Raw genomic sequence first — 54513 nt, forward strand, 5'->3', positions numbered from 1 at the left:
GGCAAGACCGCCATCGTCGAAGGCCTGGCCCAGCGCATCGTCGCCGGCGAGGTGCCCGAGTCGCTGAAGAACAAGCGCGTGCTGTCGCTGGACATGGCGTCCCTGCTGGCCGGCGCCAAGTTCCGCGGCGAGTTCGAGGAGCGCCTCAAGACCGTGCTGAGCGAGCTGGCCAAGGACGAGGGCCAGACCATCGTCTTCATCGACGAGCTGCACACCATGGTGGGCGCCGGCAAGGGCGAGGGCGCAATGGACGCCGGCAACATGCTCAAGCCGGCGCTGGCGCGCGGCGAACTGCACTGCGTGGGCGCCACCACCCTGGACGAGTACCGCAAGTACATCGAGAAGGACGCCGCGCTGGAGCGCCGCTTCCAGAAGATCCTGGTGGGCGAGCCCAGCGTGGAAGCCACCATCGCCATCCTGCGCGGCCTGCAGGAAAAGTACGAGGTCCACCACGGGGTGGAGATCACCGACCCGGCCATCGTCGCCGCGGCCGAACTCTCGCACCGCTACATCACCGACCGCTTCCTGCCGGACAAGGCCATCGACCTGATCGACGAGGCCGCCTCCAAGATCAAGATCGAGCTCGATTCCAAGCCCGAGGTCATGGACAAGCTCGACCGCCGTCTGATCCAGCTGCAGATCGAGCGTGAGGCCGTCAAGCGCGAGAAGGACGAGGCGTCGATGAAGCGCTTCGACCTGATCGAGGAAGAGATCGTCCGGCTGAAAAAGGAGATCGCCGACTACGAGGACCTCTGGCGCGCCGAGAAGGCCCAGGCCCAGGGCTCGGCCCAGGTCAAGGAGGAGATCGACCGCCTGCGCCACCAGATCGAGGAGTTCACCCGCAAGGGCGACTTCAACAAGGTCGCCGAGCTGCAGTACGGCAAGCTGCCCGAGCTGGAAAAGAAGCTCAAGGATGCCCAGGCCAAGGAAAGCGGCAAGGCCGTCAGCGGCCAGCCGCAGCTGCTGCGCACCATGGTCGGCGCCGAGGAGATCGCCGAGGTGGTGGCGCGCGCCACCGGCATCCCGGTGGCCAAGCTGATGCAGGGCGAGCGTGACAAGCTGCTGCAGATGGAAGGCAAGCTGCACGGCCGCGTGATCGGCCAGGAAGAGGCCATCAGTGCCGTGTCCAATGCCATCCGCCGCTCGCGCTCGGGCCTGTCGGATCCGAACCGGCCGACCGGCTCCTTCCTGTTCCTGGGCCCCACCGGCGTGGGCAAGACCGAGCTGTGCAAGGCCCTGGCCAACTTCCTGTTCGACAGCGAGGACCACCTGGTGCGCATCGACATGAGCGAGTTCATGGAGAAGCACTCGGTGGCCCGCCTGATCGGCGCGCCGCCCGGCTACGTGGGCTACGAGGAAGGCGGCTACCTGACCGAGGCCGTGCGCCGCAAGCCCTACAGCGTGCTGCTGCTCGACGAGGTCGAGAAGGCCCATCCGGACGTCTTCAACGTGCTCTTGCAGGTGCTCGACGACGGCCGCCTGACCGATGGCCAGGGCCGGACCGTGGACTTCAAGAACACGGTGATCGTCATGACCAGCAACATTGGCTCGCACCGCATCCAGGCGCTGGCCGGCCAGCCGGCCGACGAGATCAAGGAAGCCGTGTGGGAGGAGCTCAAAGGCCACTTCCGGCCCGAGTTCCTCAACCGCATCGACGAGACCGTGGTCTTCCACGGCCTGGACGCGCGCCACATCGAGAAGATCGCCGCCATCCAGCTGCGCATCCTGGAGCAGCGCCTGGCCAAGATGGACCTGATGCTGCAGGTGTCGCCGGCGGCGCTGGAGGAACTGGCCAAGGTCGGCTTCGACCCGGTGTTCGGCGCCCGCCCTCTCAAGCGCGCCATCCAGCAGCGCATCGAAAACCCGCTGTCCAGGCTGATCCTGGAAGGGCGCTTCCCGCCCAAGAGCGTCATTCCGGTGGACGTCGATCCGGTGCGCGAGCCCGGCGTCTTCCACTTCGGCAATGCCCTGCCGGTGGCCCAGGACAGCGCGGCTTGATTAAGATGGCCGCATGCAGACCCTGCTGAACCTTTTTTTGCGCCTGGTGCTGTTGGCGGCCGGCCTGGTCTTCGCCGCCAGCCTGCTGGTGGCCGTGATGGGCCTGCTCGCAATCTGGGGCCTGCGCTACGGCTGGGCCCGCCTGGCGGGCCGGCCCATCACGCCTTTCGTTTTCCGCATGGATCCGCGCGCCGGTTTCGAGCGGGTCTGGCAGGCCGGGCAGGGCGGCGCTGTGCCGCCAGCCTCGCGTGAGATCGCCGACGTCACCGACGTGGTGGCCAAAGAGCCGCGCGGCTGAGCCTGATGGAAGAACGCCGCAAGCTGCGCGTCGGCCAGCCCATCACGCCCGAAGAGTTCGACCAGCTGAGCGACGCCCAGCTCGAGCGCCTGGTGCCCAAGGCCCACCGGGAGTTCTTCCCCGGCAAGGATGACTGCGCCGACGGCCATTTCTACCTGCACGACGGCACCGCCTGGTGCTTCTACAAGGGGGACTTCCTCGATGGCTGAAGCCAGCGCCGCCCTGTCCCGCGAGTTCGCCCCAACCGGCACGCTGCGCGCCTCCATCAACCTGGGCAACCCGGTGCTGGCCCACAGCCACACCGCCGCCGAGAAGCCCGCCGGTGTCACCCTGGACCTGTCACGCGAGTTCGCGCGTGCGCTGGGCGTACCAGTGAGCTTCCTGCTGTTCGACGGCGCTGCCAAGTCGGTCGCGGCGCTGGCCAGCGGCCAGGCCGACATCGGCTTCATGGCGATCGACCCGCAACGGGCCGAGACCACCCATTTCACGCCGGCCTACGTGCAGATCGAAGGTGTCTACCTGGTGGCGCAGGACTCGCCGATCCGCAGCAATGAGGAAGTCGACCACGCCGGCATCCGCATCGTGGTGGGCCAGGGCAGCGCCTACGGCCTGTACCTGGCCCGCAACATCCACAAGGCCAGCCTGGTGCAGGTGCCGACCTCCGAGGAAGTGGTCGATGCCATGCTGCAAGGCGGCCTGGAAGTGGCCGCCGGCGTGCGCCAGCAAATGGAGGCCGACGCGCAGCGCGTGGGCAGCGGTGTGCGCCTGCTGGATGGCCGCTTCATGGTCATCCGCCAGGCCATGGCCATGCCCAAGGGGCGCAGCGCCGAGGCGGCGGCCTTCCTCGACGCCTTTGTCGCGCGGATGAAGAGCACGGGTGTCGTGGCCCAGGCCCTGGAGCGCCACGGCATCCTGGGCGCGCAGGTCGCCCAGGACTGACGCCGGCCCTCAGTGGGCGACCAGGGCGGCCTCGATCTCGGCAAAGGAGCTGGCGGCTTCGGGCAACTGCAGCGGCAGGCCCAACTGGCGGGCGATCTGCGAGAGTGAGAAGATGCCCCGCACCAGGGATTGGCCGGCCGCGTCGGGCTGTGTCACCAGCGCATGCTGGCGGCCCGCCTCCACCAGGCGCGCCACCACGTTGCCCACCCGCGCCGCCTGCACCGACTTGAATTCGAAGGCGTCCAGCCGCGCCGCCGCCGTCATCACGTCAGCCACCAGGATGTCGGCGTGGCGGATGCGCCGCTCGTGCACCAGGTGCATGGGTTTTTCGCCCAGGATGTCGCTGGCGCTGAGCAGGCCGGCGACCCGGCCCTGCGCATCGAGCACCAGCAGCATGCGCACGCCGCGCTGCACCATGGTCTCGTGCGCCGCCTCCATGCCAGCCTGGGGCTGGGTGACGACCGCCGCGACCTGGGTCAGGTCGGTCATCACCACCGTGGCGGGCGAGTCCATCGTCACCTGCGCCGCCGAGGCGTCGGGCATGCACAGGCGTGCCATGCCCAGGAAAGGCCGGGTGGCCAGTGCGGTGTATCCGTTCATGCTGAGCTCCTTGGTCAGGACGCTTCAGACGCGCGACTCGCGGTTCTGCTCGTTGACGTTGAGCCAGAACTCGAAGATGCCGCGCATCTTGCGCTCAAACTCCGCCGGGTCGGCGGTCTTGCGCACGATGCTGTTGGCGCCGGCTTCGTAGCAGCTGCGCAGCACGGCCTGGTCGTCGGTGCCCGACACCACCACCACCGGCACATTGCGCGTGGGCTGTGCGGCGCGCATCTGCCGCAGCACTTCCAGGCCGTCAAGCGCGACCAGCTTGAGGTCCAGCAGCACCAGCCGCGGCTGGGCGGTGGTGTCGCGGCCGGCGTAGGGGCCCTTGGCGTGCAGCCAGTCCAGGGCTTCGGTGCCGTCGTACAGGCACAGCACCGTCTGCTGGCCGCAAGCCTTCAGGGCTTCGCTGGCCAGTTCGCAATAGTCGGGGTCGTCGTCGACCACCAGGACATCGGTCTTGTTGGACATGGGAAATGCGTTTTCTCAGCCCCCGTTATACGCCCGGCGCGCCCGGTCCGCTGGAGCGGGCCTGGGAGTCTCCCCAAGCTTGGGGGGAGGGGTTCAGCCGGCGCCGGCGGCGTGGCGGGCGTGGAGCTTTTGCATGCCGCCGAGCCAGCGCTCGGGGTCCTGCGCCTTTTTCAGCACGTACTGCGCCACCTCGGGATGGGGCAGGACCAGGAAGCGGCCGTCCTGCATGGCGTCGGTCACGTCGGCGGCCACCTGCTCGGGCGTCAGCACGCCGTCCTGGCTGGCCGAGCTGCCGCCCTCGCTGCGGGTCATGGCGGTCTGGACCGATTGCGGGCACAGGCAGGCCACCAGCAGGCCGCGCCGGCCATAGGCGATGCGCAGCCATTCGGCAAAGCCCACGGCCGCGTGCTTGGTCACGCCATAGGGCGCGCTCTCGACGATGTTGAGCAGGCCGGCCGCCGAGGCCGTGACCAGGAAGTAGCCCTCCCCACGCTCGAGCATCTGCGGCAGCACGGCCCGGGCGGCCCAGACATGGGCCATGGCGTGGATCTGCCACATCCGCTCCCACAGCGTGTCCTCCAGCTCGATGCCGCCCTTGCGGCCCAGGATGCCGGCGTTGGACAGGTAGGCATCGATGCGGCCGAAGCGCTGCAAGCTGGCCTGCACCAGGGCCTGGATGGAGGCCTCTCTGCTGACGTCGCATTGCATGGCGACGGCCGCGGCGCCGATGTCCGCCGCCACCGCCTGCGCGCCCGCCAGGTCCAGATCGGCCACCACGACGGCTCTGGCGCCGTCGGCGGCCAGGCGGCGCGCCAGGCCGGCACCGATGCCGCTGGCGCCGCCCGTGACGATGGCGACTTTTCCTTGGATGTCCATGGGCTGCTTTCCGAAACGGCCGCCAGTATCGGCGGCGCCGGCTCAGCGGGTTGCCGCCTGGGCGACAGGCGCCATGCGCTCCGGCGCCAGTGCAGGCGCGGCACGCGCGCCGTGCATGGGTGCGATCACCCGCGGCCCACTGGTCTTGTAGAGCACGGTGGCCACAGACAGCAGGGCGAAGGCAATGGTGGCGCACAGCAGGGCCCAGGGCCAGGTCGCGCCCAGGCCGGCGCTGGCCTGGGCCAGCTCGCGTGCTGTGCGCTGCGCTTCGATCCGCGCGGCGCGCGCCTGCATCCAGCGGTCGTAGCTGGCGCGCCTCTGGGGATGCGACAGCACGGCGTAGGCCTCGTTGATCTGCGCCATCCGCTGCTGCGCGGCGGCGCCGTCCGGCTGGCGGTCGGGATGGTATTTCTGGGCCTGGCGGCGGTAGGCCAGCCGCACCGCATCCGGGGCAGCCTGCGGCGCCACGCTCAGCGTGTCGTAGTGCGTTGGTCCGCTCGCGCCCATGCCTGTCTGTCCGTGTTTCCTCTTGAATTGGTCCCTGGCCCCCGTCGAATGGACTGGAGCTGCTATTGAAAGTGTAGCGATTTGGAGCGCCGCAGGCCATGCAGGAGGGCTGCTGTGGCGGCTAAAGCGTGCGTTCTTACAACAGTCCGCGCGCTCCGTCCTACGCCACCCCCGCCAGCGCCACCGCAGCATGGCAGGCAGTTTCGCGGACCCAACTTCAACCTGAAAGAGCGCCTCATGCACGCCCAAGCCCACGACATTTTTGCCGACGATCCCGACAGCAACACCGCCGCCGCCATCGATGCGCGCCACCAGGATGCCCACTGGAGCCGCTTTTTCCACCTGGAAAGTTATGCCCGTCCCGGCCTGGATTACGAGGACTATGCCGCCGCCTACTGCGTGGGCTATATCGGCTGCGTTCAGTATGGCGGCTGCTTCGACGATGCCGAAAAATCGCTGGTGTCCAACTGGGTCCGCCTCAAGGGTGATTCGCGCCTGGCCCTGCACGATGCCTTGCCGGCCATGCGGGCGGCCTGGGACCGGGTGTGCGACGAACAAACTGAGGACCATGCCTTGCCCGGCCGGAACCCGCTGGCCGGCCTGGCAACCCAACGGTCGCAGGAGGCAGCGCGCCAGTCGGCCTGAGCGAGCGGCGCAGGCCGGGCCAGATGAGCCCGGCCTAGGCGCTGTGTTCCTGGGGTTTGCCGGCGTCATTGCCGCTGCCTGCGGCTTCTTCCGGTGACGGCTGTGGTTCACCAGGCTGGGGCTGCTGGCGGCGCGTGTGCAGCATGGCTTGCATCGCCGACTCGGCGCCATTGCCGCTTTTGGGTGCGGGTGCCGGCTTCTTAGGGGCGCTGCTGCTCATTGGCCACCTCCGCCGGCCGCATCGTCGGCTTCACCGGTCTGGTGCCGGTGCTGGCGATTTTGCGAGATGAGTTGCTGCATGGCGCTGGCCGCGCCCTCGCCGGAGCGGCCGCCTTCGCTGGCCTGGCCCGGCTGCGGGTCCTGCGCGCCACCGTCTTCGGGTGTGTCTTGTGCGTTCATGGCTCCATTCAAAGCCATGGGCATAGCCTCAGCAGTCAGAACGCTGGCTGGGTTTTTGTAGGAATTTTTCCAATCGCGGGACCTCAGGCGGGTAGCAGGCCAGCCGCTCGCTGGACCTCGATGCGGATGTCCTCGGTCAGCCTGGCCTTGAGGTCCATGAAGACCGGCGTGGTCTTGACCGAGTAGGCGCGCGGATGGGCGATAGGCACGGCGATGTCGCTCTTGATGCGGCCGGGCCGCGCGCTCATCACCACCACCCGGCTGCCCATGAAGATGGCCTCGTCGATGTCGTGGGTGACGAAGAGCACGGTCTTTTGCTCGGCCTCCCAGATGCCTTGCAGCAGTTCCTGCATCAGCTCGCGGGTCTGGTGGTCCAGCGCGCCGAAAGGCTCGTCCATCAGCAGGATGCGCGGGTTGTTGGCCAGGGCCCGGGCCAGGGCCGTGCGTTGCTGCATGCCGCCGGACAACTGCTTGGGAAAGTGGTTTTCGAAACCCTTGAGACCCACCTTGCCGATGAACTGCTGCGCGATGGCCTGCTGCTCGGCCAAGGCCATGCCCTTCTCGCGCAGGCCGAAGCAGACGTTCTGCAGCACGGTCAGCCAGGGAAACAGGGTGTAGCTCTGGAACACCATGCCGCGGTCCGCGCCGGGGCCGGCCACGGGTTGGCCGTCCAGGGCGATGCTGCCGGTGGTCGGCGTGTCCAGGCCGGCCACCATGCGCAGCAGCGTGCTCTTGCCGCAGCCCGAGGGGCCCAGGATGGTGATGAAGTCGTTCTCCTGCACCTGCAGGTCGGTGGCCTGCAGGGCCAGCGTGCCGCCGTTGGCGCCGGCGAAAGTCTTGGAGACGCCCTGGATGTCGAGGATGTTCATCGTCCCATCACCTTCCGAGTTGGGCCCACGGAAAGAGCTTGCGGTTCAAGGCCTTGAAGGCGAAGTCCGTCACCAGGCCGATCAGGCCGATGACGATGATGCCGAAGATGATCTGGTCAGTGGCCAGCAGGGCCTGGCTGTCGGTGATCATGTGGCCGATGCCGCTCGATGCCCCGATCAGCTCCGCCACGATCACATAGGTCCAGGCCCAGCCCAGCACCATGCGCAGGGTCTCGGCGATTTCTGGCGCGGAAGACGGCAGCAGCACGCGCGTGACGATGCCGCGGTCGGCCGCGCCCAGGGTGTAGGCTGCCTCGACCAGGTCGCGCCGCGTGTTGCCCACGCTGACGGCGATCATCAGCACCAGCTGGAAGAAGCTGCCGATGAAGATGACCGAGAGCTTTTGCGCCTCGCCGATGCCGGCCCACAGAATCAGCAGCGGGATGAAGGCGGACGCGGGCAGGTAGCGGGCGAAACTGACGAAGGGCTCGAAGAAGGCTTCGATGGGCTTGTAGGCGCCCATCAGCACGCCCAGAGGTACGGCCAGCACGGCGGCGATGGCAAAGCCGCCGAAGACGCGCCACACCGTCATGCCAATGTCCTTGGCGAAGCCCTGGTTCACCAGCAGGTCGTAGCCGGATCTCACCATGGTCAGCGGGTCGGCCAGGAAGGTCTTGGAGACGAAGCCGCTGAAGGTGGCCGCCGCCCAGGCGGCCACGAACAGCACGAAGAAGGCGATGCCCAGCGCGATGCGCGCGCCGGGTGCCACAGGTTGGAGCGGTTTCATTGGGACTGGATCCCCGCCTTCGCGGGGATGACGCTGCGCGTCACTTGATGAACGAGGTGTCGGCCAGCTTGCTCAGGTCCGGGATGGACTTGATGACGCCGGCTTCCAGCAGCAGTTCGGCCGCTTCCTTGGTGAAGGCGGCGTGCTCGCCGGCAAAGAACTTCTGGTTGGCAGCCTTGTCCTGCCAGCGCAGGAAGCCGGCCGACTTGGCGAAGGCTTCGCCGCTTTGCTTGACGTCGGCGCCCATGATCTCGTAGCTCTTGGCCGGGTCCTTCTTGATCATCTCCACGGCCTCGAAGTAGCTGTCGGCGAGCGCCTTGGCGGCCTTGGGGTTTTCCGACAGGAACTTGGGCGCGCAGCCGAAGGTGTCCATCACCATCGGGTAATCCAGCGTGGTGGCGATGATCTTGCCGGCTTCGGGCTTGGCGCGCACGGCCGACAGGTAGGGCTCATAGGTCATGGCGGCATCGAGGTCGGCCACGCCGGCGATGATGGCGTTGGCGGCGGGCTGCGGCTCCATGGTCGTGATCTTCACGTCCTTGGTCGTCATGCCGTTCTTCTTGAGGATCCAGGCCAGGGCAAAGTAGGGCGAGGTGCCCGGCGCACTGGCGCCTACGGTCTTGCCCTTGAGGTCGCTGATCTTGGCGATGCCGGGCTTGACCACCATGCCGTCGGCGCCGTAGCTCTTGTCCAGCTGGAAGATCTGCGTGGTGGCGACGCCGGCGGCGTTCCAGACGACCCAGGTTTCCACCGTGGTGGCGGCACACTGGATGTCGCCCGAGGCGATGGCCAGGTGGCGGTCCTTCTGCGGAATCTTCTTGATGCTCACGTCAAGGCCGTTCTTCTTGAAGATGCCGGCCTCCTTGGCCAGCGTCAGCGGCGCGAAACCGGTCCAGCCCGAGATGCCCATGGCGACCTTGGTTTCCTGGGCCTGGGCGCCGGCTGCGGCCAGGGCGACGAGAGACAGTGCGAACAGCTTCTTCATGGGATCTCCGGAGGGTTGAGTGGGACCACTGTATGCAGGCTTCATGCCAAGCGCAACGCTTGCAGCTCGGGGACCCTGCTTTCGGTGGCGTGGCCGATGTCGCCCGAGGCCACGAGGTGGTGCACGGCCTCCATGTCGCGGGCCAGGCTGCGGTCTTGCATCATGGCCGGCGACACGCTGCGCACCAGGCGCAGCACGCCCTCGAGCGCCGGGCTGCTGGCCAGCGGCCGCAGGAACTCGATGCCCTGGGCGGCGGCCAGCAGTTCGATGGCGACGACGTGGCCGCTGTTGGACAGCATCTGCGCCAGCCGGCGCGCGGCAAAGGTGGCCATGCTCACATGGTCCTCCTGATTGGCCGAGGTCGGCAGGCTGTCCACACTGGCCGGGTGCGCCAGCGACTTGTTCTCCGAAGCCAGGGCCGCGGCCGTCACATGCACGATCATGAAGCCGGAGTTCAGGCCCGGGTCGGGTGTGAGAAAGGGCGGCAAGCGCGAGACCACGGTGTCCACCAGCATGGCGATGCGGCGCTCGGCGATGGCGCCGATCTCGGCGATGGCCACGGCCAGCGCATCGGCCACCAGGGCCACCGGCTCGGCGTGGAAGTTGCCGCCCGAAACCATCAGGCCATCGAACACCAAGGGGTTGTCGGTGACCGCATTGGCCTCGATCACCAGCACCCGCGCGGCGTAGCGCATCTGGTCCAGGCAGGCGCCCATCACCTGGGGCTGGCAGCGCAGGCAGTACGGGTCCTGCACGCGGTCGTCGTTTTCCAGGTGCGACTTGCGGATGGCGCTGCCCACCGCCAGCGCGCGGTAGGCGGCGGCGCAGTCAATCTGGCCGGGCTGGCCGCGCACGGCATGGATGCGCGCATCGAAGGGCCCGTCGCTGCCGCGCGCCGCGTCCAGTGTCAGCGCGCCGGCGATCACCGCGGCCTCGAACAGGCGGTCGGTCGCCAGCAGGGCGTCGATGGCCAGCGCGGTTGACACCTGGGTGCCGTTGATCAGGGCCAGGCCTTCCTTGGCGCCCAGCGTGATGGCTTGCAGCCCGGCGCGCCGCAGGCCTTCGTCGGCCGCCATGCGTTCGCCTTTGTAAAAGACCTCGCCTTCGCCGATCAGGGGCAGGCACAGATGGGCCAGGGGCGCCAGGTCGCCGGAGGCGCCGACCGAGCCCTGGCAAGGGATGACCGGTGTCAGGCCGGCGTTGTGCAGGCCCAGCAGGGCATCGACCACTTCCTCGCGCACGCCGGAGTAACCGCGCGCCAGGCTGGTGGCCTTGAGCAGCAGGATGAGCCGCACGACACGTTCCGACATGGGCGTGCCCACACCGACGGCATGTGAGCGCAGCAGCTTGAGCTGCAGCACGGCCAGGTCTTTGCGCGCAATGCGCGTGCTGGCCAGCTTGCCAAAGCCGGTGTTGACGCCGTAGACCGGCGCTTCGCCTTCGGTGGCGCCCTTGACCAGGGCGGCGCTGGCACGGATGCCTGCGCGGCAGGCCGCATCCAGCACCACCTGCACTCGCTCGCCCGTCCACAGCTGGCGCAGCTGGGCCAGGGTCAACTGGCCGGGCACAAGGGTCTGTTTCACTTTTTGATCATCGGCAGGTTCAGGCCGTTTTCCTGTGCGGATTCGATGGCGATCTCGTAGCCTGCGTCGGCATGGCGCATGACGCCGGTGGCCGGGTCGTTCCACAGCACGCGCTCGAGCTTGTCCGCAGCCTCCGGTGTGCCGTCGGCCACGATCACCACGCCGGCGTGCTGCGAGTAGCCCATGCCGACGCCGCCGCCGTGGTGCAGGCTGACCCAGGTGGCGCCGCTGGCGGTGTTGAGCAGGGCATTGAGCATGGGCCAGTCGCTGACGGCGTCGCTGCCGTCGCGCATCGCCTCGGTCTCACGGTTGGGCGATGCGACCGAGCCCGAGTCCAGGTGGTCGCGGCCGATGACGATGGGGGCCTTGAGCTCGCCGGACGCGACCATGGCGTTGAAGGCCAGGCCGGCCTTGTGGCGTTCGCCCAGTCCGATCCAGCAGATGCGCGCCGGCAGGCCCTGGTAGCTGATGCGCTCCTGCGCCATGTCCAGCCAGCGGTGCAGGTGCTTGTTCTCGGGGAACAGCTCCTTCATCTTGGCGTCGGTCTTGCGGATGTCTTCGGGGTCGCCCGACAGTGCCACCCAGCGGAAGGGACCGACGCCGCGGCAAAACAGCGGGCGGATGTAGGCCGGCACAAAGCCGGGGTAGGCGAAGGCATCGGTCACGCCGAAATCCTTGGCCACCTGGCGCAGGTTGTTGCCGTAGTCCACCGTGGGCACGCCCATGGCGTGGAAGGCCAGCATGGCCTGCACGTGGACGGCGCAGGACTCGCCTGCGGCCTGTGTCAGCGCCGCATGTTGCGCCGGATCCTTCTGCGCAGCCTGCCATTGCTCGACGCTCCAGCCCGCGGGCAGGTAGCCGTTGATGATGTCGTGGGCCGAGGTCTGGTCGGTGACAAGGTCGGGGCGTGCGATTTTTCCTGATGCTCCGCCAGCCTTCACGCGGCGCACCAGCTCGGGCACGATCTCGGCGGCGTTGCCGCACAGGCCGATGGAGATGGCTTCCTTGCGCGCGGTGTGGAACTGGATGAGTTCCAGCGCCTCGTCCAGGTCCTTGGCCTGCTTGTCCAGGTACCTGGTGCGCAGGCGGAAGTCGATGCGCGACTGCTGGCACTCGATGTTCAGGGAGCAGGCGCCGGCAAAGGTGGCGGCCAGCGGCTGGGCGCCGCCCATGCCGCCCAGACCGGCGGTGAGCACCCAGCGGCCGGCCAGATCGCCGCCGTAGTGCTGGCGTCCCGCTTCCACGAAGGTCTCGTAGGTGCCTTGCACGATGCCCTGGGTGCCGATGTAGATCCAGCTGCCGGCCGTCATCTGGCCGTACATCATCAGGCCGGCGCGGTCCAATTCGTTGAAGTGCTCCCAGTTCGCCCACTTGGGCACCAGGTTGGAGTTGGCGATCAGCACGCGTGGCGCGCCCTCGTGGGTGCGGAACACGCCGACCGGCTTACCCGATTGCACCAGCAGGGTTTCGTCGGGGCGCAGCTTGCGCAAGGAATGGAGGATGGCGTCGAAAGCCGGCCAGCTGCGCGCGGCCTTGCCGATGCCGCCGTAGACCACCAGCTCGTCAGGGTTCTCGGCGACGGCCGGGTCCAGGTTGTTCTGGACCATGCGGTAGGCGGCCTCGATCTGCCAGTTGGCGCAGCTGAGCTGGCTGCCATGCGGAGCCTTCACGGGGCGCGCCTTGCTGTCGAGGAAGGGGGTCTGAGAGAGGTCGGACATGGGCGGCTCCAGGCTGTCGATCTGGCGCAATGTAGTTGTCTATACAACTTGTGTCAACTGGGTTATCCTGATGCCATGGCGGACCTCCGAACCGAGCCCGAGCTGCCTGCTTACGAGCAGGTTAAGGCCTTCATCCGTGCGCGCATCGTTTCGGGCGAGTGGAAGCCCGGCGATGCCGTTCCCAGCGAGGCGGCCCTGGTCCAGCAGTTCGGCGTCAGCCGCATGACGGCCAACCGCGCCCTGCGCGAGCTCTCGGCCGAGGGCCTGGTCGACCGGGTCCAGGGCTCGGGCACGCGGGTGGCCCAGCTGCACCGCATCTCGTCGCGCCTGTCCATCCGCGACATCCACGAGGAGGTGGCCGAGCGCGGCCACCGGCACAGTACGCGCGTGCTGCTGGTGGCGGCGGAGAAGGCCGGCCAGGGGCTGGCCCAGAGCCTGGGTCTTGCGGCCGGCGCCCGCGTCTTCCACAGCGTGCTGGTGCACCTGGAAAACGAGGTCGCCATCCAGTACGAGGACCGCTACGTCAATCCGGCCGCCGCGCCGGACTATCTGGACACCGACTTCAGCCAGACCTCGCCCACGCTGCACCTGCTGCAGCACGCGCCGTTGACGGAAGCAAGTTACTCCATCGAGGCTTGCCTGCCCAGCGCGCAGGAGGCCAGGGAACTGGGCATCAAGCGCAGCGACCCCTGCCTGGTGATGGTGCGGCGCACCGTCAGCGGCGCCCATGTGGCCAGTCTGGCGCGCCTGGTTTATCCGGGCACGCGCTACAGTTTTGCCGGCCAGTTCCAGGCCTGAGGAGACGCCATGCGCTGGAATCTTGTTTCCCTGGACAGCGTGCAGCCCACGCCCTGGAAGAACGGCGGCGGCAGCACGCGCGAACTGCTGGCCTGGCCCGGCGCGCAGGATTGGCGCGTGCGCTGCTCGGTGGCCGAGGTGGCGCAGGCTGGGCCTTTCTCGTCCTTTCCCGGCGTGCAGCGCTGGTTTGCCGTGCTGTCGGGCGCCGGCGTGCGCCTGCAGATGGGCGATGTCAGCCATGTGCTCGATGGCGCCAGCCCGCCTCTGGCCTTCGATGGCGGCGCGGCTGTGGATTGCGCCCTGCTCAAGGGGGCGACGCAGGACTTCAACCTCATGGTCCGCGGCGCCTCTGCCCGCATGGAGCGGGTCCGTGGCGGCCGTTTCGGTCCCGTGAATGCTCCTGATCTGATAGCAATCTACGCAGGAAGCACGGGGGCTACAGCGGAATTCGGCAGTGAAACAGCGGCCATCCCGCCGCACACCCTGGCCTGGCGGCGGCTTGTGGCCGGCGGCCAGCTCAAGGTGCTGGGCGAAGATGCGCTGTGGATGGAGGTGAGCCAATGAGCATTGAACTGTGGACCGGTTGCCGCGTTGCCACCATGGCGGCCGAGGCAGTCCAGCCTTACGGCCTGGTCGAGGATGCGGCCATCGCGGTGGAGGGCGAGCGCATTGCCTGGGTGGGCCCGCATGCCGATCTGCCGCAAGAGCTGGCGGACCGCTGCAGCCAGCGCCACGATTGCGGCGGTGCCCTCATCACGCCCGGCCTGATCGACTGCCATACCCACCTGGTCTACGGTGGCGACCGCGCCCATGAATTCGAGCTGCGCCTGAACGGCGCCAGCTACGAGGACATCGCCCGCGCCGGCGGCGGCATTGCCTCCACCGTCGCGGCCACGCGCGCCGCGAGTGAGCAGGATTTGCTGGCGCAGAGCCTGCCACGGCTGCGCGCCCTGCTGGCCGAGGGCGTGACCACGCTGGAAATCAAGTCGGGCTACGGCCTGGCCCTGGAACACGAGCGCAAGTGCCTGCGCGTGGTCCGTGCGCTGGCCCAGCAGGAGGCGGTCGATGTGCGCCCCACCTTCCTGGGCGCCCATGCCTTGCCGCCGGAATTCGCCGGCCAGAGCGATGCCTACATCGCCGCGGTCCTGGAAATGCTGCCCGCCCTGCACGCTGAGGGCTTGGTCGATGCAGTCGACGCGTTTTGCGAGCGCATCGCCTTCAGCACGGCCCAGACCGAGCGTGTCTTCGCCGCCGCCCAGGCCCTGGGCCTGCCGGTCAAGCTCCATGCCGAGCAGCTGTCGGACATGGGCGGCGCCCAACTGGCGGCGCGCTACGCTGCCTTGAGCTGCGACCACCTGGAGTGGCTGAGCGAGGAGGGCGCCCGCGCCATGGCGGCCGCTGGCTCGGTGGCAGTGCTGCTGCCCGGCGCCTTTTACTTCCTGCGCGAGACGCGGCTGCCGCCGATTGCCTTGTTGCGCGAACAGGGCGTGGCCATGGCCGTGAGTACCGATTGCAACCCCGGCAGCTCGCCCTGTACCTCGCTGCTGCTGATGCTCAACATGGCCTGCACCCTGTTTCGCCTGACGCCGCAGGAGGCGCTGGCCGGCGTGACGCGCCATGCGGCCAAGGCCCTGGGCCTGGCCGACCGCGGTGTGCTGGCCGCCGGCCTGCGCGCCGACTTCGCGCTCTGGGGCGTGGACAGTCCAGCCCAGCTGGCCTATGCCATCGGCGCCAATCCCCATCTGCAAACCGTCTTCAAGGGCCAACCGCGATGAGTTTCGACCTTGCCACCGGCAGCGCGCCGCTGCTGATCAGCCTGCCCCATGCCGGCACCGAGATCCCCGACGACAGGCGCGGCGGCTACGTGCCACGCGCACTGGCGGTGGAAGACACGGACTGGCACATGCCCAGGCTGTACGACTTTGCAAGCGAGATTGGCGCCAGCCTGCTGCAGCCGCGCTACTCGCGCTACCTGATTGACCTGAACCGGCCGCCGGACGACGCGCCCATGTACCCCGGTGCCAGCAACACCGAGCTGTGCCCCACGCGCTTTTTCACAGGCGATGCGCTCTACCAGGAGGGCCAGACGCCCGACGCGGCCGAGAAGCTGCGCCGGCGTGAAGCCTACTGGCAGCCCTACCACCAGGCGCTGCAAGGGGAGCTGGCGCGCATCCAGGCGCAGCACGGCTATGCCTTGCTGTGGGACGGCCACAGCATCCGCGCAGAAATTCCCTGGTTGTTCGAGGGCCGCCTGCCCGACCTGAACATCGGCACGGCCAGCGGCACTGCCGCCGATGCCAGCATTGCCGACGCGGTGGTGGCTGCGGCCGCGCGCCATCCGCAGTTCAGCCATGTGCTCAACGGCCGCTTCAAGGGCGGCTACATCACGCGCCGCTACGGCCAGCCGGCGCAGCGGGTCCATGCCGTGCAGCTGGAGATGGTGCAGGCCGTCTACATGCGCGAAGCGCCGCCCTACGACTGGCAGCCGCAGCTGGCGGCCCAGGTGCAGCCGGTGGTGCGGGCGATGGTCGAGGCCGCGCTGGCGGCCGGCAAGGCGCTGTATGCCTGAGTTCTTTGCAGAGCAAGCCTGGGTGGGCGGCGGCTGGCGCCGCGATGTGCTGCTGCGCACAGGCTCCGATGGGCTTTGGTCCTCGGTCGAATGCGAGGTCCCGGCGGCGCAGCGCGGGTCCGCGCAAGTGCTGCCAGGTCCTGTGCTGCCCGGCCTGGTCAACGCCCACAGCCACGCCTTCCAGCGCGCCATCGCCGGCATGACCGAGCGCGCAGGCGCGGGGGAGGATGACTTCTGGCGCTGGCGCGACCGCATGTACAGCGCGGCCCTGCGCATCACGCCGCAGCAGCTCGAAGCCGTCGCCGCCTTCCTCTACGCCGAACTGCTGCAAGCAGGCACGACCCAGGTCTGCGAGTTCCACTACCTGCACAACGGCGTCGATGGCAAGCCCTATGCCGATGCAGCCGAGATGTCGCTGGCTCTGGTGCGCGCCGCGCAGCGCGTGGGCATGGGCCTGACCCTGCTGCCCACGCTCTACATGCGCTCTGGCTTCCAGGCCACGGGCCTGCGCGAAGACCAGCGGCGCTTTGCTTCCACGCCCGAATCCGTGCTGCGCATCGCCGAAACGGTGGCGCGGCAGGCCGGCGGCCTGGTGCGTGCCGGCGTTGCCCTGCATTCGCTGCGTGCCGTCGATGCGGCGGCCTTGAACGAGGTGGCTGTGGCCGCCAAGGGCAAGCTGCCTGTCCACATCCACATCGCCGAACAGCAGCAGGAGGTGGCGGACTGCATCGCCGCCACCGGCCTGCGGCCCATGGAGTGGCTGCTGCAAAACGCTGCTGTGGACCCAGGCTGGAACCTGGTCCATGCCACCCAGTCCACGCCGGCCGAACTGCAGGGCGTGGCGAAGGCCGGTGCGTCCATCGTCATCTGCCCGAGCACTGAAGCGAATCTGGGCGATGGCGTGTTCGACCTGCCGGGATGGTTAGGGCAGGGCGGCCGCTGGTCGATCGGCTCGGACAGCCATGTGGCGCGCGACTGGTGCGAGGAGTTGCGCCTGCTGGAGTATTCGCAGCGGCTGGCCCTGCGCCAGCGCAACATCGCCGCCCGCCATGCGCAGCAGGAAAGCACGGCGGCCGTATTGTTCGAGGGCGCGCTGCAGGGCGGCACGGCGGCCGCCGGCGCGCCGCTGGCCGGCCTGGCCCCGGGCCAGCGCGCCGACTTCATGGTGCTGGACGCCGATGCGCCAGCCCTGGCCGGTGTCCCCCATGATCACGTGCTGGATGCGCTGCTGTTCTCCAGCCCGGGCGCGCGGCCGCTGGAGGTTTATGTGGCGGGGAGGAGGACCGCGGCCAGGCAAGCGCAAGTCACGGCGGCGTTCCGGGAGGCGATGCAGGGGCTTTGGGCTTGAGGTCGGGCCGCAGCGGTGCGCCCATCCAGCGTTGCAGGGCGACACCGGCCGCCAGGCTGGCGGTCCAGCAGCCGACCAGCATGCTCCAGGCGGCGGGCGTGCTGTCCAGGTCCAGCCGTAGCCACAGCGCCGTCGCCGCGACGATCACTGCGTAATGGACCAGGAACACACCGTACGAGGCGTCACTCCAGAACGCCAGCATGCCGGCGCCGCGACCTCCTTGCCGCGCACGCGAGGCCCACAGCACCAACGCGAGGGCAGTCAGCGCAGCGAGCGCGACGCGCGGCTGCCCTTGCAGGCTGGCCCAGAGCAGATGCAGCACGCAGACGCTGCCGAACAACCAGGCCATGGTTCGCGTCTGGCGGGCCGAGGCCGCCAGCGCGCCGAGCCCATAGGCGGTGAAAAAGTAGGGGGCCCAGGCATCGAAGCTGGCATCGCGGTTGAAGCACGCCAGCGACGCCAGCGTCAGCGCCGTCACTGCCCAGGTCAGGGCGCCGCGCGGCAGCCAGGCGGCGCCAATCGCCAGCAGCGCGTACAGCTGGAAGTCGATCGCCACGTACCAGGCGCCGGCGGACAGAGAGGGGATGCCCAGCACGTCTTGCAGCAGCAGCAGATGGGCGACGAACTGGCCTGGCGTCGGCCATGGTGTGACCCAGTCGGGCCAGCGGTCCTGCGGCAGCAGCGCAGTTGCCGCGAGTACGGCCAACAATGCCACGGCCAGCATCGGCACCAGGCGCATGTAGCGTGCCAGCAAGGCGCGCGGCAGGCTGGGGACGCCGCGGGACAGGCCCTGCATGGCGAAGAAGCCACCGACCACCAGGAAGATCTGGACGACGTAGCGCGCTTCGTCGACCAGGAAGCCCTGCAACCACGGCCAGGCGGGCGCCACCCTGTCGGCCATCGGCGTGTACAGCACGATGTGATGCAGCACGATGAGCTGCGAGGCGAGTACCTTGAGTCCATCGATGAGTGCCGAGCGCTGTGCCATGCCCTTACTCTAACGGAGGCACGAAGCGGCGCGGCACGGCCCTGCTGGGCGGCGCCATGCAGCTGCCGCGCAGAGTCCTGCGGCTTGCCAGGCGTCGATTTGATAAGTATGCTTATTAAAAATCCGCCGGCATCGAGTGCCGGCCACCGACGGAGACAAGCATGCAATTCCACCTCAACGGCTTCCAGCCCGGAGACCCCCGCGTCGCCAACGCCGACCCGGCGGCGCTGCCGCAGGGCGATGCGGTGCCGGACATGGTCGATGTGCTGATCGTCGGCTGCGGGCCCGCCGGCCTGACGCTGGCGGCGCAGCTGGCTGCCTTCCCCGACATCCGCACTTGCATCGTCGAGCAAAAGGACGGTCCGCTGCAACTGGGCCAGGCCGACGGCATCGCCTGCCGCACCATGGAGATGTTCGAGGCCTTCGAGTTCAGCGAGAACGTGCTGCGCGAGGCGTGCTGGATCAACGAGGTGACCTTCTGGAAGCCCGACGGCCAGCGCCCCGATGCCATCGTGCGCCACGGCCGCGTGCAGGACACGGAGGACGGACTCTCGGAGTTCCCCCATGTGGTGCTCAACCAGGCGCGCATCCATGACTTCTACCTGGAGCGCATGCGCAATGCGCCGTTCCGCCTCGAACCGCACTATGGGCGCAAGCTGCTGGACGTGACGGTCGGTGCTGCCGGCGGTGACCATCCCGTCAGTGTGCGGCTGGAGCGCGCGGATGGCCGCCAGGAGACGGTCAAGGCGCGCTATGTGGTGGGCTGCGACGGCGCGCGCAGCGTGGTGCGCAAGTCCATAGCCCGGCAACTGCAGGGGGACTCAGCCAACCAGGCTTGGGGCGTGATGGACATGCTGGCCGTGACCGACTTCCCGGACATCCGCTACAAGGCCGCCGTGCAGTCGGCCCAAGGCAATCTCCTGGTCATCCCGCGCGAGGGCGGCTACCTGGTGCGCCTGTACGTGGAGATGGACAAGCTGGGCGATGAGGAGCGCGTCGCCAGCCGCGGTATCACGGTCGATCACCTCATCGCCACAGCGCAGCGCATCCTGCACCCCTACACGCTGGACGTGAAGGAAGTGCCCTGGTGGTCGGTCTACGAGATCGGCCAGCGCATCTGCGACAAGTACGACGACGTGCCTGCGGGGCAAGAGGGCGCGCGTCTGCCGCGCGTCTTCATCGCCGGTGACGCCTGCCACACGCACAGCCCGAAGGCGGGGCAGGGCATGAACTTCTCCATGCAGGACAGCTTCAACCTGGGCTGGAAGCTGGCGGCCGTGCTGCGCGGCCAATGCGCACCGCAGCTGCTGCACAGCTATTCGGCCGAACGCCAGGTCGTGGCCCAGGAGCTGATCGACTTCGACCGCGAGTGGGCCAAGATGTTCAGCGACCGGCCCAAGGAAGGTGGAACCGGTGGGGTGGACCCGAAAGAGTTCCAGAGCTATTTCCAGCGGCACGGCCGCTTCACCGCCGGCGTGGGTACGCAGTACCAGGCCTCGGCGCTCACCGGGCCGACCAGCCACCAGCAACTGGCCACAGGCTTTGCCATCGGCACGCGCTTCCATTCGGCGCCGGTGGTGCGCATCGCCGATGCCCGGCCGGTGCAGCTGGGCCACGCCGGCAAGGCCGACGGCCGCTGGCGCCTCTATGCCTTTGCCGGCGAGCAGCACGACGGCCTGCGTGCGCTCTGCCAGTTCCTGGCGGAATCGCCGCAATCGCCGCTGCGCAGCCACACCCCGCCCGGCCAGGACAGCGATGCGGTGTTCGACCTGCGCGCCGTCTTCCAGCAAAGCCACCAGGCCCTGGCCATCGAGTCCATGCCGGACCTGTTGTTACCGCGCAAGGGCCGTCTGGGCCTGCGCGACTACGAGAAGGTCTTCAGCCCCGATTTGAAGAACGGTCCCGACATTTTCGACCTGCGCGGTGTCGACCGCGCCCAGGGTGCGCTGGTGGTGGTGCGGCCCGACCAGTACGTGGCCCATGTGTTGCCGCTGGACGCCCACCAGGCGCTGGCGGATTTTTTTGCCGGCTTCATGCTGGCGCGCTGAGCCTGCAGCTGCGAGCTGCGTGGACAATAAGCGCACTGCCATGTGCAAGGGAGCATCGTGAGCTTGGAAGACCACTGGCCGGCCGGTCAGGACGAGGGCGGCGGCGGCCCGCGCCGCGGCCTCAACTTGCGGCAGATCGAGGTGTTCCGCGCCATCATGCTGGCGGGCTCCGTCAGCGGCGCTGGCCGGATGCTCCACGTGTCGCAGCCGGCCATCAGCCGGATGCTGGCGCTCAGCGAGGACAGGCTGGGCTTCAAGCTCTTCGAGCGGCAGCGCAGCGGGCTGCTCCCGACGGCGGAAGCGCGCCGGCTGTTCGCCGAGGTGGAGGGCCTGTACCGCGGTGTCGAGCGTGTCAACGACCTGGCGCGCAACCTGGCGCGCAGCGGCGCAGGCAGCCTGCGCATCGTGGCCAGCGCCAGCTACGGCGAGCGGTTGATCCCGATGGCTCTGCAAAGGCTGCTGCCCCGCAACCCGGGCGCGCGCGTGTCCCTGCGCAACGTCACCCATGACGAGCTGACGGCGCGCTTCCTCAGCGGCGAGGCCGACATCGCCATCTCCATGATGGCGCCAGACCACGCCAATCTGAAATCGGAGGAGCTCGGCCGCGACGCATTGGTCTGCCTGCTGCCAGCCTCGCATCCGCTCGCGCGCAGGAAGTCGCTGCAACCGCAGGACTTGGCCGGCACGGCGTGGGTGGGCTATGCCGCCGACACGCCACTGGGGCGCGTGCTGGCCGGATGGATGGGCCAGGAGGCCGCGGCCAGTGCCGACATCGAGGTTCATTCGCCGGCCCTGGCGATCGCGCTCGCCCAGCAAGGCCTGGGGGCGGCGCTGGTGGTGGGCTGGAGCCTGCCGCCGGCGCTCGCCGAAGGCATGGTGCTGCGGACGCTGGAGCCGCCGGCCTCGGCCGGCATCTGGGCGGTGTCCTCGCGTACCGAGCCGCTGTCGGTGCTGGCCAGGCGCTTCCTGACGGCGCTGGGCCACGCTCTTGCCGCCGGCCCCCATCAAATTTGAGCGGTCGGCCATAACGCGCAGGCCTGGTGCGAGCGCCTCGCGCGCAACGCGCAGCGAGCACCGGCGCGCTCTGCCGGCCGGTTCGCGGCCCGCTGCCGCCGACCACGGCAGGGCCCGCCCTGGCGTGCGCGGCAGGCATCATGGCGCGATCGCTCAAGCACGAGCGCGGAGAACAGAATGAGCAGCAACAAATTGGGACTGGCGGTGGCCCAGATGGGGCCTGTGCACCTGTCGGACAGCCGCGCGGCGGTGGTCGCCCGGCTGGTGGAGATGATGCGCGAAGCCAAAGGCCGCGGCGCCAGGCTGGTGGTGTTCCCCGAACTGGCGCTGACCACCTTCTTCCCGCGCTACTGGATGAGCGAAGAAGAGGCCAGGTCGCGCTTCTTCGAGCCGGCCATGCCCAACCCCCAGGTGCAGCCGTTGTTCAACGAGGCGAAGAAGCTGGGCATAGGCTTTTACCTGGGCTACGCCGAGATCAGCCCGGAAGGCCGACCGTACAACACGGCAATTCTGGTCGACCCGCAGGCCAACATCGTCGGGCGCTACCGCAAAGTCCACCTGCCAGGCCACAGCGACCACAAGCCCGATGCGCCGTTCCAGCACCTGGAAAAGAAGTTCTTCGATGTCGGCGACAAGCCCTGGGGCGTGTGGAACACCATGGGCGCCAACATCGGCATGGCCCTGTGCAACGACCGCCGCTGGCCCGAGACCTGGCGCGTGATGTCGCTGCAGAGCGCCGAAGTGATCGTGCTGGGCTACAACACGCCGTCGCACAACATCCACTGGGACGAGCCTGTGCACCTGCGGATGCATTCCCACCTGATCACACTGCAAGCCAGCGCCTACCAGAACGCGGTCTGGGCTGCGGCGGCCGCCAAATGCGGGCGCGAGGATGGCTTCCACATGATCGGCGGCTCGGTGATCGTTTCGCCCACCGGCGAGATCGCGGCCCAGGCCATGACCGAGGACGACGAGGTGATCGCCGTCAACGCCGACCTCGACATTGGCGTCGCCTTCCGCAAAAACGTGTTCGACTTCGCCCGCCATCGGCGGCCCGAGCACTACCAGCTGATTGTCGAACGCACCGGCCCCGGCGAGCCGTTGCCGCAACCGCAGCAGCCTTGAGTCAGCGCCGCGTCGCCAGCCACTGCGCGTAGCCCGGCACCTGCATCTCGAAACGGTCCCGGGTGCGAATGTAGAACCGCCCGTGCAGACGGCCCACCGGCCGGTAGGCCTCGGTGTCGATGTGCAGCGTGGCCGGGTCGAGCAGGCCGTCGCGCACATGCATCACCAGCACCTTGCCGATCGCGATGTGGCGCCCCGGGCTCAGCTGCAGCAGCGCGATGCGCTCGCACTCGAAAGCCACAGGCGCTGCCACGATGCGGCTGGGCCGCACCGTGCTGGAAGAGGTCAGCTCCAGTCCGGCATGCAGCGCCTCACTCTGGCCTTCGGGGAAGTCGATGGCGCAGACATTCATTGCGCCGGCCAGGGCCTCGTCGACCATGTGCACCACAAACTGGCCGTTGGCGGCGATGTTGGCCGTGGTGTGCTTGGGCCCGCCGCCGTCGCGGCGCTGCTCCAGCCCCAGGACCAGCACCGGCGGGTTCTCGCCCATCACGTTGAAGAAGCTGAAGGGCGCGGCGTTGTCACCATGCGACTGCGACCAGGTCGTGACCAGCGCGATCGGGCGCGGCACGATCGTCGCGGAAAGAAGCTTGTACTGGTCGGCAGGCGCCAGCGCGTTGATGTCGATCTTCATGCGCGGCAGGCCTCAGAGCAGCTTGCCGGGATTCATGATCAGGTTGGGGTCCAGGGCCCGCTTGATGGCCATCATCATTTCCATCTCCAGCGGGTCCTTGTAGTGGCGCAGCTCGTCGCGCCGCAACTGGCCGACGCCGTGCTCGGCACTGATGCTGCCGTTGAAGGCCGCCACCCTGTCATGCACAGCGCGGTTGAGCAGCACCGTGGCCGCCTTGACGGCCTCCGGCGCCAGGCCGGCCGGCAGCAGGACGTTGTAGTGCAGGTTGCCGTCGCCCAGGTGGCCGAAGTTGATCACCCGCGCCGCCAGGCCACTGGCGGCCGCCGCATCCCGCACCGCGGCGCCGGCCTCGGCAACGAAGGCGGGCAGGGCGGAGATCGGCAGCGCGATGTCGTGCTTGACCACCGGTCCGGCGCGCACCTGGGCCTGCGAGATCCCCTCGCGCAGTTTCCAGAAGGCCTGGGCCTGGGCCTGGCTGGCGGCAACCACCGCCCCATCGCCGATCAAGCCGTCCTCCATCGCCTGCGCCAGGGCTTGTTCCAGCATGTCCTGCAGGCCGTGCGGCGCGGTGTCCCCCAGTTCCACCAGCGCATGGAAGGGGCTGGCACCGGCCATCGGCGCCCGTGTGTCCGTCACGTGTTGCAGAACCAGGTCGAGCGCATCTTGCGACAGCATCTCGAAAGCCAGCAGCCGCTCGCCGCAAGCCGCCCGCAGCCTCTCGAGCAGAGCGACCAGTTGCTGCAGGTCGCTTGCGCCCACCCAAGCGGTGGCGCGCGCGCTCACTTGCGGGAACAGCTTGAGCACGGCACCGGTGATGATGCCCAGCGTTCCCTCGGAGCCGACAAACAGGCCGCGCAGGTCGTAGCCGGTGTTGTCCTTGCGCAGTCCGCGCAGGCCGTCCCAGATGCGGCCATCGGGCAGCACCACTTCCAGTCCCAGCACCAGGTCGCGCATGTTGCCGTAGCGAAGGACGGCGATGCCGCCGGCGTTGGTGGCCAGGTTGCCGCCGATGGTGCAGCTGCCTTCGGCGCCCAGACTCAGCGGAAAGAAGCGACCGGCCTGCCTGGCGGCGTCCTGCGCATGGGCCAGGATGACGCCGGCGTCGACCGTCAGCGTGTTGTTCAGCGGATCGATGGCCCGCACCCTGTTCATGCGCGTGGTGGAGACGATCACCTGGGCGCCGCTGGCATCGGGCGTGGCGCCGCCGCTCATGCCGGTGTTGCCGCCCTGGGTGACGATGGGCGTGTGGGCGGCGCGGCAGATGCGCACCACGGCCGCCGTCTCGGTGGTGTCGGCGGGCCGGACCACGACGGGCACCCGGCCCTGCCACTTGCCCAGCCAGTCCCGGGTGTAGCCGGCCTGTTGCTGCGCGTCGGTGACCACGCCCTCGGCCCCCACCGCCTCGCGCAAGCGGCGCACAAGCAGCTCGGTGTTGGTGTCAGCCACGCCTGGCCTTTTCCCAATCGAGCTGGACCCGGCCGATCGCCATCGCCGCCGCCGCCTGACTGGGCTCGACCACCGGCAGGCCGATCGCGTCCTGCAAGGCGTCGCGGTAGGCCGCCATGCCGGCGCAGCCCATCACAACGACGTCGGCGCCGTGCGCATCGCGCAGCCGCCGGCCGGTGGCGATCATGCGTCCCAGCGTCCGCTCGCGGTCGCCCAGTTCGCTGACCTGCAGGCCGATGGCCAGTTCGCCGGCGAAACGGTCGCCCAGCCCCATGGCACCGTAAGTGCGCAGGTGACGCGGGATCGACCCCGGCAGGATGGCGATGACGCCGAAACGCTGGCCCAGTGTCAGCGCGGTGAGCAGCCCGCATTCGCTGATGCCCAGCACCGGGACCCCCGGCAAGCCTTCCCGCACCAGGTGCAGGCCGGGATCGCTGAAACATGCGATCACCACCGCGGCCGCACGCGGCTGCAGCGAAGTCGCCAGCTGCAGCAGCGGCAGCGCAACCGACTCGACATCGCGCTGGCTCTGGATGCCGGGCGGCCCGGACTCCAGCGTCAGGCACTCGATCGCCGGACCACCAGGCAGGCGCAGCGGCGCCATGGCAGCATCGATGCCGGCGGTGACGGCGCGGCTGCTGTTGGGGTTGATGACGTAGATGGTTGGCTGCATGGGCCGACTCTAGGCCGCCGGCCGGGGCACGCAAATTGCTCATTCGTTGGCAGCCCTTAACCTCCTGTTAAGGGCGCCGACCCGCCAGGAGCCCGGATGACGCTGAACCTGCGCCAGATCGAAATCTTTCGCGCCGTGATGACCACCGGCTCGATCAGCGGCGCCTCGCAACTCCTGTTCGTGTCGCAGCCGGCAGTGAGCAGGCTGCTCTCGCATACCGAGCAGCGGGTGGGCTTTGCCCTGTTCGAACGGATCAAGGGCCGGCTCTACGCCACCCCGGAAGCCAGGAAGCTGTTCCACGAGGTCGAGGCGGTCTACCAGGCGGTGCAGCGGGTCAACGATCTTGCCGGCGACCTTGCCAAGAACCGCTCAGGCATCCTCAACGTCGTCTCCAGCCCCAGCGTGGGCCAGATGCTGATCCCTGAGGCGCTGGCGCTGTTCCGCGCCAGCCATCCGGACGTCAAGCTCAGCTTCCAGTGCCTGAGCTACGAGCACCTGAAGGCGCGGCTGCTGCATCGCCAGGCCGACCTGGGCATGATCATCCTGCCGATGGAGCACCCCAACCTGGAGACGACGCCGCTGTGCCGCAACCGGCTGGTGTGTATCCTGCCGTACAACCACGAGCTGACGCGGCGCGCCACGCTCACCCTGGCCGATCTGCGGCAGTTCCCGCTGATCGGCTACGAGAAGAGCACGCCGCTGGGCAGCATGGTGGAGCGCATGTACCAGGAAGCCGACGAGCCGATGGCCGTGGCCATCGAGGTCGGCTCGCCGCAGAACGCCTGCTCCCTGGTGCAGATGGGCGCCGGCGTGGCCCTGGTCGACGAATTCTCCGTGCGCAGCTGGTCGGCGAGCAGCCATCTGGTGGTGCGGCCTGTGGTGAATGCACCAATCCTGGAGGCCAGCCTGGTGCACATGCGCTTCGAGCCGCCCTCGCAGCTGACCCAGGCCTTCATCGCCCAGCTGCGCCAGCTGGTGCGCGAGCAGGGCTTTGGCATGGCAGAGGAGCCGGAGCCTGTGGTGCTGGCTACGGCTTAACAGCAGGTTATACGTTGCGCACAAATCGGCAGGCGACAGCGGGCCAGCGGTTCACAACAATCTGCTGATGCAAACGACCACATCTTCGCCCGCCGACGGCCTCGCAGCCAGCGGGGTCTACACCATCTGCCCCACACCCTTCGCCGCCGGCGGCGCACTCGATCTGGCCAGCATCGCGCCGCTGGTGGACTTCCAGGTGGCGGCCGGGGTGAGCGGGCTGGCGATCCTGGGCTTCCTCGGTGAAGCCCACAAGCTGTCCAACGCAGAGCGGCGGGACGTGGTCGCGGCCTTCGTGGCGGCCGCGGCGGGCCGGGTCCCGGTCTGGGTCGGCGTGCGGGCGCTGGGCATCGCCGGCACCATCGAGCAGGCGCGCGAGGCGGCCGACCTGGGTGCCAGGGCGGTGTTCGCCGCGCCGCTGGACAATGCCTCGGACGCGGTGCAGTTCGACTATTACCAGGCGTTGGCCGTCGCCCTGCCGATCCCGGTCGTAATCCACGACTTCCCGGCCTCCTTCGGCACCGAGATATCGGCCGAATTGGTCGCCCGGCTGGGCCGCGAAGGCGGGGTCGGCATGATCAAGATGGAGGAGCCCCCTGTCGGCCCCAAGATCAGCCGCATCCGCGAACTGGCGGGCGAGCGCATGCGCATCTTCGGCGGGCTGGGCGGCGTGTACTTCCTGGAGGAGCTGCAGCGGGGCGCCGTCGGCACCATGACCGGCTTCGCCTATCCCGAGATCCTGGTGCGCATCTACCGCCAGTTCGCGCAAGGCGACGAAGCCGGGGCTGCCGCAACCTTTGACCGCTATTGCCCGTTGATCCGCTACGAATTCCAGCCCAAGCTGGGGCTGGCGCTGCGCAAATACATCTACATGCGACGCGGCCTGATCGCCAGCGACGCGATCCGCGCGCCCGGCATGCGCATCGACCCGGCCAGCATCCGGGAACTCGAGGCGACCATCGAACGGGTGGGCCTGTCCATCACCGCCGGCTCGCCGCTGGCGATCCGCTGAGCGGGACCAAGATGGACCTGGGCCTGCAAGGACGCAACGCGCTGGTGTGCGCATCGAGCAAGGGCCTGGGCCGCGCCTGCGCCCAGGCGCTGGCGCGGGAAGGTGTGGCCGTCACGATGGTGGCACGCGGCAGCGAGGCGCTGGAGCAGGCGGCCGCCGAGATCCGGCGCGCCACCGGCGCACGGATCACGACGGTGGCCGCTGACATCACCAGCCAGGAAGGGCAGGCCGCCGCGCTGGCCGCCTGCCCCGCAGCCGACATCCTCGTCACCAATGCAGGTGGGCCCAAGCCGGGCGACTTCCGCGACTGGAGTCGGGACGACTGGATCGCGGCGCTCGACGCCAACATGCTGACCCCCATTGCGCTGATCCGCGCCAGCATCGACGGCATGATCAGCCGCCGGTTCGGCCGCATCGTCAACATCACGTCGGCCGCCGTCAAGGCGCCGATCGACATCCTGGGGCTGTCCAACGGCGCCCGCTCCGGTCTCACAGGCTTTTGCGCCGGCCTGGCACGCAAGGTCGTCGCGCACAACGTCACCATCAACAACCTGCTGCCCGGGCCCTTCGAGACCGACCGCCTGCTGGAGACCGCGCGCCAGTGGTCGCGCCAGACCGGCAAGAGCCAGGAGACGGTGCTGGCCGAACGCCGCGCCGCCAACCCCGCGGGCCGCTTCGGTTCGCCGGCCGAATTCGGCGACGCCTGCGCCTGGTTGTGCAGCGCCCAGGCCGGTTACATGACGGGCCAGAACCTGCTGCTCGATGGCGGCAACTACCCGGGGACCTTCTGATGGCCACAACGCCCTTCGACATCACCGTGCGGGGTGGCCGCATCGCCACCGACCGCGAGGAGCTGCGGGCCGACATCGGCATCCGCGGCGGCGTCATCTGCGCCATCGAGGACAAGCTGCCGGCAGGTCTGCAGGACATCGATGCCGCCGGCCGCTGGGTGCTGCCCGGCGGCATCGACAGCCACGTGCACATCGAGCAGCTGTCGGGCATGGGCAAGATGAGCGCCGACGACTTCTATTCGGGCACGGTGTCGGCGGCCTTCGGCGGCACGACCACCATCATCCCGTTCGCCGCCCAGCATCGCGGCAAGCGCATCCCCGAGGTGGTGGCCGACTACGCGCAACGGGCCCGCGAGAAGGCGGTCATCGACTACGGCTTCCATCTGATCCTGGCCAACCCGGACGAGGAGGCGCTGGGGCACGAGCTGCCGCAGGCCATCCGCGACGGCATCACCTCGGTCAAGGTGTACATGACCTACGACCCGCTCAAGCTGGATGACTACCAGCTGCTCGACGTGCTGGCGCTGGCCGGGCGCGAGGGCGCGCTGGTGATGGTCCATGCCGAAAACCACGACATGATCCGCTGGATCGCACAACGCCTGCTTGCCCGCGGCCATACGGCGCCCAAATTCCACGCCGTGGCACACGATGCGCTCGCCGAATCGGAGGCCGGACACCGCGCCATCGCGCTGTCGCGCCTGATCGACGTGCCGGTGTTGCTGGTGCACGTGGCTGGGGCCGAAACCGTCGAACTGGTGCGCTCGGCCCAGCGCCTGGGCAGCAAGGTGTACGCGGAGAGTTGCCCGCAGTATCTGTTCCTCACCGCCGACGACATCGACGCGCCCGGCATGGAAGGCGCCAAGTTCTGCTGCAGCCCGCCGCCGCGCGACCCCCGCTCGCAGGAGGCCGTGTGGGCTGGCCTGAAGGACGGCACGCTGGGGCTGTATTCCTCCGACCATGCGCCCTACCGCTTCGACGCCAGCGGCAAGCTGCCGCGCGGCGACGCCACCACGTTCAAGGAGATGGCCAACGGCGTGCCGGGCATCGAGCTGCGCATGCCGCTGCTGTTCTCCGAGGGCGTGATGGGGGGGCGGCTGACGATCAACGAATTCGTCGCCGTGACCGCGACCAACCATGCCCGCATGTACGGGCTGGCGCACTGCAAGGGCAATCTCGCCGTCGGTCTCGACGCCGACCTGGCGCTGTGGAACCCGGAGCGTGAAGTCACCGTCGGCACGGCCATGCTGCACGACGCAGTGGGCTACACGCCGTACGAAGGCAAACGCCTGCGCGGCTGGCCCGAGCTGGTGATGAGCCGTGGCCGTGTGGTGGTGCGCGACAACGCGCTGCAGGTGGCACGCGGTTCCGGCCGCTACATCCCGCGCCGCAGTCCCGACGCCGTCCTGCCGCCGGCCGGCACGGCTCCTGCATCCCGGCTGCCCGCCATGCTCGGCCTGCAAGGCAAGGCCTGGCCGACGCTCTGATCCAGATGACCTGTTTCTCTTCTTCCAACCACCGGAGCTTTGTATGACCACGTTCCCGCGCCTTGCCCTTCTCGCCGCCGTCCTGGCCAGTGCTTCGGCCCTGGCCCAACCGGGCGCGCCCCTGCGCACCGGCGTCGACGCCACCTTCGCCCCCCATGCCATGGTCAAGCTCGATGGCGGGCTGCAGGGCTTCAATATCGACCTGGGTGAAGAACTGGCACGCCGCATGCAGCGCAAGATCACGATCGAAGGCACGGAGTTCTCCGGCCTGGTGCCGGGCCTGAACGCCAAGAAGTACGACTTCATCCTGGCCCCGGTGACGGCCACGCCGGAACGGGCCAAGGCCATGCTGTTCACCGAGGGCTACCTCGATACCGACTACACCTTCGTCACGAAGAAGGGCGCGCCCGCCGTCAACACGCTGGACGACCTCAAAGGCAAGACCCTTGCCGTCAACAAGGGCTCGGCCTACGAGAACTGGGCCCGCGACAACGCGCCCAAGTATGGTTTCAAGTACGACGTGTACGGCACCAACGCCGATGCGGTGCAGGCCGTGCAATCGGGCCGTGCCGACGCCAATCTTGCTGGCAGCACCGTGGCCGCCTGGGCCGCCAAACAGAACCCGGCGGTGCAGACCACCTACACCATCAAGACCGGGCTGGTCTGGGCCCTGGCCTTCCGGCTCGACGACAAGGCCGGCCGCGATGCCGCTGGCAACGCGATCAAGTGCATGAAGGCCGACGGCACCCTGGGCAAGATCGCCCAGAAGTGGTTCGGGGCGCTGCCGCCCGCCGAAGCCACAGCCATGAAGGTGGCCACCGGCCAGGGCGTCGAGGGGCTGGACGGCTACGACCCGGCGCCGGCCAAGCCGGTCTGCGCCAAGGTCTGAGCCACCAGCGCCGCAGTCCGCGACCCATGCCAGCCGCCCCCATTCTCGAAATCGTCGGCCTGCACAAGGCCTACCAGGACACCCCGGTCCTGCGCGGCATCGACCTGCGCGTGCGGCAAGGTCAGCTGGTGTGCGTGATCGGGCCCTCGGGCTCAGGCAAGAGCACCATGCTGCGCTGCTGCAACCGGCTGGAAGAGCCCAGCGCCGGCCAGATCGTCGTCGACGGCATCGACATCATGAAGGCCGGCACCAACCTCAACCAGGTGCGCCAGCGTATCGGCATGGTGTTCCAGCAATTCAACCTGTACCCGCACCTGACCGCGCTGGCCAACGTGACGCTGGCGCTGCGCAAAGTGCAAGGCCATTCGCGCGCGCAGGCCGAGCGGCGCGGCCTCGCGGCGCTGGAGCAGGTCGGGCTGGCGGACAAGTCCGCGAGCTTCCCGGGCCAGCTCTCGGGCGGCCAGCAGCAACGTGTTGGCATTGCCCGCGCCATCGCGCTGGAACCCAAGGTGCTGCTTTTCGACGAGCCCACCAGCGCGCTCGACCCCGAGTTGGTGGGGAGCGTGCTGCAAGCCATGCGGGCGCTCAGGGAGCGCGGCATGACGATGCTGGTGGTGACGCATGAAATGGGCTTTGCCCGCGCTGCGGCGGACCATGTGGTCTTCATGGACGGCGGCGTGGTGGTGGAGGAGGGGCCACCGGCCCAGATCTTCGATGCCCCGCTGCACGAGCGAACGCGTGCCTTCGTGTCGCGCTACACCCAGGGGCACTGAGCATGGACAGTGCCCCGGCCGGGTTCGGCCAGTTCGTCTTCACCTTCTTCAACGTGGACATCGCGGCCCAGTACGCCGGCGAGATCGGTCGCGGCATGGGCGTCACCGCGCTGCTGAGCGTGGCCGTTGTGCTGGCGGGCGTCGCGCTGGGGCTGGCGCTGGCCGTGCTGCGCTCGCTGCACAGGCGCGCGCTGAACCTGCTGATCGTGGCCTTCGCCGACATCCTGCGGGCCCTGCCGCCCTTGGTGATCATCATCGTCCTGTTCTTCGGGTTTCCCTTCATCGGCCTGCCCATGTCGTCGTTCACGGCGACATGGCTGGCGCTGACCCTGGTGCTGGCTGCCTATGCCGAGGAGAGCATCTGGGCGGGCATCGCGGCGCTGCCGCGCGGCCAGGTCGAAGCGGCGCGCTCCACAGGCTTGAGCTGGTGGCAGGCGACGAGTCTGGTGGTTCTGCCGCAGGCGCTGCGGATGGCGGTGCCGCCGCTGACCAACCGCGCCATCTCTGTGACCAAGAACACTGCGCTCGGCTCGGTGGTGGCCCTGAGCGAAATCCTGAACGTGGCGCAGTCGGCCAGCAGCAATGCCGGCAACCCGACGCCTCTGGTGCTGGGCGCCGTTGCCTACCTGCTGCTGTTCCTGCCGGTGGTGGTGCTGGCGCGCTGGCTTGAAACCCGCTGGCAGTGGGTGCGCTGAGAGCCATGGAAGCACTGCTGCACAACTTCTTCAACCTGGCGGTCTACCGCGAGGTCTTCCCGTTCCTGCTGCGCGGCCTCTGGACCACCATCTGGCTGTCGCTGCTGGTGATCCCGATCGGGCTGGCCACGGGGCTCGCTCTGGCCCTGGTCGCCACCCAGAGCCGGCATCGCTGGCTGCGCTGGACGGTCGCGGCTTACACCGACTTCTTCCGTGCCTTCCCGCCGCTGGTGCTGCTGATCCTCATTTACTTTGGCTCGCCATTTCTGGGACTGGAACTTCCCAAGCTGGCGGCGGTGGCCATCGGCTTCATGCTCAACAATTCCAGTTACTTCGCCGAGGTGTTCCGCGCAGGCATTGAGAGCGTGCCTGCCGGCCAGATGGAGGCGGCGCGCTCCACCGGCCTGAGCCGGGCTCAGGCGCTGCGCCATGTCATCGTGCCGCAAGCCAGCCGCAACGTTTTGCCGGACCTGGTGGGCAACGGCATCGAGGTGATCAAGCTGACCACCATCGCCAGCGTGGTGGCGCTGCCGGAACTGCTGCGCGTGGCGCGCGACGCCCAGTCGCTGCTCTACAACCCGTCGCCCATCGTACTGGCTGCATTGATGTACCTCGCCTTGCTGTGGCCGATGGTGCGGTGGCTGGGGCGGCTGGAGCACAGGTCGCGGACGGTGGTCTGAAGGATCCGCAGCGGCCGGGTGGAGCGCGGTGCGCGGGGCCTGAGGCCCTAGCGTTTCCCCCCGATATGGCGGTCATTGCGTGGCCGACAATGGCCAGGCAATGAAACTGGAAACAATCGCTCTGCGCGCGCTGGACCGCCTGCCCCAGCTCAAGGGCTCGGCCTATGACGAGGTCAGCATCCGCCAGCTGCTGACCATGACCTTGCAAGCGTCATGACCATCGACCATCTGCACTTCACGCCCTGGCTGTCGCTGGCCGGCGGCCTGCTGATCGGCCTGGCGGCGGCGGCCTTCATCCTGCTGTCGGGCCGCGTGCTGGGCATCAGCGGCATCGCCGGCGGCCTGCTGCGGCCACTGCGCGGTGATGTGCTCTGGCGCCTGGCCTTCCTGGCCGGGGTGGCGGCGGCGCCGCTGGCCTGGTCGCTGTTCGCGCCGCTGCCGGCCGCGCGTTTCGACACCGGCTGGCCGCTGTTGCTGCTGGCCGGCCTGCTGGTGGGTTGGGGCACGCGCGCTGGCGGCGGCTGCACCAGCGGCCACGGCGTGTGCGGGCTGTCGCGCCTGTCGCCGCGCTCGCTGGCCGCCACCCTGTGCTTCATGGCCACGGGCTTTGCCACGGTGTTCGTCATCCGCCACCTGCTGGCCTGAGCAAGGACATCGCCATGCAACGCGTTGTGGAATTCGCCATCGGCCTGCTGTTCGGCCTGGGCCTGCTGCTGGCCGGCATGGCCGACCCCGGCAAGGTTTTGGGCTTTCTCGACCTGGCCGGCGCCTGGGACCCTTCGCTGGCCCTGGTGATGGCTGGCGCCATCGCGGTCGGCGTGCTGGCCTTCACGCTGGCCCGGCGGCGCAGCCTGGCCCTGCTGGGTGGTGCGATGCAGCTGCCAGCGCAGCGCGGCATCGACCGCCCGCTGGTGCTGGGCAGTCTGGTGTTTGGCGTGGGCTGGGGCCTGGCGGGCTTTTGCCCGGGGCCGGCGCTGGTGGCGGCCGCCGCGGGCCACTGGCAGGCCTGGCTCTTCCTGGCCGGCATGCTGGCGGGGATGGCGCTGCATGGCGCGCGGCTGCCCCGGGGCGCGCCGGTGGCCGTGGAGTAGGCGGGCGCAGCGCCCTCAGGCGCCGGCCGGGGCCGCCGCCGCTGCCGTCCCACAGGCCTGGCGGTGGGCGGCGATCAGCGGCGCCAGTGAGGCAGGGGTCAGCGGCTTGGCCAGCGCGCCCAGCAGGCGCACTTCCGAGGCGCAGGCCATGGTGCGCATGGTTTCGAGCATCTTGGGGCCCAGCGCGCTGCACAGGATGAGCGACAGGCCGGGATGGGTGGCGCCCAGGGCGTCGGCCAATTGCAGGCCGTTCATGCCAGGCATGGACAGGTCGCTGATGACGATGTCCAGCGCACTGGCCGGGTCGGCGGCGATCTCCAGCGCGGCGGCGCCGTCGGCCGCCTCGTAGACCGCCGCCGCGCCCAGCGTGGCCAGCAGGCGCGCCAGCAGGCGGCGCTGGAACTCGTGGTCCTCCACCAGCAGGAAGCGCAGTCCCTGGCCTGGCAGGGCCGTGTGAGTCTGGCTCATCGCGTTGCCTCCGCCGTGTCGGCACTGGTCGCCAGCGCGTGTTGCAGCCTGGCGTTTTCTTGCGCCAGAGCGCCCATTGCCGCGCCCACGCCCTGCGCGTCGCGTCCTTCGGCCAGCAGCTCGATGCGCTCGCAGACGTCGGCCAGGGAGACCGCACCGATCATCAGGCAGCTGCCGCGAATGCGGTGGGCCTGGGCCTTGGCGCTGGTCATGTCGTCCCGCCGCACCGCTTCGAACAATGTGGCGCAGTCCTCGGCATGCAGGCGGTTGAAGTGCGCCAGGATCTCGGCGCGCGCCTGCGCGTCGCCGCCGCAGACCGCGTCCAGGACGCCATGGCTGAGGACGGGCAGGCTGGGAGCCTCCTCGCCGGGCACCCAGCGCGCCAGGCAGCGGGCGATCTGTCCCAGCTGCATGGGCTTGACCAGGTAGTCGTCCATGCCGGCGGCCAGGCATTTGGCGGTGGCCGAGGGCAGGGCATTGGCCGTGCAGGCCACGATGGGGATGCGCGGCAGGCCGCGCTCCTGTTCGGCTTCGCGGATGAAGGCCGCCAGTGCGTAGCCGTCCATGCGCGGCATGTTGCAGTCGGCCAGCACGGCGGCGTAGCTGCCGGCCAACCATTGGGCCAGGGCATCCTCGCCATCGCAGGCGGTGTCGGCGCTGTAGCCCAGCAGCTCGACCTGGCGTTTGATCAGCTGGCGGTTGGTCGGGTGGTCGTCGACGATCAGCAGGCGCGGCCCGCGGCCGCTGCCGGCGGGCGCGTCCGCCATGGGGAGCAAGCCGTCGGCTGGCGCCTGCAGCTCGCCGCGCAGCGGCAGCGGTCCGTCGTCGGGCGCCACCGGGAAGGCCACGCACAGCGTGACCTCGGTGCCGCGGTCCGGCTCGCTGCGGATCTCCAGCTCGCCGCCCATCTGCTGGGTCAGGCGCTTGCAGATCACCAGGCCCAGGCCGGTGCCGCCGAAGCGCGCCGCGGTCTCGCTACTGGCCTGCTCGTAGGGCCGGAACAGTCGGGCCAGCACCTCGGGCGACATGCCCTCGCCGCTGTCGCTCACGGCAATGCGCAGCTTCTGCGTGCCGTCCGGCCCGTCGATGGCTGCCACCTCGATGCCGACCTTGCCGGCGGCGGTGAACTTGACGGCGTTGGACACCAGGTTGTTCATGATCTGCGCCAGCCGCAGCGGGTCGAACAACAGGCGTGGCGCCAGCGTGGGCGCCACCGTGACCGACAGCGCCAGGCCCTTGCCCGAGGCGGCGGTGCGATGGATCTCGGCGGTGGTGTTGACCACTTCCTGCACCGAGTCGGCCACCGGGTTGAGCGTGAGCTTGCCGGCCTCGATCTTGGAAAAATCCAGCAGATCGTTGACGATCAGCAGCAGCGATCTGGCCGAGCTGCGGATCACCTTGAGCATGGCGCGTTGGTCCTCGCCCAGCGCGCTCAGGTCGAACAGCTCCAGCATGCCCAGCATGCCGTTCATGGGCGTGCGGATCTCGTGGCTGACCGAGGCCAGGAAGTTGCTCTTGGCGGCGTTGGCGAGTTTGGCCTTCTCGATGGCCAGGGTCAGGGCCCGGTCCATCTCGACCTCGGCCGTGACGTCGGCCCAGTAGCCACTCCACAGCACGTCGCCATTGGCTTCGCGGCGGGCGGTGGCGCGGCTGCGGATCCAGCGTGTATGGTCCAGGCCCGCCACGCGCGCGTCCACCTGCCAGGGCGCCAGGGTGTCGCGCGCCAGGGCCCAGGCCCGGTCGAAGGCGGGCCGGTCCTCTGGCAGGATGTTGGCGGCGATGCGCGCGGTCGTGAGCCGCTGGCCGTCGGGGGTCAGGCCCAGTTGCTGCTCGGCGTTGTCGCTGACGAATTCGAACTCCGGCATACGGCCGGGGATCTGGCGCAATTGCCAGACGCTCAATGGCAGGCCCTGCACCAGCCGGCCGATGCGCCGCTCGGACTGCGCCAGCTGCAGCGCCTGGCGGTTGTAGCTGCGAAAGACCAGGGCGATGGCCACCGCGCTGACCACGCCCATGGCCAGCAGGGCCAGCAGCACCATGTTGCTGCTATCGCGGTGCTGGCTGCGCCGGCTGCCCAGCAGCTTGAGCTGTGCTTCTTCCAGCCCCGACAGGGCGCTGCGCACATCGGAGGACAGCTGCTGCGCCTGCACAAGGACCTGGCGCCCGCCCGGATCGATGGCGGCCAGGGCATCGACAGTGTGCACTGCCGTGCGCATCAGCGTCAGGCTGTCGGCGGGTTGCGCCTGGTCCGCAGCCAGCAGGTCGGCGGCCTCGAGCAGGTGGGCGCGCACGCGCTCCTGCATCTCCATGCGCCGCAGTGCGCGGTCGGCATCGGGCTGGCGCAACTGCGCCTCCAGCGCGGTCTCGAACTGCTCCATCTCCTGCTCGGCCTCGGCAATGGCCAGCAAGATCTCGTGCGTGTTCTCGACCAGGCTGGACGAGGTGCGCGAATGCACCGCCACCTCGTACAAGGCGACGGTCATGACCAGCAGAGCGGCCAGGGAGACGGACAGGGCGGTGAGAAGGAAGCGGCGGGTGGACTGCATGGCATTGCCGGACACGTGGTCCAGCCTCTGCATCCATTTTCGGCGGGGCCGGGCGCGCCGCGCTAGGGCGATTGCCTAAGCGGGACTGGGAAGTGGCTGCTGCCGCCCCGCTACCATGGCCGCGTGAGCCACGCCTACCGCATCCGCCTGCAGCCCTCGGGTACCACTTTCGCCGCACTTGCAGACCAGACCCTGCTGGCCGCGGCCGAGGCCGCCGGCCTGGCCCTGCCCAGCTCGTGCCGCAACGGGACCTGCCGCACCTGCCGGCAGCAGCTGGTGTCCGGCAGTGTCAGCTACAAGATCGAATGGCCCGGCCTGCTGGCCGAGGAAAAAGCCGAGGGCTGGATCCTGCCCTGCGTGGCGTATCCGGCGGGCGACCTCGTCATCGGGCCGCGATAGCTCCTGTTTTGATAGCTACCCAGGTCCAATACACGGGGGCTAGAGGCTGATTTTGCCCAAGAAAGCGCGTGGCGGCTGGCCCATGGCGGCCTTGAACATGGCGCTGAAGGCGCTGTCGCTGGCGTAGCCGCTGGCAGCGGCCACATGGCTGACGGGCAGGCCGCGCGCCAGCATGGGCAGGGCATGGGCCAGCACCGCCTGCTGGCGCCATTGCTGGTAGCTCAGACCCAGTTCGCTTTTGAACAATCGCGCCATGGTGCGCTCGCTGGCGCCGAAGTCGCCCGCCCAGGCGGCCAGGGTGGCGCGCTGCGAGGGGGTGGCCAGCACCGCCTCGCACAGCGCGCGCAGGCGCTTGTCGCCGCCTTGCAGGGCCGGCATGGGCACGCCCAGGGCCTGCGGGTCGGCGCGGGCGATCTCGTCGAGCACCAGCCGCGTCAGCATGTCCTCGCGCTCGCCCGGCGCGGTCACCGCGTCCAGCGCGCCGATCAGCTCGCGCAACAGGGCCGACACCACGATCACGCGGCAGCCGTCCCAGTCCGGCGGCGTGACCGAGGCGTCGATGTAGAGCGTGCGAAATTGCGCCGCCTCCAGCACGTGGACCGAATGGCGCGCACCCGGCGCGATCCAGACCGCGCGCGACGGCGGCACGATGTAGGTCGCTTCGTCGCGGCCGCGCTGCTCGCTGGTGACCTGGACGATGCCGGTGGCGCAGTAGGCCAGCTGCGACCAGGCATGGCTGTGCGGCTCGAAGTGGCTGTCGGCCTGCATGCTGCGGGCCCGCACCCGCACCGGCCGGCGCGCGCTGGGCTGGTAGGGGTGCAGGTCGTCGCCGACCGCGATGGTGTGCTTGCGCGGACGCTGCATGGATGGATTCTAGGGCGCGTGGCCGAAAACAGCATGAAGCTGTCGTTCCGTCGCATTTCAGAAAGTCCGCGGCCCGCGATACTGGGCCCATGAGCACCACCACCGCGAACGCAATGGCCGCCGTGCCGCTGCGCCAGGACGCCGGCGTCATCGGCCTGGTCGGCCTGGCCCACATGATCAGCCATTTCAGCCAGCTGTTGCTGGCGCCGCTGTTCCCCTGGCTCAAGGACGCCTTCGACGCCAGCTACACCGAGCTGGGCTTTCTGATGACCATCTTCTTCGTGGTCTCCTGCGCCGTGCAGGCCAGCTCGGGCTTCCTGGTCGACAAATACGGCCCGCGGCCCATCCTGTTCGGCGGTCTGGCCCTGCTGGGCGCGGCGGCCTTCGGTTTTGCCGCCAGCAGCAGCTACGCGATGATGGCCGGCTTCTCGGCGCTGGCAGGCATAGGCAACGGCGTCTTCCACCCGGTGGACTACACCTTGATCAACCGCAAGGTGAGCCCGCCGCGCCTGGGCCATGCCTACAGCTTCCACGGCATCACCGGCAGCCTGGGCTGGGCGCTGGCGCCGGTGGTGGTCGTGCCCCTGGCCATCGCCTTTTCCTGGCGCGTGGCGCTGATGGGCGCCGGCACGCTGGCCTTCATCGTGCTGGCCGTGCTGGTCGCCAACCGCAGCAAGCTGGACCTGCCGGCCGCCGCGCCGCAACAGGCAAGCGGCAAACAGGCCGCCGCCGAGGGCACATTCGAGTTCCTGCGTGTGCCGGCGGTCTGGATGTGCTTTGTCTTCTTCTTCCTGTACGCGGTGATCATCAGCGTGGTCCAGGCCTTTGCACCGGAGGCGGCGCGCCAGCTGCACGGCACGCCGGTGGCGCTGGCCGCGATGTGCCTGACGGTCTACATGGTCTTCAGCGCCGGCGGCATGGTGTTCGGCGGCTTCCTGGCCTCCGACCCGGCGCGCTGCGAGCGTGTGGTGGGCATCGGCTTTGGCGTGGCTGCAGCGGTGGCCCTGTGCATCGGCTTCGCGCCCGTGCCGGGCCTGGCGGTGCCGGCGCTGTTTGGCGTGATGGGCTTTGCCACCGGCATCTCCGGGCCGTCGCGCGACCTGCTGGTCAAGAAGTCCACACCCGAGAACGCCACCGGCCGGGTCTATGGCATCGTCTACTCGGGGCTGGACATCGGCCAGGCCTGCGCGCCGCTGGTCTTTGGCAGCCTGATGGACCATCAGCACTACCAGGGCGTGTGGCTGGGCCTGGTGCTGGCCCAGGGCCTGCTGGTGGCCAGCGCCTTCAAGGTGCGCAAGGTGCGCCGCACGGTGGCGGTGACCGCCGCCTGAACAGCCGCGGCGCGGCGCCACTGTATCCTTGGCGCCCATGTATGCGCCATTCTTCGGCCTGAACCGCGAGCCGTTCTCGATCGCACCCGATCCTCGCCTGCTGTTCATGAGCGAGCGGCACCGGGAGGCGCTGGCCCACCTGCTGTATGGCCTGGGCGGCGGGGGCGGCTTCGTGCTGCTCACCGGCGAGATCGGCACCGGCAAGACCACGGTGTGCCGGCTGTTCCTGGAGCAGGTGCCGGCCAACTGCAATGTCGCCTACATCTTCAATCCCAAGCTGACGGTGACCGAGCTGCTGCAATCGGTCTGCGACGAGTTCCATATCGCCTTGCCGCCCAAGGACCTGGCGCCCACCGTCAAGGACTATCTCGATCCGCTCAACGGCTTCCTGCTGCATGCCCACGGCCAGGGCCTCAACAACGTGTTGATCATCGACGAGGCGCAGAACCTGTCGGCCGAGGTGCTCGAGCAGCTGCGCCTGCTGACCAACCTGGAGACCAGCGAGCGCAAGCTGCTGCAGATCATCCTGATCGGCCAGCCCGAGCTGCGCACCATGCTGCAACGCCCCGAGCTGGAGCAACTGGCCCAGCGGGTGATCGCACGCTACCACCTGGACGCGCTGAGCGAGGCCGAGACGGCACAGTACATCGCGCACCGGCTGGAGGTCTCCGGGCGCATCGGCGCGCTGCCGTTCGACCGCAAGGCGCTGCACCGCATCCACCAGCTCTCGCGCGGCGTGCCGCGGCGCATCAATCTGCTGTGCGACCGGGCCCTGCTGGGCGCCTTTGCCGGTAGCCAGGCTGTGGTCACGCGCGCCATCGTCGACAAGGCGGCCGGCGAGGTCTTCGACCCGCCGGCGCGCGCGCTGCCGCTGTGGCAGCGCAGCCTGGCCGTGCTGGGTCTGAGCGTGGCGGTGGCCGCCTGCTTTGTGCTGCTGGGTCGGCTGCTGGCACAGGCGGACCCCGCCGCCAAGGCGCCCGTCGCCGCAGCGCCCACGCCTGCTGCTGCCGTTGCGGCCGCTTCTGCCACCCCGGCGGCGGCCGCCACACCGCCGGCGCCCAAGCCGGCCCTGCTGCGCGACGAGGACCAGGCCTGGCGCGAGCTGGCCCAGGCCTGGAAGTTCGCGCCGGTGGTGGGCGATCCCTGCGAGATCCTGCCGCCGGCGCAGATCCAGTGCTTCTCCCGTGCCACCAGCCTGGCGCTGATCCGCCAGCTGGACCGGCCAGGCATCCTGACCCTGGACGCCGCCAGCGGCCAGGCTTCCTATGCCTTGTTGACGGCCCTGGGGCCCGACAGCGCCACCTTGCGCGCCGGCGACAGCGAGCAGACCGTCACGCTCAGCGCGCTGGCGGCTCGCTGGCAGGGCGACTACGCCACCTTGTGGCGGCCGCCGCCGGGCTATGCCGGCCGTGTTGCCGATGGCCAGGGTGGCCCCACCGTGCAGTGGGTGGCGCAGCGCCTGGCCCAGGCCGGCGGCACGCCGCCGCCGGAGCGGCCGGTGCTGGATGCGGCGATGAAGGCCCAGGTGCGGGCCTTCCAGCTGGCCCAGGGCCTGCCCGCCGACGGCCAGCTCGGCCCCATGACCTTCATGCAACTCAACCGCGCTGCCGGCGTGGACGAGCCGCGCCTGCGCGCCGGCTCCTGACGCCAAAGCTCCATGTCCTACATCCTCGATGCGCTCAAGAAGGCCGATGCCCAGCGCGAGCGCGATCCGGCGCGCGGCATCCATGCCCAGGGCGCGACAACGCCGCGGGCCGACCCGCCGGTGGCCGGTGCGATTGCGCCCTGGCTATGGGGCGTCGCCGCCGTGGCCGCCGTGTCGCTGGCCCTGGCGGCCTGGCAGCTGATGAAGCCGCAGCCGGTGACGGTGGCGCCGGGCGTGCGCGTGTTGCCGCAGCCGGCGCCAGCGCCCGCCGCAGCGCCCGTGGCCGCTGCGCCCGCGGTGGTGGCTTCGGCGGTACTGCCTGCGGCGCCGCCGGCTGCAGCTGCGCCTATTGCAGCGGCCCCTGCGCCGGCACGCGTGGCCCGGGCCGCTTCGGCGCCGCGGCCTGCCGCGTCCGCGGCTGCAGCCTCGGCCGCAGCCGCAGCCGCTGCGCCGGCTGCAGCCGCAGCCGCTGCGCCGGCTGCAGCCGAACAACTTCTGCCGGCCAGCCAGTTGCCTGGCGATGTGCCCAAGCTGGCGATCAGCGGCGGTGTCTATTCCGACAATCCGGCGCAGCGCATGCTGGTGGTCAACGGCCAGGTGGTCAACGAAGGCGCCGAGCTGGCGCCAGGCCTGGTGCTCGAGCAGATCCGGCCGCGCACCGCGGTGCTGCGCCATCGCGGCCTGCGCTACAGCGCATCCTACTGATCCGCCGCCAGGGCGGGTAGCATGGTGCGAGCCCCATGGAGGTCCGCATGCTGCATTCGTTTTTCCGCGTCATGGCCTTGCTGGCTGCGCTGGCCTGCGGCCAGGCCGTGGCCGACGAGGCGCTGTGGGCCCTGCTCAAGGGCGGCGGCCAGGTGGTCCTGCTGCGCCACGGCCTGACCACACCGGGCGTGGGCGACCCCGAGGGCATGTCACTGGACGACTGCGCCAGCCAGCGCAACCTCAATGACGAAGGCCGGGCCGAAGCGCGTGCCCTGGGCCAGGCCTGGCGCAGCCGCGGGATCCTGGTGGGCCAGCTGCTGTCCAGCCCCTGGTGCCGCTGCACCGAGACGGCGCGCCTGGCTTTCGGCAGGGAGGCCACCGTCTCTCCGGCGCTGGGCAATCTGTTCGGCCGGCCCGAGCGGCAGGCGCAGCAGGTGGCGCAACTCAAGCCCTTGGTGGGCGCACGGCAGGCGCAGGGCAACACGGTGATGGTTTCGCACGGCTCCACCATCGCGGCGCTGACCGGCGTGTCGCCGGCGACGGCGGAGATGGTGGTGCTGACGCCCCACGGCGGCGGCCGCTTCAGCGTGGCGGGCCGGATGAAGATCGCGCCCTGAGCGAATCGCCTACCGCGAGGACAACAAGCTGGCGCTAAGGCGCCATGGGCGGCTGGAACACCGACCAGTGGCCATCCTTGAACAGGTACAGCGCTGAGGACACCCGGCTGCGTGCGGCGCCGGCGTACAGGGCGGTGGCGGAAAAGCGCAGGCTGGCCACGGCGTCGTCATCGTCGGCCGGCGCGTAGACCAGGCCGCCACGCCGCGGCACCGCAGCCACCAGGCCTTGCGGGTGCTGGCGCAGCTGCTCCTGCCAGAAGTCGCGGTCCAGGAAGTAGCTGCTGTTCAAGTCCGGCGCGCCGCCTTGCACCTGCATCAGGCCGCCGCTCCAGGGCTGGGCCGCCGGCGTGCCATAGACACGGCGCATGTTGGCGATGGCCAGCTGCAAGGCCTGTTGCGGTTCGAGCCGCAGCCGCTGCAGGTCTTCGGGTGAGGCGCTCTGCATGCTTTGCGGGCCGTCGAACACCAGCCGGATGTGCATGTCGCCCAGGTAGTGGAACCAGCTGGTCTCCAGCTCGATGGCGCGTCCGTCGGGCATGGTGGCGCGCAGCTTGCCGTAAGGCTGCAGCGACTCGTCCTGCTTGTTGGCGCCGGCCGACTCGCGCAGCACCGCCATCAGGTTGGCCGGCCCGGTGTCGAAGGCATCGGCCGCCTGCGCGTTGCCGGCCAATGGTGCGCACAGCAGGGCGAGCCAGAGCGCGAAGGCTGTGTGATTGCGGCGTGCCATGGACGATCCCCTCGAATGCGGACACCGCCATCGTGCGCCGCGTTGCGTCAGGACGCAACATCGATTGACAAAGGTCCGCAAAAAAGCCGCGTGGTGCACGGCACGGCGTCGGTACGCCGCAACGTACTTCGTTACCTAACTTGCGTCACACGGTGAACATGTAATGCGCCTCGTCCGTAGCATCGGCAACTCTTTCCACACCACTCCGAGGGCATCTTCCATGGCACTGCAATCTCCGTTTTTCAATAACAACAACAAGAAGGAAGATCCGTATGCGCAACGGCACGGCAACAACCCGAACGCGCAGGCGCTGGGCCTGGCACCCGCGACGGGCGCGCAGCCTGCCGCGGCGTCCACAACCCCCGCCGCCGCGGGCAGCGGCACGCCGGCGGCACCGGTCCGCGACGGTGGCGAGAGCAAGCTCACCGTCGGTCCCAACATCAAGTTGAAGGGCGTGGAGATCACCGACTGCGACACGCTGGTGGTGGAAGGCTCGGTGGAGGCGACCATGGACTCGCGCGTGATCCAGATCTCCGAACGCGGCGCCTTCAAGGGCTCGGCCGAGATCGACATCGCCGAGATCCGCGGCGAGTTCGACGGCACTCTCACGGTGCGCCAGAAGCTGGTGATCTATGCGACCGGCAAGGTCACGGGCCGCATCCGCTACGGCAAGGTGGTGATCGAGGAGGGCGGCCAGCTCTCGGGCGAGATCGAGTTCGGCACCGCGGTGCAGCGTCCGCTGATAGCCGCCGGCGTGCGCCCTGGCTTGCAGGTGCACACCTCGGCGGGCTGAAGCAAAAGGCCCCGACGGGGCCTTGTTCAAACCGCGCTGCGGTGGCGCTGGATGCAGGTGTCCAGCGTCTCGCCATGCTCCTGCTGCCACCAGTTGGCGGCGGAGAAGATCTCGACCTCGCTGTAGCCGGCAAAGCCCTGAGCTTCGACCCAGCGGCGGATCTGCGGGATGTAGATGACGCCGTCGCCCATCATGCCGCGGTCGTTGAGCATGTCGGTGGTGGGCGTGAGCCAGTCGCAGACGTGGAAGGCCAGCAGGCGCTCTTTGCCGGCGCGTTCGATCTGCGCCTGCAGCTTGGGGTCCCACCACACGTGGTAGACGTCCACCGCCACGCCCAGGGCGCCGGTCTTGCCCGGATCGAGGTCGTCGCAGACGTCCAGCGCCTGCTCCATGGTGTTGATGCAGGCGCGGTCGGCGGCGTACATGGGGTGCAAGGGTTCGATGGCCAGCGGCATTTCGGCTGACCGGGCGTACTCCAGCAGCTGTGCGATGCCGTCCGTCACCTGGTCGCGCGCCAGGGCCAGGTTTTTGTGCGCGGCCTTGCCGGCCAGCGCGCCGGGCAGGGCGCCCACCACCAGCACCAGGCACTTGGCATTGAGCTCGCGCGCCTCGTCGACAGCGCGGCGGTTGTCGTCGTGCGCGGCCTGCAAGCCCCCCGCGTCAGTGGCTGTGAACATGCCGCCGCGGCAGTAGCCCGAGAGCTCCAGGCCGTGCTGCTTGACCAGGCGCGAGATCAGGGGCAGGCCGGCGGCCGCCACCTGGTCGCGCCAGGGCGAGATGGCGCGGATATCACGCTCCACGCAGGCCTCGATGATCTGTGGCAAGGGCAGCTCGACGCCCTTGCTTTTGCGGATGGTGGCCGTGTTGATGGACAGCCAGCGGTGGTCCTGCGAAAAATCGCGCATGGGCTTGGTTCCCTTCGCTTTAGCGTGTGGAAGAGCTCAATTGTGCACGCCGTGGAGGGTCAGCAGCGTTTTCATGCGGCGCAGCGCCAGTTCCGGCTGTTCCAGCAGGTTGGCCGCATCGGCCAGGCGGAACAGTTCGGCGAAGTGCACCAGGGAGCGCGTGCTCTGCTGGCCGCCGACCATGGTGAAGTGCTTCTGGTGGCCATTGAGCCAGGCCATGAAGACCACGCCGGTCTTGTAAAAGCGCGTGGGTGCGGCAAAGATGTGGCGCGACAGCGGCACCGTCGGGCCCAGGATGGCGTGGAACTTGTCGAGGTTGCCCTGGGCCAGCTCGCCCAGCGCGGCGCTGGCGGCCGGCGCAATGGCGTCGAAGATGCCCAGCAGGGCGTCGCTCTTGCCGTGCATGGGCTCAGCGCCGAAGCCGTCGCCGGCGATCAGCTCGGCGTAGTTGAAGTCGTCGCCGGTGTACATGCGCACGCCCGGGGCCAGGCGCCGGCGCATGGCGATTTCCTTGTCCTTGTCCAGCAGCGAGATCTTGATGCCGTCGACCTTGTCCGGATGGGCGGCGATGATGGCCAAAGCCGTGTCCATCGCCGCGTCCACATCCTTGGTGCCCCAGTAGCCGGCGAGCGCCGGATCGAACATGTCGCCCAGCCAGTGCAACACCACGGGCTGCTTGGCTTGCGAGAGGATGCGGTCGTAGACGCGCTCGTAGTCGGCTGGACTCTTGGCCACGCGGGCCAGGGCGCGGCTGGCCATGACGATCAGCTTGCCGCCCAGTTTCTCGATGGCAGCCATCTGCTCCTCGTAGCCGGCGATGACTTCATCGACGGTCTTGACGTTCTCCAGCACCAGGTGGTCCGTGCCGCAGCCCGATGCCACCAGCGCACCCGGCACATCCTTGGCGGCGTCCAGCGAGCGGCGGATCAGCTCCAGCGAGGTCGGCCAGTCCAGACCCATGCCGCGTTGCGCCGTGTCCATGGCCTCGGCCACGCCCAGGCCCAGCGACCACAGGCGTTGCCGGTAAGCGATGGTCGCGTCCCAGTCGACCGCGCACTGCAGCCAGGGGTCGATGGCGGCCAGCGGATCGGCCACCACGTGGGCGGCGGAGTAGGCGATGCGGTTGAACTTCGCGCCCTTGGCGGGCTGCACGGGCTGCGTGCCGCGCAGGCGGTAGGTTTCGAGGACGCCGCCGGCGCTGGGGAGTTGCAAGGTCAGTGTCATGGCTGTTTGGGGCTTTTTTGGGGGCTGGATTGGCCTCTAGCCCCCGGGAAATGGACCTGGGGTGCTATCAAATCTGGAGCGCAGGAACATCCACCCAGCGCCGTTCCTTCCAGCTTTCCAGAGCGGCTTCGACCAGTTGCACGCCCTTGGCGCCTTCGGGCAGGGTCCAGCGGTAGGGCTCGTTCTCCACCACATGGCGGATGAAGGCTTCCCACTGGATCTTGAAGCCGTTGTCGTAGACCTGGGTGTCCGGCACTTCCTGCCATTGCTCGGTGAAGTTCATGGTCTGCTTCTCGTCCGGATTCCAGACGGGGCGCGGCGTGTTGACACGCGACTGCGCCTTGCAGGAGCTCAGGCCGGCAACCGCAGAGCCGTGCGTGCCGTCGACGTGGAAGGTGACCAGGTCTTCGCGGTTCACGCGGGTGGCCCAGGACATGTTCAGCTGCGCGATGACGGGCTCGCCGTTGTGGCCGGTCAGTTCGGCCGTGGCATAGGCGGCGTCATCGGCCGTGGCCTTGTAGGGCTTGCCGGCCTCGTCCCAGCGCTCGGGAATGTGGGTCGCACCAATGCAGGAGACGGACTTCACCTCGCCGAACAGGTTGTCCAGCACGTAGCGCCAGTGGCACATCATGTCCAGGATCATGCCGCCGCCGTCTTCCGTGCGGTAGTTCCAGCTGGGGCGCTGGATGGGCTGCAGGTCGCCCTCGAACACCCAGTAGCCGAACTCCAGGCGCACGCTGAGCATGCGGCCGAAGAAGCCCGCGCGGCGCAGCATGTCGAGCTTGCGCAGGCCGGGCAGGAAGAGCTTGTCCTGCACCGCGCCGTGCTTGAGGCCGGACTTTTCGGCCAGGCGGGCGATCTCCACTGCCTCATTGAGATTGGTGGCGATGGGCTTTTCGCAATAGACATGCTTGCCGGCGCGGATCGCCTTGGCCAGCAGCGTAGGGCGCATCTGCGTGGTGCCGGCGTCGAAGAAGACGCTGTCGTCCTTGTTGGCCAGGGCCTTGTCCAGGTCCGTGCCCCAGCGCTCGATTTTCCACTGCTTGGCCAGGGCTTCCATCTTCTCGGCATTGCGGCCGATCAGGATGGGGTCGGGCATGACCTTGTCGCCGTTGGACAGCGTCACGCCGCCCTGGTTGCGGATGGCGACGATGGAGCGGATCAGATGCTGGTTCATGCCCATGCGTCCGGTGACGCCGTGCATGATGATTCCAAGTCGTTGGGTGGGCATAAATTACTTCCTTGTAAAAATTCCGGCCTTCAGGCCGGTTGACCCGTCGTTATTTCTGAACCTCAAGGCCTGCGGCTTTCACCAGCACGGCATTGGTCTTGATCTCGTCCTTGATGTAGGCATCGAAAGCTTCGGGCTTGAGCGTCCAGGCGTCGGCGCCCAGGGTGGCAAAGCGTTCCTTGACTTCCGGCGTGGCCAGGGCCTTGACTACTTCGTCCTGCAGGCGGTTGACGATGTCGCGCGGTGTTTTGGCGGGCGCCATCATGCCGATCCAGAAGTTGAACTCCGAGCCGGGCACGCCGGCCTCGGCCGTGGTGGGCACCTGGGGCAGGGCGCTGGCGCGCTTGGGCGAGCCCACGGCCAGGGCCACCAGCTGGCCGTTCTTGATCTGGCCGATCACCGGGGCGATCGGGCTGAAGTAGTAGTCGACGCGGCCGGCCATCACCTCGGTCACGGCCTCGGCCGAGCCCTTGAACGGGATGTTGGTGGCTTCGATCTTGGCGGCCAGCTTGAACTTCTCGGCGTTCAGGTGGGTGGCGCTGCCCTGGCCGGCGGAGGCGAAGTTCATGCTGCCGGGCTTGGCGCGGGCGGCGGCCAGCAGTTCCTGCAGGGTCTTGATGTTCTTGGACGGCGACATCACCAGCACATTGGGCGTGCTGGAGATCGGCGTCACACCGACGAAGTCCTTCTCGGTGTCGAAGGGCAGCTTGGCAAACGTCGAGGGGCTGACGGTGTGCGAGGAGCTGTGAACCATGATGGTGTAGCCGTCCGGCGCAGCCGAGGCCACAGCCTGCTGGCCGATGGTGCCGCTGGCGCCGCCGCGGTTGTCGATCACCAGGGTCTGGCCCATGCTCTGGCCCATCTTGTCGGCGATGGCGCGGGCAATGATGTCGGTGGTGCTGCCCGCGGCGAAGGGCACGATCACGCGGATCGGCTTGTTCGGGTAGCCGGACTGGGCACTGACGGCCAAGGGGGCGGCGATGGCCAGGGTGGCGACGGTGATGGCAAGGGCGCGGCGGGTCAGTTGCATGCTTGTCTCCTGTGAAGGTTGCTTGGTTTAATTAACTGATTGGTGAATTATAGGGCGCGGCTTTTCCGCCGCAAGCCCTTGCGGGCCCGCACTGGCGCTCAATTGATCAGGACATACCCTAGGATCACGTCGACCATGTGGTTCAGGCGTTCATGCCTGGACTTGGCGCTCATGAGGTCGCGGCCGAAGATGGCCGACAGGGTGTGGTTGTTGGACAGGTAGAAGTACGACAGGCCGGCGATCGAGACGTACAGTTGCAGCGGGTCGACGCCGCCGCGGAAGCTCCCGTCCTTGCGGCCGCGCTCCAGGAGCTGGGCCAGCATTTCGATCAGCGGCGAGTTCATTTCGCGGGCCTGCTGCGAGCCCTGGATATGGCGCGCCCTGTGCAGGTTGGCGCTGTTGAGCATGGTGAGGAACTCGGGGTGCTGCAGGTAGTAGTCCCAGGTGAATTCCACCAGCTTGCGCAGCGCCTCGGCGGGCTTGAGGTCGAGCAGCTTGAGCTGCTGCTCCTCGGCGCGGATGTCGCGGTAGGCCTGTTCCAGCGCAGCCTGGAACAGCTTCTCCTTGTCCTCGAAGTAGTAGTAGATCAGCCGCTTGTTCAGGCCGGCGCGTTCGGCGATGCGGTCCATGCGTGCGCCGCCCAGGCCGTACTCGGCGAACTCATCGCGCGCGGCCGCTAAGATGATGGCCTGCGAGCGGTCGGCGTCGCGCTGGCGCTCTTCAACGGGCGCTGCGTTGTCTCTTGTCATGGCTCGATAATTCACTGAACGGTTAATAAAGTCAAGCCTATGCCGCAAGCCACACAGACCCAGATCGCCGGCCACCTCCTCGTCGAATGCCTGGTGGCCCAGGGCGTGACCCATGCCTTCGGCGTGCCGGGCGAGAGCTATCTGGCGGTGCTCGACGGCTTCCATGCCTACGCCGACCAGATCCGCTTCATCATCAACCGCCAGGAAGGCGGCGCGGCCTACATGGCCGAGGCCGCGGGCAAGCTCAGCGGCCGTCCGGGCATCTGCTTCGTGACGCGCGGGCCAGGCGCCACCAACGCTTCGATCGGCGTGCACACCGCCTTCCAGGATTCCACACCCATGGTGCTGTTTGTCGGCGACGTCGCCAGCGACCAGCGCGACCGCGAGGCCTTCCAGGAGGTGGACTACAGCGTCTTCTTCGGCCCCAGCACCAAGGGCATGGCCAAGCGGGTCGAGCGCATCGACGAGGCCGAGCGCATCCCCGAGTACGTGGCGCGGGCCTTCGCCACCGCCATGAATGGCCGCCCTGGCCCGGTGGTGCTGGTGCTGCCCGAGGACATGCTCACGCGCGAGGTCAAAGCGCGGCCGCTGCCGCGGGTGGAGGCGGTGCAGGCCTGGAGCGACCCCGGCGCGCTGCGCACCCTGCGCGAGATGCTGCTGGCCTCGAAGAAACCCTTGGTCATCGCCGGCGGCAGCGGCTGGACGCCGCAGTCGGCCCAGGCCCTGCAGCGATTCGCCGAGAACTGGAAGCTGCCGGTGGGCAACGCCTTCCGCTTCCAGGACACTTTCGACAACCACCACCCGCTGTATGCGGGCGACGTGGGCATCGGCATCAACCCCAAGCTGGCGGCGCGCGTGAAGGAGAGCGACCTCATCATCGCCATCGGGCCACGCCTGGGCGAGATGACCACCAACGGCTACACCTTGCTGCAGGCGCCCAAGCCGGTGCAAAAGCTGGTCCACATCCACGCCAGCGCCGAAGAGCTCAACCGGGTCTACCACGCCGACCTGGCGATCAACGCCACAATGAACGCGGCGGCCCGCTCGCTGGAGGTGCTGACGGCACCGACCGAGCTGCCCTGGGCTGCGTGGTCCGAGGCCGCGCACGCCGACTACGAAGCCAACATGGCGCCGCAGGCGCTGCCCGGCGACATCGACATGCCCGCCATCGTGGGCATTCTGAAGAAGCACCTGCCCGAGGATGCGGTGCTGACCAACGGCGCGGGCAACTTCGCCAGCTGGGTGCATCGCTTCTTCAAGCACCACGGCCTGGCCAAGGGCCACAAGACCCAGCTCGCGCCCACCGTCGGCTCCATGGGCTATGGTGTGCCGGCAGGCATTGCCGCCAACATCCTGACCGGGCGCACCGCTTTCACCATCGCCGGCGACGGCGACTTTCTGATGAACGGCCAGGAGCTGGCGACCGCCGTGCAGCATGGCGCCAAGAGCATCGTCGTGCTGCTGAACAACGGCATGTACGGCACCATCCGCATGCACCAGGAGCGCGAGTACCCGACGCATGTGAGTGGCTCGCAATTGAGCAATCCCGACTTCGTCGCGCTGGCCAAGGCCTACGGCTACGAGGGCGTGCGCATCACGCGCACCGCTGAGTTTGAGCCCGCCTTCGTCGCCGCGCTGGAGCGCAAGCAGGGCACGCTGATTGAGGTGGTGCTCGATCCCGAGGTGATCACCACGCGCGGCACGCTCAGCGGCATCACCGAAACTGCGCTGAAGAAGCAGAAGTGAACAGGGCCGCGTGAGCGGCCCTTGGCGAAAACAAAAAGGGCCACTTGCGTGGCCCTTGTGTCGAGAAGCAGGGGCTGCTTACTTGACGTGCTTGCCGATCAGGCCGGCCATTTCGAACATGGAAACCTGGGCCTTGCCGAAGATTTCCTTGAGCTTGGCATCGGCGTTGACCATGCGCTTGTTGACGCTGTCCTGCAGCTTGTTCTTCTTGATGTAAGCCCACAGCTTGCTGACCACTTCGGTGCGGGGCAGCGGAGCCGAACCCACCACAGCAGCCAGAGCGGGGCTGGGGGTCAGGGCCTTCATGAAGGCGGCGTTGGGAGTGCGCTTCTTTGCAGGAGCAGCCTTCTTGGCGGCGACCTTCTTGGCCGGAGCAGCCTTCTTTGCAGGAGCAGCCTTCTTGGCCACGACCTTCTTGGCCGGAGCGGCCTTCTTTGCAGGAGCAGCCTTCTTGGCTACGACCTTCTTGGCCGGAGCGGCCTTCTTTGCGGGGGCCTTTTTGGCAGGCACCTTCTTCGCAGCTTTTTTCGCAGTTGCCATGATTGATTTTCCTTCTAGAAGTTGATTAATCACCTTCGAGAGCTTGCGCTCTCTCTGGCACTGCGGATGCTACTGGAGAAAAAACGCGTTTCCAAGCGGAAAATGGCTTTTTTCACTGGAGATTGTTGTTTTTTCTGTCGCGCTTTTCAGGCCGTTTTCCCTCTGAAGATCAACACCACGCCAAGCAGGATCACGCCGCAGGCCAGCCACTCGCCGTGCGTGACCACCTCCTGCGCGAAAAACACGCCCAGCAGCAGCGCGATCACCGGGTTGACGAAGGCGTAGCTGGTGGCCATCGCGGGCGTGGCGTGGGCCAGCAGGTAGAGGTAGGCGCTGAAGGCGATCAGCGAGCCGAACACCACCAGGTAGGCCCAGGCCGCTGCGGCGGCGGGCTGCGGCGGCCAGGCCGGCTGCTCACCCAGTGCGAGAGAAAGCAGCATCAACACCGCGCCACCGCACAACATTTCGCTGGCAAAGCCAGCCGCGCCGGCGGCCAGCGGCGTTCGCGTGGTGGACAGCACCGAGCCCAGCGACCAGGCCGTGGTGGCGCCGGCAATGCAGGCGATGCCCATTGGCGCCGCCGAGAAACTGGCGCCGCGCACCAGCAGCAGCACGCCCATCAGGCCGACCGCCATGCCGGCCAGCTCCAGCCGGCTGGGCCGCTGGCCGAACAGCAGCCCCCAGGCGCAGACCAGCATGGGCACGACGGCGATGAAGGCCGCAATCAGGCCCGAGCCGATGTGTTGCTCGGCGCTGGCCACCAGGCCCATGCCGCCGCCCAGCATCAGCGTGCCCACCACCAGGGCGTTGCGCCATTCGCGCAGTGTGGGCAGGGCGCCGCCGCGCAGCAGCAGCCAGGCCATCAGCAGGCCGCCGGCGGCCAGGAAGCGCGTGCCCATCTGGAAAAACGGCGGCAGGCTGACCAGGGCGTAGCGGATCGCCAGGTAGGTCGAACCCCAGACGAGGTAGCAGGCGAGCAGGGCGGGCAGCAGCAGGGCGGGCTGGCGCGGCGCGGCGGAGGGGGTGAGGGTGGCGCTGGACATGGAGCAATCCTAGGTTGCCGCTGGCCGCCGATCCATGGATGATTCAAGGTCTGTCCCGTACATTGACCTTGAAATCGAAGGTAAAAACCCATGCCGACCGAAGTTTCCGAAATGGACGTCTACGACAGCCGCATCCTGGCCGAGTTGCAGCGCGACGCGCGCATCAGCATGGCCGAACTGGGGCGGCGCGTGCACCTGAGCCAGCCGGCGGTCACCGAGCGGGTGCGCAAGCTGGAACTCAACGGAGTGATCAAGGGCTACCGGGCGGTGGTGGATTTCCAGCAGCTGGGTTACGGCATCCGCGCCATCGTGCGGGTCGGCCGCGCCGAATACGCGCGGGTGGTCAAGCTGGTGGAGCAGACGCCCGAAGTGATCAATGCCTGGAACGTCACCGGCGAGGACAGCTGGGTGCTGGAGATCGCGGTGATCGACGTCGGCCACCTGGACGCCGTGGTCACCAAGTTCTGCATCCTGACCGAAACCTCGACCTGCATCGTGCTCAATGCGGCGCGCGAGAACGCCACCGTGCTGCCGGCGCGGCGGGAGAACATCAAGCCCACCATCCGCAAGGTCACCGGCAGGTAATGGCCGGCGTCAGGGCTCTGGTCGGGAGGGCAGGGTCGCCAGCAGCACGCCCGCCAGCGCGGACGCGAAGGCCAAGAGCTGGATGCCGCTGAGGCTCTCGCCCAGCACCAGCACGCCGACCAGGGCGGCCGAGACCGGCAGCATCACGGTGAAGACGCCGGCTTGCGACGCCGGCACGCGCTTGAGGCCCGTCATCCACAGCCACACGGTCCAGACGCTGGCGGCCAGCGAGTAAAACAGCAGCAGCAGCCAGGTGCCGGCCTGGACCGCGCCAAAGTCGAAGTCCCAGGCCATCCAGGCGCCCAGTGGCGTCACCAGCACGAAGCCCCACAGGTTGATCAGCGAGGTGATGCGCTTGGGCCCTAGCGCGCCGGTGAGCTTCTTGCCGATCACCGCATAAGCGGCCTCGCACAGCACGGCGCCGAAGACCAGCAGGTTGCCCAGCCACTGGGAGGCGGCAGCCGCTCCTTCTGTATGGGCCGGCCGCGACAGTGCCAGGAGGCTGATGCCGGCGGCGGCGCAGCCGATCGCGCCCCAGACGCGTGGCGCGATGCGCTCACCCAGGAAGGCCCGGCTCAGCAGCGCGACCACTGCGGGGATGGCGGCCATGATCACGCCGGCAGACACCGCGCTGGTCATGCTGACGCCGAACAGCATGCAGATGGAGAACAGGAAGTTGCCCAGGAAGGATTCCAGGAACAGCAGCCTCCTGGTCTGGCCTGTCAGCGGCGGCTCGTTGGCAGGCTTGCGCAGCCAGTGCAGCATGGCCAGGCCGCCGATGCCAAAGCGCAGCCAGGCCAGCAGGAAGACCGGGATGGCGGCGACCAGCGGCTTGGACAGGGCCACATAGCTGCCGACCAGGGACATGCTCAGGGCAAGGCAGGCGCAGGCAAACAGCCTGTTGGCGGCGGGGGGCATTGCAAAATGGGAGTTTGGAAAACGCCGGATCATGCCCGAAGCCCAGACTCCCCCCGCCGCCCGCCGCGTCTTTGTCTACGGCACCTTGCGCAAGCGCGGGAGCAACGACATCAACCTGCTGCGCCCCGCACCGCGCTATGTCGGCATGGGAGCGGTGCGGGGTGTGCTCTACCACGTCGACTGGTATCCGGGCCTGACGCTGGGCGGGGAGGACGCGATCACCGTGGTCGGCGAGGTGTATGAGATCGGTCCGGCGCTGGAGGCGGTGCTCGATGGCATCGAACAGATCGAGGCCGGTCCCGACAGCGAGTACTTCAAGCGCGAGCTGGACATCGATGTCCAGGGCAGGCAGCTGCGCTGCCTGGTGTACGAGATCAATCCCGACCGGGTGCGGGGACGCGAGCGCATCGGCCATGGCGACTGGATCCTTTTTCACGGCACGCCATAGTGTTTTTGCAATGCGGTAAATCAGTATGCTGCGCTGCGCAAAAATTTCTCAATACAAGAAACAATTTACCGCATTGAGAAAATGTATATGTAAGCTGTTGATTTTAAACAGTTAAAAATATATCTTCTATAAGACATAAGATGTTTTCAAAGTCTTCTATAAGACTTAAAGTTCCTCCATCGCCAACCCGTTTCAACCACTTGGAGTGAACCCATGACATCCTGGACCCAC

Annotated in this window: 59 protein-coding genes; 32 read left to right on the forward strand and 27 right to left on the reverse strand. The window is 68.5% G+C overall.

What is annotated here, in order from left to right:
* The 4 genes from Q0632_RS07355 to Q0632_RS07370 form a co-directional block, all read left to right on the forward strand.
* Window positions 1-1998: AAA family ATPase (locus Q0632_RS07355; RefSeq protein ID WP_298926523.1), on the forward strand; the 1998-nt coding region annotated here is incomplete at its 5' end.
* A 13-nt stretch (window positions 1999-2011) separates the two neighbouring features.
* Window positions 2012-2296, forward strand: a complete 285-nt coding sequence (locus Q0632_RS07360; RefSeq protein WP_298926526.1) for a hypothetical protein — start codon at window positions 2012-2014, stop codon at window positions 2294-2296.
* Window positions 2297-2301: 5 nt separating this feature from the next.
* A complete protein-coding gene (locus tag Q0632_RS07365) occupies window positions 2302-2505 on the forward strand; it encodes a hypothetical protein (RefSeq protein WP_298926529.1) in 204 nt (67 codons plus the stop codon).
* Window positions 2498-3235 carry an ABC transporter substrate-binding protein gene (locus Q0632_RS07370; protein WP_298926532.1) on the forward strand — a complete coding sequence of 246 codons (738 nt, stop codon included), beginning with the start codon at window positions 2498-2500 and terminating at the stop codon, window positions 3233-3235. The genes Q0632_RS07365 and Q0632_RS07370 overlap by 8 nt, the downstream gene beginning before the upstream one ends.
* A gap of 9 nt (window positions 3236-3244) precedes the next feature.
* On the opposite strand, the gene Q0632_RS07375 is transcribed toward Q0632_RS07370, so the two are convergent.
* From Q0632_RS07375 to Q0632_RS07390, 4 genes are all read right to left on the reverse strand, one after another.
* Entirely contained in the window at window positions 3245-3835 is a 591-nt protein-coding gene (locus Q0632_RS07375) for a CBS domain-containing protein (RefSeq protein ID WP_298926535.1), read from the reverse strand.
* Between the two features lie 24 nt (window positions 3836-3859).
* On the reverse strand, window positions 3860-4306 hold the full coding sequence (locus Q0632_RS07380) for a response regulator (protein ID WP_298926537.1): 447 nt from the start codon (window positions 4304-4306) through the stop codon (window positions 3860-3862).
* Between the two features lie 93 nt (window positions 4307-4399).
* A complete protein-coding gene (locus Q0632_RS07385) occupies window positions 4400-5182 on the reverse strand; it encodes an SDR family oxidoreductase (RefSeq protein WP_298926540.1) in 783 nt (260 codons plus the stop codon).
* 42 nt (window positions 5183-5224) lie between these two features.
* Complete coding sequence (locus tag Q0632_RS07390) at window positions 5225-5689, reverse strand: J domain-containing protein (protein WP_298926543.1); 465 nt, start codon at window positions 5687-5689, stop codon at window positions 5225-5227.
* Between the two features lie 237 nt (window positions 5690-5926).
* Between Q0632_RS07390 and Q0632_RS07395 the strand changes: the two genes are divergently transcribed.
* Entirely contained in the window at window positions 5927-6334 is a 408-nt protein-coding gene (locus Q0632_RS07395) for a hypothetical protein (protein ID WP_298926546.1), read from the forward strand.
* A 34-nt stretch (window positions 6335-6368) separates the two neighbouring features.
* Here Q0632_RS07395 and Q0632_RS07400 read toward each other — a convergent pair whose 3' ends face one another.
* The 7 genes from Q0632_RS07400 to hutU form a co-directional block, all read right to left on the reverse strand.
* Window positions 6369-6554, reverse strand: coding sequence for a hypothetical protein (locus Q0632_RS07400; RefSeq protein WP_298926549.1), 186 nt, complete (start codon window positions 6552-6554; stop codon window positions 6369-6371).
* Window positions 6551-6733, reverse strand: coding sequence for a hypothetical protein (locus tag Q0632_RS07405; RefSeq protein ID WP_298926554.1), 183 nt, complete (start codon window positions 6731-6733; stop codon window positions 6551-6553). Before Q0632_RS07405 ends, Q0632_RS07400 begins: the two co-directional genes overlap by 4 nt.
* 83 nt (window positions 6734-6816) lie before the next feature.
* Window positions 6817-7602, reverse strand: coding sequence for an ABC transporter ATP-binding protein (locus Q0632_RS07410; protein WP_298926557.1), 786 nt, complete (start codon window positions 7600-7602; stop codon window positions 6817-6819).
* Window positions 7603-7609: 7 nt separating this feature from the next.
* Window positions 7610-8389, reverse strand: a complete 780-nt coding sequence (locus Q0632_RS07415; RefSeq protein WP_298926560.1) for an ABC transporter permease — start codon at window positions 8387-8389, stop codon at window positions 7610-7612.
* A gap of 40 nt (window positions 8390-8429) precedes the next feature.
* Window positions 8430-9374: an ABC transporter substrate-binding protein gene (locus Q0632_RS07420; RefSeq protein ID WP_298926563.1), complete on the reverse strand. Its 945-nt coding sequence runs from the start codon at window positions 9372-9374 to the stop codon at window positions 8430-8432.
* Between the two features lie 41 nt (window positions 9375-9415).
* Entirely contained in the window at window positions 9416-10957 is a 1542-nt protein-coding gene (gene hutH, locus Q0632_RS07425) for a histidine ammonia-lyase (RefSeq protein WP_298926566.1), read from the reverse strand.
* Complete coding sequence (gene hutU, locus Q0632_RS07430) at window positions 10954-12675, reverse strand: urocanate hydratase (RefSeq protein WP_298926569.1); 1722 nt, start codon at window positions 12673-12675, stop codon at window positions 10954-10956. Before hutU ends, hutH begins: the two co-directional genes overlap by 4 nt.
* A 75-nt stretch (window positions 12676-12750) precedes the next feature.
* Here hutU and hutC point away from each other — a divergent pair, with 75 nt between their 5' ends.
* The 5 genes from hutC to Q0632_RS07455 are packed head-to-tail and all read left to right on the forward strand — an operon-like array spanning window position 12751 to window position 17390.
* Complete coding sequence (hutC, locus tag Q0632_RS07435; protein WP_298926572.1) at window positions 12751-13473, forward strand: histidine utilization repressor; 723 nt, start codon at window positions 12751-12753, stop codon at window positions 13471-13473.
* Between the two features lie 9 nt (window positions 13474-13482).
* On the forward strand, window positions 13483-14037 hold the full coding sequence (locus tag Q0632_RS07440; RefSeq protein WP_298926575.1) for a HutD family protein: 555 nt from the start codon (window positions 13483-13485) through the stop codon (window positions 14035-14037).
* The gene (hutI, locus tag Q0632_RS07445) at window positions 14034-15248 is read left to right on the forward strand and encodes an imidazolonepropionase (protein WP_298926578.1); all 1215 of its coding nucleotides are present in this window, start codon (window positions 14034-14036) and stop codon (window positions 15246-15248) included. The genes Q0632_RS07440 and hutI overlap by 4 nt, the downstream gene beginning before the upstream one ends.
* The gene (hutG, locus tag Q0632_RS07450) at window positions 15245-16042 is read left to right on the forward strand and encodes an N-formylglutamate deformylase (protein WP_298926582.1); all 798 of its coding nucleotides are present in this window, start codon (window positions 15245-15247) and stop codon (window positions 16040-16042) included. The genes hutI and hutG overlap by 4 nt, the downstream gene beginning before the upstream one ends.
* Window positions 16035-17390 (forward strand): formimidoylglutamate deiminase, encoded by a 1356-nt coding sequence (locus Q0632_RS07455; protein WP_298926585.1) that lies wholly within the window; start codon window positions 16035-16037, stop codon window positions 17388-17390. The genes hutG and Q0632_RS07455 overlap by 8 nt, the downstream gene beginning before the upstream one ends.
* Here Q0632_RS07455 and Q0632_RS07460 read toward each other — a convergent pair.
* Entirely contained in the window at window positions 17347-18378 is a 1032-nt protein-coding gene (locus Q0632_RS07460; protein WP_298926588.1) for an acyltransferase, read from the reverse strand. The genes Q0632_RS07455 and Q0632_RS07460 overlap by 44 nt on opposite strands.
* A 161-nt stretch (window positions 18379-18539) precedes the next feature.
* Between Q0632_RS07460 and Q0632_RS07465 the strand changes: the two genes are divergently transcribed.
* The 3 genes from Q0632_RS07465 to Q0632_RS07475 all read left to right on the forward strand — a co-directional run bounded on the left by Q0632_RS07465 (window position 18540) and on the right by Q0632_RS07475 (window position 22565).
* The gene (locus Q0632_RS07465; RefSeq protein ID WP_298926591.1) at window positions 18540-20426 is read left to right on the forward strand and encodes an FAD-binding monooxygenase; all 1887 of its coding nucleotides are present in this window, start codon (window positions 18540-18542) and stop codon (window positions 20424-20426) included.
* Window positions 20427-20483: 57 nt separating this feature from the next.
* Complete coding sequence (locus Q0632_RS07470) at window positions 20484-21440, forward strand: LysR family transcriptional regulator (RefSeq protein ID WP_367181173.1); 957 nt, start codon at window positions 20484-20486, stop codon at window positions 21438-21440.
* Between the two features lie 177 nt (window positions 21441-21617).
* Window positions 21618-22565: an N-carbamoyl-D-amino-acid hydrolase gene (locus tag Q0632_RS07475; RefSeq protein WP_298926596.1), complete on the forward strand. Its 948-nt coding sequence runs from the start codon at window positions 21618-21620 to the stop codon at window positions 22563-22565.
* 1 nt (window position 22566) lies between these two features.
* Here the strand turns inward: Q0632_RS07475 and Q0632_RS07480 are convergent, their stop codons facing one another.
* The 3 genes from Q0632_RS07480 to Q0632_RS07490 are packed head-to-tail and all read right to left on the reverse strand — an operon-like array spanning window position 22567 to window position 25318.
* Window positions 22567-23199 carry a flavin reductase family protein gene (locus tag Q0632_RS07480; RefSeq protein WP_298926599.1) on the reverse strand — a complete coding sequence of 211 codons (633 nt, stop codon included), beginning with the start codon at window positions 23197-23199 and terminating at the stop codon, window positions 22567-22569.
* Window positions 23200-23211: 12 nt separating this feature from the next.
* Window positions 23212-24645 carry an FAD-binding oxidoreductase gene (locus Q0632_RS07485; protein ID WP_298926602.1) on the reverse strand — a complete coding sequence of 478 codons (1434 nt, stop codon included), beginning with the start codon at window positions 24643-24645 and terminating at the stop codon, window positions 23212-23214.
* Complete coding sequence (locus Q0632_RS07490) at window positions 24638-25318, reverse strand: aspartate/glutamate racemase family protein (protein WP_298926605.1); 681 nt, start codon at window positions 25316-25318, stop codon at window positions 24638-24640. The genes Q0632_RS07485 and Q0632_RS07490 overlap by 8 nt, the downstream gene beginning before the upstream one ends.
* Before the next feature lie 96 nt (window positions 25319-25414).
* Here Q0632_RS07490 and Q0632_RS07495 point away from each other — a divergent pair, with 96 nt between their 5' ends.
* From Q0632_RS07495 to Q0632_RS07540, 10 genes are all read left to right on the forward strand, one after another.
* Complete coding sequence (locus tag Q0632_RS07495) at window positions 25415-26356, forward strand: LysR family transcriptional regulator (protein ID WP_298926608.1); 942 nt, start codon at window positions 25415-25417, stop codon at window positions 26354-26356.
* A 67-nt stretch (window positions 26357-26423) separates the two neighbouring features.
* A complete protein-coding gene (locus tag Q0632_RS07500) occupies window positions 26424-27365 on the forward strand; it encodes a dihydrodipicolinate synthase family protein (RefSeq protein ID WP_298926611.1) in 942 nt (313 codons plus the stop codon).
* 11 nt (window positions 27366-27376) lie between these two features.
* Window positions 27377-28156, forward strand: coding sequence for an SDR family oxidoreductase (locus Q0632_RS07505; RefSeq protein WP_298926614.1), 780 nt, complete (start codon window positions 27377-27379; stop codon window positions 28154-28156).
* Entirely contained in the window at window positions 28156-29640 is a 1485-nt protein-coding gene (gene hydA, locus Q0632_RS07510; protein WP_298926617.1) for a dihydropyrimidinase, read from the forward strand. The genes Q0632_RS07505 and hydA overlap by 1 nt, the downstream gene beginning before the upstream one ends.
* A gap of 43 nt (window positions 29641-29683) precedes the next feature.
* Entirely contained in the window at window positions 29684-30529 is an 846-nt protein-coding gene (locus Q0632_RS07515) for a transporter substrate-binding domain-containing protein (protein ID WP_298926620.1), read from the forward strand.
* Between the two features lie 26 nt (window positions 30530-30555).
* On the forward strand, window positions 30556-31302 hold the full coding sequence (locus tag Q0632_RS07520) for an amino acid ABC transporter ATP-binding protein (protein WP_298926622.1): 747 nt from the start codon (window positions 30556-30558) through the stop codon (window positions 31300-31302).
* Between the two features lie 2 nt (window positions 31303-31304).
* Entirely contained in the window at window positions 31305-31997 is a 693-nt protein-coding gene (locus Q0632_RS07525; protein ID WP_298926625.1) for an amino acid ABC transporter permease, read from the forward strand.
* Window positions 31998-32002: 5 nt separating this feature from the next.
* Window positions 32003-32677 (forward strand): amino acid ABC transporter permease, encoded by a 675-nt coding sequence (locus tag Q0632_RS07530; RefSeq protein WP_298926628.1) that lies wholly within the window; start codon window positions 32003-32005, stop codon window positions 32675-32677.
* Between the two features lie 213 nt (window positions 32678-32890).
* Complete coding sequence (locus tag Q0632_RS07535; RefSeq protein ID WP_298926632.1) at window positions 32891-33322, forward strand: YeeE/YedE family protein; 432 nt, start codon at window positions 32891-32893, stop codon at window positions 33320-33322.
* A 14-nt stretch (window positions 33323-33336) separates the two neighbouring features.
* A complete protein-coding gene (locus tag Q0632_RS07540; protein WP_298926634.1) occupies window positions 33337-33768 on the forward strand; it encodes a DUF6691 family protein in 432 nt (143 codons plus the stop codon).
* Window positions 33769-33783: 15 nt separating this feature from the next.
* Here Q0632_RS07540 and Q0632_RS07545 read toward each other — a convergent pair whose 3' ends face one another.
* Both Q0632_RS07545 and Q0632_RS07550 read right to left on the reverse strand, forming a co-directional pair.
* Window positions 33784-34236, reverse strand: coding sequence for a response regulator (locus Q0632_RS07545; RefSeq protein WP_298926636.1), 453 nt, complete (start codon window positions 34234-34236; stop codon window positions 33784-33786).
* Window positions 34233-36782: an ATP-binding protein gene (locus Q0632_RS07550; RefSeq protein ID WP_298926638.1), complete on the reverse strand. Its 2550-nt coding sequence runs from the start codon at window positions 36780-36782 to the stop codon at window positions 34233-34235. The genes Q0632_RS07545 and Q0632_RS07550 overlap by 4 nt, the downstream gene beginning before the upstream one ends.
* A gap of 123 nt (window positions 36783-36905) precedes the next feature.
* Here Q0632_RS07550 and Q0632_RS07555 point away from each other — a divergent pair, with 123 nt between their 5' ends.
* Window positions 36906-37181 (forward strand): 2Fe-2S iron-sulfur cluster-binding protein, encoded by a 276-nt coding sequence (locus Q0632_RS07555; RefSeq protein ID WP_298926640.1) that lies wholly within the window; start codon window positions 36906-36908, stop codon window positions 37179-37181.
* Window positions 37182-37220: 39 nt separating this feature from the next.
* Here the strand turns inward: Q0632_RS07555 and Q0632_RS07560 are convergent, their stop codons facing one another.
* The gene (locus Q0632_RS07560; protein ID WP_298926642.1) at window positions 37221-38045 is read right to left on the reverse strand and encodes a helix-turn-helix transcriptional regulator; all 825 of its coding nucleotides are present in this window, start codon (window positions 38043-38045) and stop codon (window positions 37221-37223) included.
* An 89-nt stretch (window positions 38046-38134) separates the two neighbouring features.
* Here Q0632_RS07560 and Q0632_RS07565 point away from each other — a divergent pair, with 89 nt between their 5' ends.
* The 4 genes from Q0632_RS07565 to Q0632_RS07580 are packed head-to-tail and all read left to right on the forward strand — an operon-like array spanning window position 38135 to window position 42343.
* Window positions 38135-39376 (forward strand): MFS transporter, encoded by a 1242-nt coding sequence (locus Q0632_RS07565; protein WP_298926646.1) that lies wholly within the window; start codon window positions 38135-38137, stop codon window positions 39374-39376.
* A gap of 37 nt (window positions 39377-39413) precedes the next feature.
* Complete coding sequence (locus tag Q0632_RS07570; RefSeq protein ID WP_298926649.1) at window positions 39414-41021, forward strand: AAA family ATPase; 1608 nt, start codon at window positions 39414-39416, stop codon at window positions 41019-41021.
* Window positions 41022-41033: 12 nt separating this feature from the next.
* The gene (locus tag Q0632_RS07575; protein ID WP_298926652.1) at window positions 41034-41726 is read left to right on the forward strand and encodes a general secretion pathway protein GspB; all 693 of its coding nucleotides are present in this window, start codon (window positions 41034-41036) and stop codon (window positions 41724-41726) included.
* Between the two features lie 47 nt (window positions 41727-41773).
* Window positions 41774-42343 carry a histidine phosphatase family protein gene (locus Q0632_RS07580; protein ID WP_298926654.1) on the forward strand — a complete coding sequence of 190 codons (570 nt, stop codon included), beginning with the start codon at window positions 41774-41776 and terminating at the stop codon, window positions 42341-42343.
* Window positions 42344-42377: 34 nt separating this feature from the next.
* Here Q0632_RS07580 and Q0632_RS07585 read toward each other — a convergent pair whose 3' ends face one another.
* A complete protein-coding gene (locus Q0632_RS07585; RefSeq protein ID WP_298926657.1) occupies window positions 42378-43070 on the reverse strand; it encodes a hypothetical protein in 693 nt (230 codons plus the stop codon).
* 220 nt (window positions 43071-43290) lie between these two features.
* Here Q0632_RS07585 and Q0632_RS07590 point away from each other — a divergent pair, with 220 nt between their 5' ends.
* Entirely contained in the window at window positions 43291-43863 is a 573-nt protein-coding gene (locus Q0632_RS07590; RefSeq protein ID WP_298926660.1) for a polymer-forming cytoskeletal protein, read from the forward strand.
* A 26-nt stretch (window positions 43864-43889) separates the two neighbouring features.
* Here Q0632_RS07590 and Q0632_RS07595 read toward each other — a convergent pair whose 3' ends face one another.
* The 5 genes from Q0632_RS07595 to Q0632_RS07615 all read right to left on the reverse strand — a co-directional run bounded on the left by Q0632_RS07595 (window position 43890) and on the right by Q0632_RS07615 (window position 49002).
* Entirely contained in the window at window positions 43890-44768 is an 879-nt protein-coding gene (locus Q0632_RS07595) for a sugar phosphate isomerase/epimerase (protein WP_298926663.1), read from the reverse strand.
* Window positions 44769-44804: 36 nt separating this feature from the next.
* The gene (locus Q0632_RS07600; RefSeq protein WP_298926667.1) at window positions 44805-45992 is read right to left on the reverse strand and encodes a dihydrodipicolinate synthase family protein; all 1188 of its coding nucleotides are present in this window, start codon (window positions 45990-45992) and stop codon (window positions 44805-44807) included.
* Between the two features lie 67 nt (window positions 45993-46059).
* Window positions 46060-47223: a Gfo/Idh/MocA family oxidoreductase gene (locus tag Q0632_RS07605; protein WP_298926670.1), complete on the reverse strand. Its 1164-nt coding sequence runs from the start codon at window positions 47221-47223 to the stop codon at window positions 46060-46062.
* Window positions 47224-47272: 49 nt separating this feature from the next.
* A complete protein-coding gene (locus tag Q0632_RS07610; protein WP_298926673.1) occupies window positions 47273-48253 on the reverse strand; it encodes a tripartite tricarboxylate transporter substrate binding protein in 981 nt (326 codons plus the stop codon).
* A gap of 98 nt (window positions 48254-48351) precedes the next feature.
* On the reverse strand, window positions 48352-49002 hold the full coding sequence (locus Q0632_RS07615) for a TetR/AcrR family transcriptional regulator (RefSeq protein WP_298926676.1): 651 nt from the start codon (window positions 49000-49002) through the stop codon (window positions 48352-48354).
* Window positions 49003-49041: 39 nt separating this feature from the next.
* Here Q0632_RS07615 and Q0632_RS07620 point away from each other — a divergent pair, with 39 nt between their 5' ends.
* Window positions 49042-50748, forward strand: a complete 1707-nt coding sequence (locus Q0632_RS07620) for a thiamine pyrophosphate-binding protein (RefSeq protein ID WP_298926679.1) — start codon at window positions 49042-49044, stop codon at window positions 50746-50748.
* A 78-nt stretch (window positions 50749-50826) separates the two neighbouring features.
* Here the strand turns inward: Q0632_RS07620 and Q0632_RS07625 are convergent, their stop codons facing one another.
* Window positions 50827-51288, reverse strand: a complete 462-nt coding sequence (locus Q0632_RS07625; RefSeq protein ID WP_298926682.1) for an SWIB/MDM2 domain-containing protein — start codon at window positions 51286-51288, stop codon at window positions 50827-50829.
* A 146-nt stretch (window positions 51289-51434) separates the two neighbouring features.
* Window positions 51435-52331, reverse strand: a complete 897-nt coding sequence (yedA, locus tag Q0632_RS07630) for a drug/metabolite exporter YedA (protein ID WP_298926685.1) — start codon at window positions 52329-52331, stop codon at window positions 51435-51437.
* Window positions 52332-52421: 90 nt separating this feature from the next.
* On the opposite strand from yedA, the gene Q0632_RS07635 reads away from it, so the two are divergent.
* Complete coding sequence (locus Q0632_RS07635) at window positions 52422-52916, forward strand: Lrp/AsnC family transcriptional regulator (protein ID WP_298926688.1); 495 nt, start codon at window positions 52422-52424, stop codon at window positions 52914-52916.
* A gap of 9 nt (window positions 52917-52925) precedes the next feature.
* Here Q0632_RS07635 and Q0632_RS07640 read toward each other — a convergent pair whose 3' ends face one another.
* The gene (locus tag Q0632_RS07640; RefSeq protein WP_298926691.1) at window positions 52926-53834 is read right to left on the reverse strand and encodes a DMT family transporter; all 909 of its coding nucleotides are present in this window, start codon (window positions 53832-53834) and stop codon (window positions 52926-52928) included.
* Between the two features lie 31 nt (window positions 53835-53865).
* On the opposite strand from Q0632_RS07640, the gene Q0632_RS07645 reads away from it, so the two are divergent.
* Window positions 53866-54282: a gamma-glutamylcyclotransferase gene (locus Q0632_RS07645; protein ID WP_298926694.1), complete on the forward strand. Its 417-nt coding sequence runs from the start codon at window positions 53866-53868 to the stop codon at window positions 54280-54282.
* Window positions 54283-54513: the final 231 nt, after the last annotated feature.

Source organism: uncultured Ramlibacter sp., from assembly GCF_936925435.1.
Lineage (GTDB): Bacteria > Pseudomonadota > Gammaproteobacteria > Burkholderiales > Burkholderiaceae_C > Ramlibacter.

Coding starts and splice junctions, on each gene's coding strand:
- yedA (WP_298926685.1), bottom strand. CDS start 52,331: ATGTCCAGCGCCACCCTCACCCCCTCCGCCGCGCCGCGCCAGCCCGCC.
- Q0632_RS07590 (WP_298926660.1), top strand. CDS start 43,291: ATGGCACTGCAATCTCCGTTTTTCAATAACAACAACAAGAAGGAAGAT.
- Q0632_RS07465 (WP_298926591.1), top strand. CDS start 18,540: ATGCAATTCCACCTCAACGGCTTCCAGCCCGGAGACCCCCGCGTCGCC.
- hydA (WP_298926617.1), top strand. CDS start 28,156: ATGGCCACAACGCCCTTCGACATCACCGTGCGGGGTGGCCGCATCGCC.
- Q0632_RS07635 (WP_298926688.1), top strand. CDS start 52,422: ATGCCGACCGAAGTTTCCGAAATGGACGTCTACGACAGCCGCATCCTG.
- Q0632_RS07475 (WP_298926596.1), top strand. CDS start 21,618: ATGAGCAGCAACAAATTGGGACTGGCGGTGGCCCAGATGGGGCCTGTG.
- Q0632_RS07545 (WP_298926636.1), bottom strand. CDS start 34,236: ATGAGCCAGACTCACACGGCCCTGCCAGGCCAGGGACTGCGCTTCCTG.
- Q0632_RS07640 (WP_298926691.1), bottom strand. CDS start 53,834: ATGCCCCCCGCCGCCAACAGGCTGTTTGCCTGCGCCTGCCTTGCCCTG.
- Q0632_RS07620 (WP_298926679.1), top strand. CDS start 49,042: ATGCCGCAAGCCACACAGACCCAGATCGCCGGCCACCTCCTCGTCGAA.
- Q0632_RS07455 (WP_298926585.1), top strand. CDS start 16,035: ATGCCTGAGTTCTTTGCAGAGCAAGCCTGGGTGGGCGGCGGCTGGCGC.
- Q0632_RS07410 (WP_298926557.1), bottom strand. CDS start 7,602: ATGAACATCCTCGACATCCAGGGCGTCTCCAAGACTTTCGCCGGCGCC.
- Q0632_RS07460 (WP_298926588.1), bottom strand. CDS start 18,378: ATGGCACAGCGCTCGGCACTCATCGATGGACTCAAGGTACTCGCCTCG.
- Q0632_RS07415 (WP_298926560.1), bottom strand. CDS start 8,389: ATGAAACCGCTCCAACCTGTGGCACCCGGCGCGCGCATCGCGCTGGGC.
- Q0632_RS07370 (WP_298926532.1), top strand. CDS start 2,498: ATGGCTGAAGCCAGCGCCGCCCTGTCCCGCGAGTTCGCCCCAACCGGC.
- Q0632_RS07600 (WP_298926667.1), bottom strand. CDS start 45,992: ATGACACTGACCTTGCAACTCCCCAGCGCCGGCGGCGTCCTCGAAACC.
- Q0632_RS07390 (WP_298926543.1), bottom strand. CDS start 5,689: ATGGGCGCGAGCGGACCAACGCACTACGACACGCTGAGCGTGGCGCCG.
- Q0632_RS07540 (WP_298926634.1), top strand. CDS start 33,337: ATGCAACGCGTTGTGGAATTCGCCATCGGCCTGCTGTTCGGCCTGGGC.
- Q0632_RS07385 (WP_298926540.1), bottom strand. CDS start 5,182: ATGGACATCCAAGGAAAAGTCGCCATCGTCACGGGCGGCGCCAGCGGC.
- Q0632_RS07625 (WP_298926682.1), bottom strand. CDS start 51,288: ATGGCAACTGCGAAAAAAGCTGCGAAGAAGGTGCCTGCCAAAAAGGCC.
- Q0632_RS07500 (WP_298926611.1), top strand. CDS start 26,424: ATGCAAACGACCACATCTTCGCCCGCCGACGGCCTCGCAGCCAGCGGG.
- Q0632_RS07400 (WP_298926549.1), bottom strand. CDS start 6,554: ATGAGCAGCAGCGCCCCTAAGAAGCCGGCACCCGCACCCAAAAGCGGC.
- Q0632_RS07570 (WP_298926649.1), top strand. CDS start 39,414: ATGTATGCGCCATTCTTCGGCCTGAACCGCGAGCCGTTCTCGATCGCA.
- Q0632_RS07375 (WP_298926535.1), bottom strand. CDS start 3,835: ATGAACGGATACACCGCACTGGCCACCCGGCCTTTCCTGGGCATGGCA.
- Q0632_RS07615 (WP_298926676.1), bottom strand. CDS start 49,002: ATGACAAGAGACAACGCAGCGCCCGTTGAAGAGCGCCAGCGCGACGCC.
- Q0632_RS07535 (WP_298926632.1), top strand. CDS start 32,891: ATGACCATCGACCATCTGCACTTCACGCCCTGGCTGTCGCTGGCCGGC.
- Q0632_RS07405 (WP_298926554.1), bottom strand. CDS start 6,733: ATGAACGCACAAGACACACCCGAAGACGGTGGCGCGCAGGACCCGCAG.
- Q0632_RS07610 (WP_298926673.1), bottom strand. CDS start 48,253: ATGCAACTGACCCGCCGCGCCCTTGCCATCACCGTCGCCACCCTGGCC.
- Q0632_RS07515 (WP_298926620.1), top strand. CDS start 29,684: ATGACCACGTTCCCGCGCCTTGCCCTTCTCGCCGCCGTCCTGGCCAGT.
- hutG (WP_298926582.1), top strand. CDS start 15,245: ATGAGTTTCGACCTTGCCACCGGCAGCGCGCCGCTGCTGATCAGCCTG.
- hutI (WP_298926578.1), top strand. CDS start 14,034: ATGAGCATTGAACTGTGGACCGGTTGCCGCGTTGCCACCATGGCGGCC.
- hutC (WP_298926572.1), top strand. CDS start 12,751: ATGGCGGACCTCCGAACCGAGCCCGAGCTGCCTGCTTACGAGCAGGTT.
- Q0632_RS07525 (WP_298926625.1), top strand. CDS start 31,305: ATGGACAGTGCCCCGGCCGGGTTCGGCCAGTTCGTCTTCACCTTCTTC.
- hutU (WP_298926569.1), bottom strand. CDS start 12,675: ATGTCCGACCTCTCTCAGACCCCCTTCCTCGACAGCAAGGCGCGCCCC.
- Q0632_RS07380 (WP_298926537.1), bottom strand. CDS start 4,306: ATGTCCAACAAGACCGATGTCCTGGTGGTCGACGACGACCCCGACTAT.
- Q0632_RS07360 (WP_298926526.1), top strand. CDS start 2,012: ATGCAGACCCTGCTGAACCTTTTTTTGCGCCTGGTGCTGTTGGCGGCC.
- Q0632_RS07595 (WP_298926663.1), bottom strand. CDS start 44,768: ATGCGCGATTTTTCGCAGGACCACCGCTGGCTGTCCATCAACACGGCC.
- Q0632_RS07565 (WP_298926646.1), top strand. CDS start 38,135: ATGAGCACCACCACCGCGAACGCAATGGCCGCCGTGCCGCTGCGCCAG.
- Q0632_RS07480 (WP_298926599.1), bottom strand. CDS start 23,199: ATGAAGATCGACATCAACGCGCTGGCGCCTGCCGACCAGTACAAGCTT.
- Q0632_RS07420 (WP_298926563.1), bottom strand. CDS start 9,374: ATGAAGAAGCTGTTCGCACTGTCTCTCGTCGCCCTGGCCGCAGCCGGC.
- Q0632_RS07365 (WP_298926529.1), top strand. CDS start 2,302: ATGGAAGAACGCCGCAAGCTGCGCGTCGGCCAGCCCATCACGCCCGAA.
- Q0632_RS07490 (WP_298926605.1), bottom strand. CDS start 25,318: ATGCAGCCAACCATCTACGTCATCAACCCCAACAGCAGCCGCGCCGTC.
- Q0632_RS07560 (WP_298926642.1), bottom strand. CDS start 38,045: ATGCAGCGTCCGCGCAAGCACACCATCGCGGTCGGCGACGACCTGCAC.
- Q0632_RS07505 (WP_298926614.1), top strand. CDS start 27,377: ATGGACCTGGGCCTGCAAGGACGCAACGCGCTGGTGTGCGCATCGAGC.
- Q0632_RS07495 (WP_298926608.1), top strand. CDS start 25,415: ATGACGCTGAACCTGCGCCAGATCGAAATCTTTCGCGCCGTGATGACC.
- Q0632_RS07530 (WP_298926628.1), top strand. CDS start 32,003: ATGGAAGCACTGCTGCACAACTTCTTCAACCTGGCGGTCTACCGCGAG.
- Q0632_RS07395 (WP_298926546.1), top strand. CDS start 5,927: ATGCACGCCCAAGCCCACGACATTTTTGCCGACGATCCCGACAGCAAC.
- Q0632_RS07605 (WP_298926670.1), bottom strand. CDS start 47,223: ATGCCCACCCAACGACTTGGAATCATCATGCACGGCGTCACCGGACGC.
- Q0632_RS07440 (WP_298926575.1), top strand. CDS start 13,483: ATGCGCTGGAATCTTGTTTCCCTGGACAGCGTGCAGCCCACGCCCTGG.
- Q0632_RS07520 (WP_298926622.1), top strand. CDS start 30,556: ATGCCAGCCGCCCCCATTCTCGAAATCGTCGGCCTGCACAAGGCCTAC.
- Q0632_RS07585 (WP_298926657.1), bottom strand. CDS start 43,070: ATGGCACGCCGCAATCACACAGCCTTCGCGCTCTGGCTCGCCCTGCTG.
- Q0632_RS07645 (WP_298926694.1), top strand. CDS start 53,866: ATGCCCGAAGCCCAGACTCCCCCCGCCGCCCGCCGCGTCTTTGTCTAC.
- Q0632_RS07550 (WP_298926638.1), bottom strand. CDS start 36,782: ATGCAGTCCACCCGCCGCTTCCTTCTCACCGCCCTGTCCGTCTCCCTG.
- Q0632_RS07580 (WP_298926654.1), top strand. CDS start 41,774: ATGCTGCATTCGTTTTTCCGCGTCATGGCCTTGCTGGCTGCGCTGGCC.
- Q0632_RS07575 (WP_298926652.1), top strand. CDS start 41,034: ATGTCCTACATCCTCGATGCGCTCAAGAAGGCCGATGCCCAGCGCGAG.